This is a genomic window from Providencia sp. PROV061 (assembly GCF_011045655.1).
Taxonomy (GTDB): Bacteria; Pseudomonadota; Gammaproteobacteria; order Enterobacterales; family Enterobacteriaceae; genus Providencia; species Providencia hangzhouensis.
The window spans coordinates 4,325,361-4,383,031 of sequence record NZ_CP042861.1; the positions used below are offsets into that span (position 1 = coordinate 4,325,361).

Consider the following 57,671-nt stretch of genomic DNA (forward strand, 5'->3'; position numbering starts at 1 on the left):
GCAGGTCCCATCTAAATCCTATTTCATACAGAAATTAACAGTGCTAAATTAACAAAATCATTTTTGGTTACTAAGGCTGCTTAATGACTGTAAAACTCCCTAACATACGGAATATTCGTGAGAAACTGCTTTCAGATAATTGGTATATTTTAAAAAAATATACTTATGAGTTACAACGTCGAGATGGTAGTTGGCAACAACAAGAGCGCGAAGTCTATGATAGAGGCAATGGTGCCGTTATTTTGTTATATAACAAAATAAAAAATAGCATTATTTTAATTCGTCAATTTCGTCTGCCTGTTTATGTTAATGGCTATTCTGATTTTCTGATCGAAGCCGCCGCTGGTTTACTAGAAAACGCCTCACCAGAAGCTCGTATTATTGCTGAAGCAGAAGAAGAAACGGGTTTTAAAGTCGATAAAATTCAAAAAGTTTTTGAAGCCTTTATGAGCCCTGGTTCAGTCACCGAAAAACTCCACTTTTACATTGCTGAATATAGCGATAATAATCGTCGTAACGCAGGTGGTGGGCTTGAAGAAGAAGGGGAAGATATTGAAGTTTTAGAGTGGCCCTTCTCTAAAGCCGTTGATGCGATAAGAACGGGAGAAATAGTTGATGGTAAAACCATTATGCTAATCCAATATCTCGCCCTAAACTCTATTCTAAAAAGCTGATCCTATACTTATAGCTCATAATGATAAAATAAGTCATCGTGAGCTCTCCTATTTTTTATCAGTCATTAAACGAACGATAAAAATAAAACAAATCATAAAAAGACAATCAACTTTTATTATTTTGTTGTTTAATTAAAAAATAAAATCATAAAGCCAAGATAAAACATATTTAGCTTTGACCTACTCGCTAAAAAACTTTAAATTCAAATAATATTAATTTTATATATCATCATTTTAAGAGTCTTATTTTTGCATCCAATGAATATCAAATAATTGTTATACATTACAGTCGGTGATTAAGGAGCTAAATAAAATGATACGTTGCGTTCGTATGTGGACAGGAGAAGATGGAAATTCTCTATTTGAAGAGGGCACTCTTGAGCTCAATAATATAGCAGGAGGCGATAACCAAACCCCTACCATTGCAGTCAACGAGCTTACCTTTCGTGAAACAGTTTCTGGCGGCTCTTTTGATTGGCATCAAGACCCAGTTCCTCGCTATGTCATTACACTTTCAGGTACTTTAGAATTCGAAACCAAAGATGGTTCTAAATTTATCATCAACCCAGGTGATATTTTACTTGCGCAAGATAATACAGGAACAGGCCATAAATGGCGGCTTATTGGTGATGAACCTTGGCGTCGTGCTTATGTTGTCTATCAAGAAGGCACCGATCTTTGCTTCACTCCAACAAAAAAATAGGGGGCATCATGAGCAAACCCATTGCTGAGAATGTCGATATTGCTCTCATAGGTGCAGGGATCATGAGTGCAACGCTTGGTACATTTCTCAAAGAACTTGAACCTTCACTGACGATCGCCGTTTTTGAAAGGCTAAACGACTGTGCCCAAGAAAGTTCCCACCCGTGGAACAATGCGGGAACAGGGCATGCCGCTAACTGTGAGATGAACTATACACCACCAAATCCAGATGGTACGGTGGACATCAGTAAAGCCCTTGAAGTCAATACCGAATTCGATCTCTCTCGTCAGCTTTGGTCTTATCTGGTCACCAAAGGCAAAATTAAAGACCCACGTGACTTTATTCACCCATGCCCACACATGAGCTTTGTTTGGGGTGAAGACAATGTAAAATTCTTGAAACAACGCTACCAACAGATGTCTGCTAACCACTGTTACCACAACATGGAATACAGTGATGATCCAAAGCAGATCAACGAGTGGGCACCTCTGATCATGGAAGGTCGAGACCCTAAAGAAGCGATTGCGGTTACCCGTGTTAATACCGGTGCTGATGTCGATTACGGTGCGCTAACGCATTTATTAATCGCACAATTAAGTGAACAGTCCGGTTTTTCAATTCACTATAAACATGAAGTCATCGATGTTAAAAAAACCGCCGATGGCAGATGGAATATTGAAGTTAAAAACCTACTCACGCACGAGAAAACAATGACTTCCGCGAAGTTTGTGTTTGTTGGTGCAGGCGGTAGAGCAATCGAATTACTACAGAAATCAGGGATCCCTGAAGGAAAAGGGTATGGTGGATTCCCCGTCAGTGGTATCTGGCTGCGTTGTGATAACGAAGAAATTGCCTCTCGCCACCATGCAAAAGTCTATGGTAAAGCAGACAAAGGCTCACCACCAATGTCTGTTCCACACTTGGACACTCGCATTATTGGTGGTAAACGTTCTCTATTATTCGGGCCTTATGCCGGTTTTTCGAGTAAATTCCTTAAGCACGGCTCTTATTTAGACCTGTTTGAATCGGTTAAATTGAATAACATTGAACCAATGCTTGCGGTTGCGAAAGATAACTGGTCACTCGCAGAATACTTAGTGGGCCAAGTCCTGCAAACTTCTGCTCACCAATTTGCTATGCTGCAACAATTCTACCCAGAAGCACAGCATGAGGATTGGAAAGAGGTGGTTGCAGGGCAACGAGTACAAATTATTAAGCCTGACCATGATAAAAAAGGGGTTTTAGAGTTTGGTACAGAACTGATTACTAGTGCGGATAAATCATTTACTGTATTGATGGGAGCATCTCCGGGGGCCTCCACAGCGGCATTTATTGCGCTAAACGTATTAAAAACGTGTTTTGATGAGCAACTCAAAGCCGATGGATGGGAAACACGTTTAAAAGACATCATTCCAACCTATGGGATTGACTTAAAAACGGATGCAAAAGCCTGTTTAGATATTCGTACAGCCACTGCCAAAGTGCTGCAACTAGATGATTAGTTATTAATTAGGTTGGGAAATCACTTCCCAACCTTTATTGATGTTTAGAATAAAATCACCCGAAAACCTGGATTTAAGAAAGACTCTCGAGGTGTATAATCGAGCGTTTTTCCATGCCAATCAACGACTTTTGCCCCTGCACCAATGGCAACCGCATGTCCAGCTGCAGTGTCCCAAATATTTGTAGGCCCAAAACGTGGGTAAAGCTGTGCTTTTCCTTCCGCAACCAAACAAAATTTGAGTGAAGAACCAATTTCTACTGTCGTGTGTTCACCCATTTGTTTTAAATAATCCATTAATTCATTGTCTTGATGGGAACGGCTGATAACAATGACTGGTGGCTTGGCATCATTCACATGAATAAGTTGCTTATGGCCACCCTCCTCCTTCCATGCCTGATTACCTTCAGCGTAGTACAGCAGCCCTTTCGCTGGGGCATAAACTACCCCCATCGTTGGTACACCGTTCTCAATAAGGGCAATGTTAACCGTAAAATCCCCATTACGATTAATAAATTCTTTCGTTCCATCCAATGGGTCAATCAACCAATAGCGTTGCCAATTCTGCCTGACTGGCCATTCAGGAGGATCTTCTTCAGACAGTTGGGGGATATCAGGAGCAATACGAGCAAGGCCCGCGGTAATCACATTGTGGGCGGCAATATCAGCCTCTGTAACAGGCGAATTATCACTTTTGTGTTCAACCTGTAAAGGTTCTTGCGCATTATAAGTTTCCATAATCGCATAACCCGCTTCTTGAGCTAATTCGCAAATTTGCTGTAGCATATTATTCACCTCTCTGATGACCCTTTACTGCAAGAGTAGCAATTGTGTGAAATTAACGCCATAAAAAAAGCCCCAAAGTCCAAAGACAATGAAGCTTTTTAACTGTGAACTGAACTAACAGAAATTATAAAATTTCAAGTAATTCAACTTCAAATACTAATGTACTGAATGGCGGGATTGATGCACCTGCACCACGCTCACCGTAAGCTAATTGGTGGGGGATATATAATTCCCATTTAGAGCCGACTGGCATCAGGGTCAATGCTTCAATCCAACCTGGAATAACGCCGCTTACAGGAAACTCTGCTGGCTGCCCACGCTGTACTGAGCTATCAAACACAGAGCCATCAATTAAACGCCCTGTATAGTGAACACGTACGCGGTCTGAGCGAGATGGGATAGCACCATCACCTTGGTTAATCACTGAAAATTGTAAGCCAGACTCAGTCGTTGAAACACCATCACGTTTTTGGTTTTCATCTAGGAATTTTTGGCCTTCTTCCGCTAATGCTGCCTGGCGGGATACACGAACAGCGTCGGCACGCTCATGCACTTCACGCAATGCTTTGTGCAGAGTTTCAACAGGTACCGATGGCATATTGCCTTCTAAAGCGTCAACGAGGCCTGCTAGAATTGCATTTGGCACTAAACCTTCTAGCCCTGACTCTAATAATTGCTGCCCAACTTGTAAACCTATGCCATAACTCGCTTGAGCTTCTACCGAATCGAAATTTTGGTTTGCCATGAAAATACCCATATGATTTTGAGAAAATCCAAGAATAGCAGCCCCATCCTTATGGGTAAACCCAAACAATGAATCTAAAGAATAAAACTGATTGATTCCCGACAAATTTATTCAGTGTTCTCTGAAAAATTCAGCCCAACGCTAAAAAAGCCTAAAAAGGGTGCTAGTATGCGTATTAATACGGTCTAATTTACTCATTGCCTCATCAAGGAGGAGTGATGTTTAAACTTTCAAAATTTCATCGCTATGGTATTGCACTGCTCGCTTTAATTGTCGTGGTCGCTTTTTTTTGGCCTGCAAGCGAAAAATCCCCCAGCGATATTGTTCAAAACCAGCCTATCGTTATCCCACCACCTACTACCCCTGAGGTTGTGCCTGAACCGACTATTACACCGCCGATACCAGAGCCCGTGCCGGCACCTGAAGATAATTCACCTCTTTTACCTACTGAGCCCGAAATTATCCCAGAACCTATTGAGCCTGAACCTAATGAGCCTACGACGGTAACATCACCAGAAAAAACGCCTGAGCCCAAAACAACTCGCCCTTCTGCTAATGAATGGCAAAACTACCGAGTACAAAAAGGGAAGACGCTCGCACAACTCTTTCGTGATAATAACTTACAAGCCAATGATGCTTTTATTATGGCTCGCGTTGAAGGGGCTGAGAAACCACTGAGTAATTTACGCCAAGGGCAAAAAATTCGTCTGAAAGCAAATACAAAAGGTGAAGTTCAATTATTAGAAACTACTGGCTCTGATGGGAAAACTTATAGTTTCGCGCGGTTAAGTGACGGAAGCTATTACCGTACACCTTAGTTTAAACACCGACTTTAGGGTAGCATCCCGCTACCCTAATACTTAGTCTGAATTTGCACTATTTACCCCACCTTGGCTTAACAATATATAAATTTAGCGATATATAATAAATAGTCTCTCTCACTAACATGTTAAGCGATAAAAACTATCATGCTAAAGCGCAAATGGATTAACATATTTTTAGGTGTGGTTTTTTTATTACTTATCGTGATTGTTAGCTATATTTCATGGTTCAAGATCAATTCAAATGCGCTGTGGAACATCGTTAATACTCAATGTATTCCATTACTTCCAACAACGCTGCCCTGCTTGAAAGTAGAACAGGAAAAACACTATGTATTATTCAAAGATAAAAAAGGGCCTTTACACAACTTAATTATCCCGACTGAAAAGATCACGGGGATAGAATCTAGCCAATTATTGGAACAAAACTCACCCGACTATTTTGCTATCGCTTGGCAAGAAAGGGGCAGTTTGTCACAACAAACACCCCACCCAATTCCTGAACATTTATTGGCCATTGCGGTAAACTCCCAATATGGCCGCTCACAAGACCAACTCCATATTCATATTGCCTGCTTAAAACCTGAGATAAATGAAACGCTTAATCAACTTTCATCGACAATAACAACACATTGGGCTTCTTTATCTTCTGAACTAGCGGGTCATCATTACTTAGCCAAAAAATTTCCAGAAGGCTCACCCCATGTAGAAAATTCGTTTCATCAACTAAACGAATATGTCATCAAGCATCACGATAAAATGGGTAATTTTGGGCTAGCAATGGTACAGCTTAAAGATGGTTCTAAGGTATTACTTGCCAACCGATTGAATTTTTGGGATTTGAACTTAGGTTCTGCGGGTGAATTACTCGACTACCAATGCTTAGCTAATCAATAAATACAAAAATATTGTCTAGAAAATAAAAAACACCGGACTTAGCCGGTGTTTTTTATTCGCATCATGGATAACCCAGTGATGCATATCATCATTATTGATTACTCAGCAACGATGATAACGTTCAGCTCTGCGAAAACATCGCTGTGTAACTGGAAGTGAACTTCGTGGTCACCAGTAGTACGCAGAACGCCGTTTGGCAGGCGAACTTCGCTTTTCGCGATTTGAACGCCAGCCGCAGTAATTGCGTCAGCGATATCACGAGTACCGATTGAACCGAACAGTTTACCTTCGTCACCAGCTTTAGAAGCTAAAGTTACAGAACCCAGAGCAGTAACAGCTGCTGCACGAGCCTGTGCTGCTGCCAGAACGTCAGCTAATTTAGCTTCCAGTTCAGCGCGGCGAGCTTCGAAGAATTCGATGTTTTTCTTAGTCGCAGGAACAGCTTTGCCCTGTGGAACTAAGAAGTTACGAGCATAGCCCGATTTAACGTTAACCTGATCACCCAGGCTACCTAGGTTAGCTACTTTATCAAGCAGAATAACTTGCATTACCTTATCCTCTATTAGTCGTTAATGGACTGTACCAATTACTGATGACGATCAGTGTATGGTAACAGAGACAGGTAGCGAGCGCGCTTGATAGCACGAGCGAGCTGGCGTTGATATTTTGCACGAGTACCGGTGATACGGCTTGGTACAATTTTACCACTTTCAGTGATATAGTTTTTCAGCGTTGCGATATCTTTATAGTCGATCTCTTGAACGCCTTCCGCTGTGAAACGGCAGAACTTGCGACGACGGAAATAACGTGCCATATGGCTAGTCTCCAGAATCTATCAAATCAATCTGCTCGGCATGGAGGACAATCTTGCTAATTCCATTGCGCCCTTGATGGGTACTAATGAAACCGCTTACTGTAATCCAACTGCCGACCGTTATACTGTGAGTATGGGCTTGTAAGGTTTGTCCGCTGGCGATAATGGGCATTCTGCACCATGCTTGCCTTGACAGTCCTGCTTCCAGCTGCTGTGAACGATGTTCTAAAACAAACTGGCAGTGAGGAATGCCTGACGGACTCACTTTTCGAATCAATGCTTTACAGACTGTGCCTGTTAACACCAAACGATTAGTGGTCACCTGCGCAATTACTCTTCAGAATCCCCAGTTTCTTCTACTTCTTCATCCTGATATTCATCAGACATGTCACGGCCACGACGTTCGTCTTTAGCTTTGACCATTGGAGAAGCTTCTGTTACTGCGTGTTTTAAGCGCATAACCATGCTGCGGATAACGGCATCGTTGAAGCGGAAGTTAGTTTCCAGCTCATCAATCGCTTCCTGCGGCGCTTCTACGTTCAGAAGAACATAGTGTGCTTTGTGCAGTTTATTGATTGGGTAAGCCAGTTGACGGCGGCCCCAGTCTTCCAGACGGTGAATCTGACCTTGTGCGTTAGTGATAACAGCACTGTAACGCTCGATCATGCCCGGAACCTGTTCGCTTTGGTCAGGATGGACCATAAAAACGATTTCGTAATGACGCATTAGTAGTTGCTCCTTACGGATTATTAGCCTCCTGTCTGGGTTAACCGCGGCCCGCGGAGGCAAGGAACTTATTGAGTGCGGCTAAAAAATTGACGCGTAACTATACCCATCCCTGAGATAAAACTCAAGAGATGGATACCGTTTTACATTAAATATTATTTTTCTACAGAAACAGGTAAGCGCTGACGCACCGCTTCAAATAAACAAACCCCTGTCGCCACTGACACATTTAATGATGACACAGAGCCCGCCATTGGAATACTAATTAACTCATCACAGTGCTCACGAGTTAAACGGCGCATGCCTTCGCCTTCAGCTCCCATAACTAAGGCTATCGAGCCGGTTAATTTGCTTTGGTATAAATTATGGTCAGCTTCACCCGCCGTTCCCACAATCCATACATTGTATTCTTGTAGCAAACGCAATGTCCTTGCCAGATTCGTCACACGAATAAGTGGAACATTTTCTGCCGCGCCACAGGCCACTTTTTTCGCGGTTGCATTAAGCTGAGCAGATTTATCTTTAGGAACAATCACAGCATGAACGCCAGCGGCATCAGCGCTACGTAAACACGCGCCTAAGTTATGTGGGTCTGTTACGCCATCTAATACTAATAAAAATGGCGATGATGTGTTCTCCAATAAATCAGGCAGATCACCTTCTTGATACTGTTTACCCGGTAATACTTTCGCAATGATACCTTGGTGAACGGCGCCTTCGGTTTGGCTATCCATCCATTGACGGTTCGCCACTTGAACAACAACACCTAACGCTTCGATTTCATGCACCAGCGGCATTAATCGGCGGTCTTCACGACCTTTCAAAATATAGACTTCTTTAATGCGTTGCGGTGAACGCTCAAGTAAGGCTTTCACTGCGTGAATGCCATAAATCATTTCGCTCATAAATTTCTTATTTATATTAATAAATAGTAAAGTGGCGTGTTAGCGCCACTTTGGTTAATAACGATGGTTAATAACTACAGCAATACCATTATCCCTCTTGTTTTTGGGATTTTTTTGCAACGCGTTTAGCTTTTAATTTTGCTGTAATTTTTCTGGTTTTATCGGAAGGCTTTTTGCCTTTTCCTTTCCCTTTCGCCTCTGGCTTAGCCTCAGCTTTTTTTCCTTTTTTATCGGAACGACGAAATGCAGAATCAGGCTCGAAGTTTTTATCTTTACTCGCATCCGCTTTTCGACGAGCTGGGCGTGTAGCATTTTTAACTTCTTGCTTCATTTTGTCCCGCGCCGTTTTGCCCGGGTTTTTCGCTTTACGAGTGGTTGAAATTAATGCGAAATCGATGGTGCGTTCATCCATATGCACCGCTTCAACACGAATTTCCACTTCATCGCCAAGACGGTAAGTGGTACCTGATGATTCACCAATTAAACGCTGACCGACCGCATCATAACGATAGTAGTCATTATCCAACGTTGAAATATGCACTAAACCATCAATAAATAAATCATTAAGGCGAACAAAGAAGCCAAAACCGGTCACACTGGTAATTAAACCTGTAAAGGTTTGGCCTACTTGGTCCTGCATGAAATCACATTTCAGCCAGTCAGCCACATCACGTGTTGCTTCATCAGCACGGCGCTCAGTCATTGAGCAGTGCTCGCCAAGCTGTAACATGCTATCCATGTCTGAATGCCAGCCACCCGTTTCCGTCCAGCGTTTATCTGAATGACCATGTTCTTTAGCCAGCAGATATTTTATCCCGCGGTGTAACGTCAGATCTGGGTAACGACGAATTGGTGATGTAAAGTGAGCATACGATTTCAAACCTAGACCAAAGTGACCGCGATTTTCAGGATCATAAATCGCTTGTTTCATCGATCGTAAAATCATGGTTTGTAGTAATTCATGATCAGGGCGTTCAGCCACTTCATTCATTACCTGCGCATAATCTTTCGGCTCAGGCTTCATTCCGCCCGGCAAAGTCAACCCTAATTCACTAAAAACAGAGCGTAAATTCATCACGCTTTCTTCTTTAGGGCGGTCATGCACACGGTACAATGCAGGCTCTTCATTTTTCTCAACGAACCGAGCCGCCGCAATGTTAGCCAAAATCATGCACTCTTCAATCAATTTATGTGCATCATTGCGCTCTACTGGCTCAATACTTTCAATACGTCGCTCCGCATTAAAAATAAATTTCGCTTCTTCAGATTCAAAAGAAATCGCACCACGCTCAATACGTGCAGCATCAAGTGCTTTATATAATTGATGCAAATGCTCAATATGTGGCACTAGCGCTTTATAGTGCTCGCGCAGTTCTTCGTCTCCTTCCAAGATTTTCCATACTTTTGTATAAGTTAACCTTGCATGAGAACTCATAACCGCTTCATAGAACTTGTATGAAGAAAGCTTACCAGATGCCGACACCGTCATTTCACACACCATACACAGGCGGTCAACACCAGGGTTAAGTGAGCACAGACCGTTCGATAAGACTTCCGGTAGCATAGGAACGACTTGAGATGGGAAATATACCGAATTACCGCGGCTACGCGCTTCTGTATCCAGAGCCGTTTGTGGGCGGACATAATAGCTTACATCCGCAATCGCCACCCATAAGCGCCAGCCACCGCCTTTCTTCGGTGCACAGTACACTGCATCATCAAAGTCACGAGCATCTTCACCATCAATCGTGACTAACGGTAAGTCGCGTAAATCCACGCGCCCTTTTTTCGCAGACTCAGGGACATGTTCACTTAGGTCAGCGACTTGTTTTTCAACTTGTGGTGGCCATGAATGTGGGATTTCATGAGTACGTAAAGCGATTTCCACCGCCATACCTGTGCCCATTGTTTCGCCTAATACTTCAATGATATTCCCCACCGCTTGCGAGCGACGTTGTGGACGAGTGACTAATTCAACCACCACTACATTACCCATTCGAGCGCCAAGAACACGATCTTTCGGTATCAAAATATCAAAGCTTAAACGGCTATCATCCGGTACGACAAACCCCATACCCGATTCAATAAAATAGCGACCAACAATTTGGTTATTACGCGGCTCTAACACACGAACAACCCGAACTTCTGTACGCCCTTTACGATCTTGCCCATAAGGTTGCGCCAAAATAACGTCGCCATGCATGGCGCGTTTCATTTCATCTTGAGATAAATAGTAATCTTCTTTTTTACCATCAACACGTAGGAAGCCGTAACCATCACGGTGGCCAATGACTTTCCCTTTTAATAAGTCTAAACGCTCCGGTAATGCATAACACTGACGGCGAGTGAAGACCAGTTGACCATCACGTTCCATGGCTCTTAACCGACGACGTAATGCCTCTAATTCATCTTCTGTCGATAAATTCAATAATTGTGCGATTTCTTCGCGGTTAGCTGGTGCAGTACGCTTCGAGATAAGGTCAAGAATATATTCTCGACTTGGAATTGGGGACTCGTATTTTTCTGCTTCTCTTTCCTGAAAAGGATCTTGTGACATCGTTACCTCCGTTGTCATCAGAATTCATAACTACCGCAAATGCTAATCAAGCAGTAGTTGATAGAGCGGGCTGTTATCTTTCACCATGTCCGCCAGCGTGTATTGATCAAGTTCTTGTAAAAACTGCTGTATTGCTTGGTGTAGCACACCTTTTAAACGACACGCAGGTGTAATGTGGCAAAACTCGCCACTACAATTAACAAGAGTCAGGGGTTCTAATGCTCTAACAACGTCCCCTATACGAATTGATTCTGCTGGTTGTCCTAGTGTAATCCCGCCATTTTTGCCACGAGTGGCTTTAATATAACCTAAGTGACTGAGTTGATTAATAATTTTTACCATATGGTTACGAGATACACCGTAGACCTCGGTGACCTCAGTAATACTGGTCATTTTCCCTTCACCCAGAGAAGCCAGATAAATAAGAGCTCGTAACCCATAATCTGTAAAACTAGTCAGTTGCACAATCACCTCAAAATTTTAGCTATAACGCTGTTGGCCGCAAATCAGTGGCCTAAAAACATGTGACTTCTTTTAAAATTCACATTTACTATTTCTAACCCAACACATTCAGTTTTCTGAATAAAATATAGCATGCTAATAAATTATATGTTGCTAAATACAGTTTAACGTATAACACAGGTCAAATATGCATTTAATTGCACAGAATTTGCACACAAAAGTGACTTAATTCAATCATTATGGGGAATTTTGACTGTTTTATCAAAGAAGCGACATATTGGAAGGAGGTAAAGCAGTAAAAAAACTGCGCCCGTTTAAGGCGCAGTCAGTGTTATTACTCAACATCAAATGGATCACGCAGGATCATGGTCTCTGAACGATCTGGGCCCGTTGAAATAATATCAACTGGAATACCCGTTAGTTCTTCAACACGTTCGATGTAATTCAGAGCTGCTTGTGGCAGTAATTCTCTTTGTTTCACACCAAAAGTTGTTTCTTTCCAACCTGGCATTGATTCATAAACTGGCTCTAAACCATCCCACTCATCAGCAGCTAAAGGTGTTGTTTCTAACACTTTACCATCTGGACGACGGTAGCCTACACAAATTTTGACTTCTTCTAAACCGTCTAAAACATCCAGTTTAGTCATACAGAAGCCTGACAGTGAGTTGATTTGTACCGCACGATTAATCGCAACGATATCTAACCAACCAGTACGGCGTTTACGGCCTGTAGTTGCACCAAATTCTTGGCCTTTTTCACGCAGGAACTCACCCACTTCGTCAAACAGCTCAGTAGGGAATGGGCCCGCACCAACACGTGTTGAGTAAGCTTTGATAATACCTAATACGTAGTTTACATAGCGAGGACCTAAACCAGAACCCGTCGCCACACCGCCAGCAGTCGTATTTGAAGAAGTTACATAAGGATAAGTACCGTGGTCGATATCTAATAATGTCCCTTGTGCGCCTTCAAACATCACTAATTCATTCTTCTGATTTGCTTTATAGAGCAGATCAGAAACATCAATTACCATGCCAGTTAGGATATCAGCCACAGCCATAATATCATCTAACGTTTTTTGGTAATCTACAGCTGGTTCTTTATAGTAATGAACAAGTTGGAAGTTGTGGTATTCAACGATTTCTTTTAATTTTTCTGCAAACGTTGCTTTATCGAATAAATCACCAACGCGCAAACCACGACGTGCAACTTTATCTTCATAAGCAGGACCAATACCACGACCTGTTGTCCCAATCGCTTTGGAACCACGTGCTTTTTCACGCGCATTATCTAATGCGATATGATAAGGCAGGATCAGTGGGCATGCTTCAGAAAGACGTAAACGTTCCCGAACAGGAACACCGCGGTCTTCCAATTCTTTCATCTCTTTCATTAATGCGTCTGGCGCTAAAACAACACCATTAGCAATAATGCTGATGACATTTTCACGAAGAATACCGGATGGAATTAAGTGGAGAACGGTTTTTTCACCGTTTACAACAAGAGTATGGCCAGCATTATGGCCGCCCTGATAGCGAACTACATATTTAGCACGCTCTGTCAGCAAGTCAACGATCTTGCCCTTCCCTTCGTCACCCCATTGGGTGCCCAGTACGACAACGTTCTTACCCATTTTGAAATACACTCGGTTGCTTAAAAATGAATTCTACCATCAAAAATGAACTGTTCCAGTGATATTTTGGCAATACAAAAATTTTTTTCTGGAAAGCAAGTAAAATGGTATTTTTTATTTCTGCCGTAAACTCAAAATGAATGCCATCAGTTGAGCAGCTCAAATTTTCCCTGAAAAATCCTATACTTAAAACGACAGGCGAAAAAAAGCCCACCGAAGCGGGCTTTTCTTTAATAGATTAACAGTTATTTTGCTAGGTTGCACGCAACTTAGCTTGTTATTAATCTGTCGCGCGAAGCTTAGTTGGCGCCTTCATAAAGCGGAAGAAGTCAGTGTCTGGGCTTAATACCATCACGTCTTCACCACTCTTGAAGCTTTGCTCATAGGCACGCAAGCTACGAATAAACGCATAGAACTCGGGATCTTGGTTGAATGCATCAGCAAACAGTTTCGTTGCCATCGCATCACCCTCACCTCGGTAAGTTAGGGCGGTACGTTCTGCTTCAGCCAACGTTTCTGTTACTGTTTTATCTGCAACAGCGCGGATCTTAGTCGCTTCTTCTTGACCTTGTGAACGATGTTGACGTGCAACTGCTTCACGTTCTGCACGCATACGCGCATAGATAGCTTCAGAAACTTCGTTTGGCAGCTCAATACGTTTAATACGTACATCGACAACCTCGATACCTAACGCCGCCATACTGTTTGCATTCACAACCAGTGGCTTCAGGTTCGTTTCCTCTTCAACACGTTTTGCTGCATCCGCAATCGCTGCATCCGCTTCTTTTGTTGAGTCGTCAATTGCAGTACCTTTGTTCAAAGCATCACGCACATCAACAGTTAAACGACCACGTGAATCAGTGATAATGTCTTTAACGCTTAAACGACCAAACTCAGAACGTAAACGGTCACTAAATTTACGTTTTAACAGGGTTTCCGCTTGGAATGGATTACCACCGCCAGTCGCTACATAGTAACGACTGAAATCAGTCACGCGCCATTTCAGGTAGGAGTCCACCATTAAGTCTTTGTTTTCACTTGTCAGATAGCGGTCAGCTTGAATTTCAAGAGTCTGAATACGTGCATCCAACATTTTCACAGTTTCAATAAATGGAACTTTGAAATGCAGACCCGGCTCATAAATGATCGGTTTGTTTTCAGAGTCACGTAGAACTTTACCAAAACGCAATACGATACCGCGGTCAGTTTGAGGAACAATAAAGATAGATGCGTATGCAACTGCCAAGATGGCAATAACGATAACAATTAGCGATTTACGCATGATTATTGTCTCCCTACTCTAACAGCATCACCACGAACAGCGTTGTTTGGCTGTGCTGGTGTTGCAGCAGATGATGACGAACTATTGCTTGGCGTCGCCATTCTTGCTGACGGATTAGCTTTTGACGTTGAAGCCGCATCTGAATTTGTACCGCGCATGATTTGATCCAGCGGCAGCACTAACATGCTGTTGCTCTTATCATTCGCAATCACTTTACGTGTATTACTTAACACACGCTCCATTGTGTCGATATACAAACGCTCACGGGTGATTTCTGGCGCAGCACGATATTCAGGTAACATTTTCGCAAAACTTGCCACCTCACCCTCTGCTTTGAAGACCACACTCGCTTTATACGCTTCAGCTTCTTCAATTAGGCGTTGTGCGTTACCTTTTGCCAGTGGAAGAACTTCATTTCGATAAGCGTGCGCTTCACGGATGGTTTTTTGTTCTTCTTCCCTTGCTGAGATTACGTCATCAAATGCCGCTTTAACATCTTCAGGTGGACGCGCTGCTTGGAAGTTGACGTCAAGCAGTGTGATACCCATCTTGTATGGTGCAATTGTTGCTTCGAGCTCTTTTTGTGTAACATCACGGATAAAAGCACGATTCGTAGTCAGTACTTGCTCCATCGCAGACTGACCGATTACACCACGCACAGCACTATCTAGCGCCTGACGCAGACTATTGTCTGGGTTTGTGACACTAAATAAATATTGCGCAGGGTCGGTAACACGATATTGAACGTTCATTTCAACGCGGATCACGTTTTCATCTGACGTTAACATCATGCCATTTGTCGCTTGTTCACGTACGGTTTCTACGTTGACAGGAATGACCCTATCAATGAAGGTTGGTTTCCAGTTCAAACCAGGCCCAACAATACCACTATATTCACCAAAACGTAATACTACGCCACGGTCACTTTCTTTGATGGTGTAGAAGCCTGAACCTGCCCATACAACAACGATAGCAGCAAGAGCTAACATACCTAAACGGCCACTGATTTGTGATGGTTGTTTATTATCACCATCACCACCGCCGCCTTTATTTCCACCAAGCTTGCTGCCTAGTTTACGAAAGAGATCGTCGAGATCATAAGCCCCACGTTTTCGACCACCTTTGTTCCCGCCAGAGTTGCCGCCTTTATTGCCGCTTCCCCACGGATCGCGGTCTTGTCCGTCATTACCGGGCTGATTCCACGCCATGTTTTAGCTCCATTCTTTATGATTGATTTTCAGGGCTAAGAGCGATAGGGCTCTTAATATCAATTCCATTGCCTAACTATATTATTAACGGCCAAATTATTAACGGCCAAAGCATTATTAATAACCAAAGCGATTAAATAACATAGTCAGGTAATTGCTGCTCTTGTTTGCACAGACGCCGCCAATCCACCATTGGCATACGCACCTCAAGGCCAATTGAGCCGTCTTCTTCCTGCCATTCACGTTCGATTGACTGAAGTTGATAGAAACGGCTACGTAAACGGCCTTCATTCGGTGGTAAACGCAATTCAACATGTGCGATTTCACCTGAAAGACGTTCCGTCAATGCCTGTAGCAACAATGGGATACCATCACCCGTTTGCGCTGAAACCCAGACACGAACCGGCTTGTTATCCTCATCTCTGTCAATACGCGGGACAAAATCCTCCAGCATATCAACTTTGTTCATCACTAAAAGTGTTGGTATTTCATCCGCTTCGATTTCTTCTAACACACTTTCAACTGCATGAATATTTTCATCCAAGCGATTGTCAGCTGCATCGATAACGTGCAGCAATAACGTTGCTTCACGTGTTTCTTGCAGGGTTGCTTTAAAAGCTGCAACCAAATCATGGGGTAAATGGCGGATAAAACCCACAGTATCTGCAAGAACGACAACACCAACATCTTCTACATCAATACGACGAAGTGTTGGGTCAAGTGTTGCAAATAACTGGTCAGCAGCATAAACATCAGCGGCCGTCATGCGGTTAAACAAGCTAGACTTACCAGCATTGGTATAACCGACAAGCGAAATAGTCGGGATATCTGCCTTACTTCTCGCTTGACGCCCTTGTTCACGCTGTTTTTCCACCCGACTAAGACGAGATAAGATTTGTTTAATTTTATCTCTTAATAGCCGGCGGTCAGTTTCAAGTTGAGTTTCACCGGGGCCTCGTAAACCAATCCCGCCTTTTTGTCGCTCTAAGTGCGTCCATCCCCTCACTAAGCGAGTCGATAAATGCCTTAATTGAGCCAATTCAACTTGAAGCTTACCTTCGTGTGTACGTGCGCGTTGAGCAAAAATATCTAAAATTACCCCTGTACGGTCAACCACCTTACATTGGCAAATCCTTTCGAGATTACGTTCTTGAGCAGGGCTTAGAGTATGATTAAACAACACCACATCTGCACCACTTTCCTCAACAGCTTGGGCAATTTCTTCTGCTTTACCTTCCCCAACAAAAAACTTTGGATGAGGAGCTTTACGACTGCCCGTGACTATTTGTACTGGTTTTACCCCAGCAGATGTCACAAGTGACTCAAATTCTGCCAGATTATCAACGTCTTTCTCTTGAGAAAAAAAGACATGGACTAATACAGCTAGTTCACCGCCTTCATACCTATCAAACAAGGTGTAACCTCTTAGGCTAAACAATAATTGCAAAGGAAAAACACAGGTACAGTCTCCCTACCCATGCTTTCCTTGTCTTTTAGCGTACAAACTTACTCAGTTACTTCGCCATCTTGCGCTGCAGGGTTACCTGAATGGTAATTACCATTACCAGTGCTACCCGCAGTACCGCTATGATGAGAAACAGGGCGAGCAGGGACAACAGTCGAGATAGCGTGTTTATAAACCATCTGGCTAACTGTGTTTTTTAATAAAATGACAAATTGGTCAAAAGACTCAATTTGCCCCTGCAATTTGATGCCATTAACGAGATAAATAGAGACCGGAACCCTTTCACGACGTAATGCGTTCAGGAACGGATCTTGCAAAGATTGCCCCTTAGCCATTCTATGTTTTCCTTATTTTGTTGTTTTTAAAAGAGAATCTTTTAGATTCCAAAAAGTAACTACTCAAAAATTGCGCTTAACGTTCTAATTGTACACAAACATCAGTCCTATGCACGCATAACCTGCATAACGGTGCTAAGCGCTTGCTGAGGTTGTTCACTATCTAGCCAATGAACATTCTCCCAGCTTCTTAACCAGGTAATTTGACGTTTTGCCAATTGGCGAGTTGCACAAATCCCCCGATAAATCATTTCATCATGGCCAATTTCACCATCTAAATATGACCACATTTGCCGATACCCCACACAACGAATTGAAGGGAGGTCAACATGTAAATCATTTCGTTGATGTAACTTGCGAACTTCTTCTTCAAAACCCGCATCTATCATCAGATGAAAACGTTGTTCTATGCGCTCATGTAAAATTTTACGATCTTGTGGCGCAATAGCAAACTGAAACACATTATAAGGCAATTCTTCCCCTGCTGTTTGTATCATTTCAGTCAAAGTTTGTCCCGAAATGAGATATACCTCTAAAGCACGGGATAATCTTTGTGGGTCGTTAGGGTGAATCCTTGCCGCGGCAACTGGGTCAACCTCAGTAAGACGACGGTGAATTTCCCCCCACCCTTGTTCTTTCGCAATGTGTTCAATTTCAGTACGAACTGCTTGGTCAGCTGAAGGAAGAGGTGAAAGCCCTTCTAATAAGGCTTTAAAATACAACATTGTGCCGCCAACTAATAATGGAATTTTACCTTGTGAGGTAATTTCAGCCATGGCATTTAATGCGTCACGGCGAAAATCGGCAGCACTGTATGGTAGAGACGGATCGAGGATATCAATCAGACGATGGGGAGCTTGGCTGAGTTCTTCTGTTGTTGGTTTTGCTGTGCCAATATCCATCCCTCGGTAAATTAATGCCGAATCGACACTAATAATTTCCACAGGCAAATGCTTGCGAAGTTCTATCGCCAAAGCGGTTTTACCTGAGGCCGTTGGACCCATTAGGAATATTGCGTCAGGTTTTTTCTGAGTTGCTAAATCACTCATTTGTTAGTGTAGCTACCACGGATTGTAAATTAATTAATTGTAATAATGTTGGTGGAGGGTTTTTCACCCACTGCGGACATACCCGCTCAACATCAGCCAGCAACTGAACAGCCTGTGCTAAACTCCAACTTTCTTCTGTTTTAACCTGTGAAACTGCTTTAGCGAGCCATTGTGCTATCTCTTCGTCAGTGACACTTTCTTTTCTCGATAAAAAATCGAGTAGCTCAGAAAAAAGCTGTGATAAATTTTGTGTTCTTAATGGTAACGATACCGTATGAATTGTTACTTTTCCATGTAATATCGTGGCTTCGATACCAAATATTGTCAATTGTTCCTTGTACCGCTGTAAAACCTCTATTTCATCATTTTTAAGTGACAATTTTAGAGGTATTAACAATGGTTGGGGCTTTAAGGCTCCACCACTCGGTGACAATTGTGACAACTTCAATAAATAATTAGCTTCCGTTAAGGATAACAGGATTAGCCCCAACGAAGACTCAATTAATGCAAAGTTTTTTGCGTAAATTGTCAATACTTTGCCAAAAAGGTAGTTATCCGCATTTTTTGCTACAGGTTGTGAGGATATTTGCGGTGAACTGATTGGGTTACGTTCAGGAAAAAGCGGCTTTTTATCTTCAGGAGCAACCGGAATGGACATTAAGCTCTGATACAGTTCGCCTGCTTTTTTGTCATAAGTTGAGCCAAACGTTTTTGCTGGTACATTTTCTGAAAAACCTGACGTTGATTTCGGCGAAGAAAAAGCGTGATTTTTAGCATTATCCTTTAAGTGGCTAGCCTGCTTATAAGGTGTTTTAGGCTCTAGAAGGGTATTCTCGACTATCGTCTTGTTTTCTGCCTTATGTTGCTTAGGAGCCACACTAGGAGAAGAAAAATAATTTTCCCCCGCAGAAGGCCGATTTTCCAGTTCTGTATTTACAGGTTCGATACCCGGAAGCTCATCAATAGATGCGGCTTCTAATAATACTGTTCGTACCGCTTGATAAATAAAATCATGTACCAGACGAGCTTGGTGAAAACGAACCTCATGTTTTGCTGGGTGTACGTTAACATCAACTTGTTTTGGGTCAATGGTCAAATACAGGACATAAGCTGGCTGCTGGTTTTCGTCTAAATGCCCTTCATAAGCTTGACGAATAGCATGATTAATCAGGCGATCACGCATCATACGGCCATTGACATAGCAATATTGTGTTTCACTACCCGACGTCATTGATGGAGAAACGACCCACCCTTTGATAGCAAGATCGCTATGTTCCCAAGACAACGCCAAAGCGCCTTGCATAAAGCCCGTTCCACAAATCGTCCCAAGACGCCTCTCTTGCTGTGCCTCATCATGAGCCGCTCGGTATTGCTTTACTAATTTCCCATTGTGAGTCAGGTTGATAGCCACATCAGGGCGAGAAAGCGCAATTCGGCGAACAATTTCATCGATATGACCGAATTCAGTTTTTTCTGTGCGCATAAATTTACGACGAGCTGGCGTATTATAGAATAAATCTAATACTTCAACCGTTGTGCCATTGGGATGCGCTGCGGGTTTAACTATTACCTCCATATCCCGACCTTCTGCATAGGATTGCCATGCTTCTGTCTGGTCTGCAGGCTTTGATGTCAACGTTAAACGTGAAACAGAACTGATACTCGCTAGTGCCTCACCGCGAAACCCCATACTCATAATGGCTTCAAGATCATCTAATGTGGCAATTTTACTGGTCGCATGGCGAGCTAAAGCCAAAATCAGTTCATCTTTACTGATACCACAACCATTATCACGTATACGGATCAGTTTTTCTCCACCGCGCTCAATGTCGATATCAATACGCGTTGCCCCTGCATCAAGACTATTCTCAACGAGCTCTTTAACCACTGACGCAGGCCTTTCAACCACCTCACCTGCTGCGATTTGGTTGGCAAGTTGTGGGGATAGAATATGTATAGCCATGCCTCCCCCTTATTGTGGCGCTGCTTGTATTGGATTCGCCAAGAAATATTGACGTAACCCTAAATGGATAGCTTCTGCGACTTTGTCTTGGAATTCATTCGATTTTAGCAACTGCTCTTCCGCTGCATTACTAATAAACCCAGTTTCGACTAAAATCGATGGGATATCAGGAGAACGCAATACACCTAAGCTTGCATGTTCAGGGGTTCTTTTGTGAATATTACCTACTTTTCGCAGCTGTTCGATCACTTTAACCGCAACATCGTACCCCACACGCTGAGAATGACCGAATTGTAAATCTAAAACGGCTTGGCTTAAGTAAGGGTCCGCGCCACTCAGTGCATCACCCGCCCCACCTAATAATTCCGATTGTTTTTCACGTTGTTCCAGCCAACTACCCAGTTCACTGTTTGCACGCCGATTAGACAATACCCATACTGATGCGCCCCGTGCACTGCTATTCGGAGCCGAGTCCGCGTGAATTGACACCAACATATTAGCCCCTTTCTTACGTGCCACATCAGAACGACCACTAACAGAAATAAAATAGTCACCGTCACGTGTCATCGCGGGCTTAAACATTGGGTCGGCTTCAAGGCGTTGGTATAATTTACGAGCGACGCTGAGAGTCACATCTTTTTCTTTATAACCATTCTTGCCTATCGCACCAGGGTCTTTTCCACCGTGCCCTGCATCAATAGCAATGACGACCTGCTTGCTACCCTTTGGCATATTTTTATATTTGGTTGGTGTTGGTGTAGCCACAGGTGCAGGGTTACTCATCTTCAATGGTTTATCTTGAGTATTATTTGCCGCTGCTTTAACCGTATTATTGGTTTGATTAAAAGAGGTAGAACCGGATGCATTTCCAGTCGATATCGTTAATACCAACTGATATTCACCTGAAACCTGTTTAAGTGCCGCTTTTGTTTTCGCTGCGCGAGATAGCTCTAAAACTAAGCGTTTGTGTTGGTTATCAGAAGGTTGGCTCGCCCGTACCAGTTTTACAAGGTCTCCTGCGGGAACTTTAAGTGGTAAACCAATAATCTCACCTCGTTGTTTGATATCAACAACAAGGCGCTCAGGTGAATGCAATGGGAAATAGGAGTAGTCGGGCTTACCATCAATAAAACTTAGCACCACTTCTGCTTGTGATGGGCTGTTATTAACTTGAATATTTGATAATGTTGCCGCTTGTGCTTTTGCTTCAAACAGCCACATAGCTAATGCCATAAACAAGATGAAAACAGTAAAAAAACCCTTTTTTGTTATTCTGTGGATTGATGCATTCAACATGAGCAATAGCTTCCTTAGAGTAGGGGTAATGCTTCTAACAACGACTCCCCATTGGCAGAAAAAGCAACAAAGTGAGCCTGACGCCCTTCGCCTTGATAGGTCAGATGGAGCTCAAGATCCGCTTCAGGTAAAAAACCTTTACCTTGTTGCGGCCATTCGACCAAACAGATCGAATTTCCAGAAAAATAGTCACGAATCCCCATAAATTCAAGTTCTTCAGGGTCTGCTAACCGATAGAGATCAAAGTGAAAAACTTGACGATCTGCTAATTCATAAGGTTCAACCAAAGTGTAGGTTGGGCTTTTTACGTGACCTTGATGGCCCAGCGCTTGTAAGAAACCTCGGCTAAAGGTGGTTTTCCCTGCTCCGAGATCACCATATAAGTGAATAATTGTGCCTTGATGGCAAGCCTTAGCGATAGCATTACCTAAAGCGACAGTTTGCGCTTCATTGGCAAGTTGTATTGTACGTTCTTTCATATTGTTCTTTTATTATGTCATTAATAGGCGGTGTCGCCTGTTTATCCTTTAAATGCATAGTTTATCTTGCTGATCAAAATGCATAAAGAGATATCAACAAACATCAATATTACTGCTTATCTTAACCTAAGATGGGGCTTTTTTCTTAATTAACATTGCTTGAATGATGAGTTCAGAAATATCCTATAATTGTTCTCAATATTGAAGGCATTTTTTCATGCGTTTTGATGAATAACGCAGGTCATGTTAGAGTGCCAGCCGTTTTAATCTTTCTCAATATAGGATCTGATGCCAAGATACCTCGATCTCGATCTTCTCGCTCAGAATATTAAACAATGGGGTGTTGAAGCAGGTTTCCAACAAGTCGGGATCTGCGATACTGACCTTTCAGCGGAAGAGCCCAAATTACAAGCATGGCTAGATAAACAATTTCATGGCGAAATGGAATGGATGAGTCGCCATGGGATGATGCGAGCCAGACCACACGAACTGCACCCTGGCACGTTACGTGTCATTAGCGTGCGTATGAATTACTTGCCTGCCAAAGCTGCATTTGCTAGCACATTAAATAACCCTGAATTAGGTTATATCAGCCGTTATGCCCTAGGACGAGACTACCACAAACTATTAAAAAAACGTCTAAAACAACTTTCAGATCGTATTTTAGACTATTGTCGTGAATTTAATGGAGTGATACTGGCCGATGGCACCACCATCGACGATCTTAATTTTCGGCCTTTTGTCGACTCTGCGCCAATCTTAGAGCGCCCTCTCGCCGTCAAAGCGGGTTTAGGATGGACGGGAAAACATTCATTAGTCTTAAATCGTGAAGCAGGATCTTGGTTTTTTCTCGGTGAATTATTGATTAACTTACCCGTTCCTGTTGATAAACCCGCAGAAGAAGATTGTGGCCGCTGTGTTGCTTGTATGACAACTTGCCCAACAGGTGCAATTGTCGAACCTTACACTGTAGATGCTAGGCGCTGTATTTCTTATCTTACCATTGAGCTAGATAGTGCTATCCCTGAAGAATTTCGCCCTCTAATGGGAAATCGGGTCTACGGTTGTGATGACTGCCAGCTTATTTGCCCATGGAACCGTTTTTCCCAACTTACTGATGAAGATGATTTCAGTCCAAGAAAGGACTTACATACACCAGAGTTGCTCGACTTGTTCTCATGGGATGAAAAAACCTTTTTAAAGGTGACCGAAGGCTCTGCAATCCGCCGCATTGGTTATATTAAGTGGTTGCGAAATATCAGTGTGGCGTTAGGTAACGCACCTTATCAAGACAGTATTGTACTGGCTTTACAAAATAGGTTGGGAATTAACGAAATGCTAGATGAGCACTTCCAATGGTCTATACAACAACAGCTTAATCGACGTAATGCAAACCAAGTCACAATTCAAACTTCACAGCAAAAACGCCTTGTACGTGCGATTAACAAAGGTTTACCGAGAGATGCATAGAAAAAAGTCAGCTATATATCTGAAATGAAGAATTGTCAAATTGATGTGAATAAAGTAAAAAATGCTTACCTGACAATAGGTAAAGAATTTGCAAGATGTGCTAGCCGCATTTTGACAAAATAAATCACTTAACAAATAAATCAATAAGTTACAACAATGCTATTTAAATACTAGAATTAAATAGCACAACAGAAATTTGTTAATTAGCCTGTGGATAACTCTGTGTAATAAGTTATTTCAAATCGCGATAAAAACCCAGATTGATTGAGCGGGCTGTGGATAACTTTCTAATGGCACATTGAAAAGAAAAATACTGATTTTACGTTTACTAGCAATACAAAAGTTACCAAAAAACAAGACTAAAATGAAAAGTGACTCGAAGTAAATAAAAAAGCATATTTTTGTTTATTATTTAAACTTCTAATCATCATCTTAGAGATGGAAGCAAAACACCCTATTGCTAAGGGGTGGCTATTCTATGGCGACCTGAAAACGAATGCAAGAGGAAATCTGGATCTGATCCAAAAAAGATCGCAAAACCCATGTAGATCCTAGTGTTCAAGGTATAAAAGGATAAAAACAGTGAACAAGCGCAATTCATATGCACACTAGGTGATTCTACTTAAGTTAAATAGGTATTGTGTAAGAATTAATTAAGAAGAAAAGTTAAGAGACTAAGAAAATATTGGAGCGGGAAACGAGACTCGAACTCGCGACCCCGACCTTGGCAAGGTCGTGCTCTACCAACTGAGCTATTCCCGCATTTGGTGGGTACTACTTTGACTAAAACACTAAGAAAGTTTGGAGCGGGAAACGAGACTCGAACTCGCGACCCCGACCTTGGCAAGGTCGTGCTCTACCAACTGAGCTATTCCCGCATCACGAAAATAGTGCTTTAGCTAAAACATCAAAAAATTTGGAGCGGGAAACGAGACTCGAACTCGCGACCCCGACCTTGGCAAGGTCGTGCTCTACCAACTGAGCTATTCCCGCATCACATTTTTGGATGTTTCACGTGCCGACTTAATAACAAAAACTTCATCGGTACGGGGAGCGCATTATACGAAAAATTCAGATACTAGCAAGCCCTTACACTCAAAATTTTTATTTTTTTATTCGTTTGCTGACAATTCAATCACAATGGTGATTTTATCAACACCCGTTGTAATAAATTGATTTCAATACGTTAACATTGTTAACTTATTGGGAGAGAACAGCTTATGAAAGCCGCTCAAGATTGCGGCTTATTCGTTAATTTAACATTTATTCTTTAATAAATGTCTCTCGGTAATAAGCTAATTCAGCCACAGATTCACGAATATCATCAAGAGCTTGGTGAGTATTTTTCTTCGAAAAACCCGCTAGAATTTCAGGTTTCCATCGGCGAGCAAGCTCTTTTAATGTACTGACATCAAGATAGCGATAATGAAAATAGCTTTCTAATTCAGGCATGTAGTTGAACAGAAAACGTCTATCTTGCCCAACACTATTACCACAGATTGGGGATGCCCCTTGAGGAACCCATTTTTCTAAAAACGCAATTGTGGCTAACTCAGCTTCACGCTCACTCACGGTACTTTTACGTACACGTTCAACTAAGCCGCTATTAGTGTGGGTATTTACATTCCACTCATCCATCAAAGCGAGTTGTTCATCCGTTTGATGTACTGCAATTACAGGGCCTTCTGCTAAAATATTAAGATGACTATCTGTTACAATGGTCGCTATTTCAATAATACGATCACGAACAGGATCGAGCCCCGTCATTTCTAAATCGATCCAAATTAAATTATTCTCATTCTTTTGCATGATATACCCTAACTGCATTCTATGAAGTTAAGGTATGATAGCACTCTTCATGCCATCAGTGACAGGCGTGAGTAACCCCCTAAAATACAGCCCATAGTAAAGAGAGGACAGGTGGCTAAACAGAAACTTTCGAAAGGCCAACAGCGCCGAGTTCAAGAAAATCATCAAAAAAGACTTAAAAAGCAAAAAACAGTTGAAATTGATGATAGCCAATTAGGTGAAGCGCAAGAAGGCTTAGTCATTAGCCGTTTTGGGCAGCATGCTGATATTCAAGCAAGTGACGGGACTATCCAACGCTGTAACTTGCGCAGAACGATTTCGTCCCTCGTTACAGGGGATAATGTGGTGTGGCGACCAGCCTTGAACACACAAAGTGATATCAAAGTAAATGGCATCGTCGAAGCGGTTCACGAGCGCCGTTCTGTTCTAACTCGTCCCGATTATTATGATGGCTTAAAACCGATTGCCGCTAACATTGACCAAATTGTTGTGGTTTCAGCTATTTTACCTGAGCTTTCGCTGAATATTATTGACCGCTATTTAGTTGCCTGCGAAACCACCGGGATTAAGCCTGTTATCGTTCTCAATAAAGTCGACCTACTCGACGACGAAAACCGTGAGTGGGTAAGCGATTTAATGACAATTTATCGTGATATTGGCTATCAAGTTCTCGAAGTTTCAAGCCATACCAATGAAGGCATGGAAGCGCTTACTAACGCGCTAGCAGGTAAAGTATCTGTATTTGTTGGTCAGTCTGGTGTGGGCAAATCAAGTTTATTAAATGCATTACTCCCACATAACGAAGAAGCGATTTTAGTTAATGAGGTTTCAGACAACTCAGGGCTAGGACAACATACAACAACAACAGCTCGTTTATATCACTTCCCATTGGGCGGTGATGTGATTGACTCCCCTGGTGTCCGTGAGTTTGGTTTATGGCATCTAACAACGGAACAAGTGACCAAAGGATTTGTCGAATTTAAAGATTACCTTGGCGGCTGTAAATTCCGTGACTGTAAACATTTAGATGACCCTGGTTGCCTGTTACGTGAAGCCGTAGAAGCAAATAAAATTGCTGAATCACGCTTTGAAAACTACCATCGCATTTTAGAAAGCATGGAACAAATCAAACCTCGTGGTAATTTTACGGCGAAAGATAAATAATGTTAGTGAGTGCTTACAAATAACTCACTGACGCTAAACCCGCTCTAAATAATTTAATGATGGTTAGCCAATGATGCGGCCGTTTGAAATATGACGAGTAAACTGTGTACAATAGCCGCCCTTTTGCTAACATACCTTTAAAAATCAGAGGTTAACGTGCTAGATAAAATTAAAATTCGCTTGCAATATATGCTTCCAAAACAATGTCTTACTGAATTTGCAGGCTGGTTCGCAAGTCGCAATGCGGGTTTCATGACGCAATGGGCAATTAAACTGTTCGCAAAAGTCTATAAAGTGAACATGAATGAAGCGCAAAAAAGTGAGCTTACTGCTTATGCCACTTTTAATGATTTCTTTATCCGTCTGCTAAAAGAAGGCGCTCGCCCAATTGTGGAGAAAGAACACCAACTTGCTCAACCTGCTGACGGTGCAGTTAGTCAATTAGGCCCAATAAATGATGACCTTATCTTCCAAGCTAAAGGCCATAATTACACAGTTGAAGCGTTACTTGCTGGCCAATACCAATTAGCAGAGCATTTTCGTGGTGGTGACTTTATTACCACTTACCTCTCCCCAAGTGACTATCACCGTGTACACATGCCATGTGATGGTTTACTCAAAGAGATGATTTATGTGCCAGGCGATTTATTCTCTGTAAATCCATTAACGGCACAAAATGTTCCCAACCTGTTTGCACGGAATGAACGCTTGATTTGTGTTTTTGACACCCCTGTTGGCTTAATGGTACAAATCCTTGTAGGTGCAACCATCGTTGGTAGTATTGAGACGGTTTGGAGCGGTTGCGTCAATTCCAGTCGTGAAGGCGTCATTAAGCGCTGGGTTTACCCTGAGTTGGACTCTGAAGGTGCCGTTTTCTTGAAGAAAGGTGAGGAAATGGGGCTGTTTAAACTGGGCTCAACGGTGATTAATTTATTTGAACCTAACAAAGTGATATTTAATTCATCACTGATCCCCGGTTATGCAACTCGTATGGGCGAATTACTCGCTGAAACTGTTGCAAATACAGTAACAGAAGAACCTGCTGACGCTTAATTAAATTATTATCCCTTGAAGGAGCTCCTCACTGTGCGTGTGATTATCAGTTTTTTTCTTAGCCTGTTAATCGTTTTTTCTTCCGTTGCAGCACCGACTGCAGCGCAGGATGAAGCACAGATTAAGCAGGAGCTCAAACAACTTGAGTCAAGTACCAACCCCAAAGATGCAGAGATAGCACAAGCATTACAGGGTGCTTTGAATTGGATGAGTGAAACACGTGATTCCGATGCAAAGGCCAAGTCTTATCAAGAAGCCATTGATAACTTCCCTAGAATTATCAAAGAAATAAGACAAAAAATCCTCAATGAAAGTGATGAACCAGCACCTATACCTGTGGGTATCAGCTTAGGTGAACTTGAACAACGTATTATTCAGCTTAGCAGCCAATTACTCGATCAAAGCCGCTTAACTCAGCAAGAGCAAGATAAAGGCCGCGAAATCAGTGAATCACTAAGTATTCTGCCACAACAACTTTCTGAAGCTAGACGCTTACTCACTGAAGCCTCTTCGCGCTTTCAGTCTCTGAGTACCCCCTCAACGCCATTAGCCGATGCCCAGTACACATTAGCTCAAGCCGAAGTAAGTGCTCGCAAATCAACAGTTAATGAACTGGAAATGGCGCAGCTTTCTGCCAATAACCGCCAAGAAATCTCACGCCTTACGTTGGAGTTATACAAAAAACGCTATCAACGTATGGAACTTGAGTTACAAAACCTGCGTGATTTCCAAAATACCCAACGCCAACAAAAAGCAATTTTAGCGTTAGAACATACCGAGATGTTGGCTGCGCAAGGTGAACTGACCCCATTTTTAACTGAGCAGCTTGATATTAACCGTAAAATGTCTCAGGAATTAACCGCTCAGGCACAGCGCATGAGCGCAATCACCAATAGCCAAGCTGAAATTTCAACGAGTATCCGCGATGCTCGACAAGCGCTCACAACTATTCGCGAGCAAGCTCAGTGGATCAGCAGCTCAAGTACATTAGGGGAAGCGCTCAGAACACAACTCTCCCGTTTGCCTGATATTCCAAAGAGCCAGCAGCTTGATCGGGAAATGGCAGATTTACGCGTTCAACGCTTAAATTATGAAGATAGCCTCGATAGGCTAAGTAAAATAGATACAACCGAGCAAGAAAGCGAGCATGAGCTCAATACAGCTCAAGTACAAGTTTATCAGTCATTGATTAAAACCCGCCGTGAGCTACTAACCTCTTTAATTTCAGGTCTAGATGCTGAAATGTTAGAGCTAACAAAGCTCAATGTCGCCACTGGGCAATTGACCGATGCATTAAAAGAAGTCAAAGATGCTTCAAACCGTTATCTTTTCTGGGTCGCAGATGTTCCGCCAATAAGCATCAGCTATCCTGTCATGTTAGTAACGGATATTACTCAATTACTTTCTCTGGATACCTTGTCCCAACTGGCCGGTGCTCTACGTGTTATGCTGACAACACAAGATACATTTTTGTATCTTTTAGGTTCGATAGCATTAGTCATTTTCAGTATTAGCACTCGCAAGCACTACCAAGCATTTCTTGACCGCTCCAGTTTACGGATTGGTAAGGTGACACAAGACCGGTTTTACTTAACCATTCGAACTATTTTTTGGTCAATAATTGTTGCTCTTCCTCTCCCTATGATGTGGTCAGCCATCGGTTATGGCTTACAAAGTGCATGGCAATATCCCATGGCCGCGGCGATAGGTTATGGTGTCAGTGCGACGACACCTTTACTATGGCTGTTTATGATCAGCGAAACCTTTTCTCGCCCTACTGGGTTATTTATTTCTCACTTCGGTTGGGACAAAGATTCTGTTAAACGTGCGATGCGTTATTACCGAATGGCGATTTTTGTCATCGTTCCACTCGTGATGGCAATTATTACCTTTGAACATTATAGCGATAGGGAATTTGCAGCTAGTATTGGCCGCTTATGCTTTATCTTTTTATGTGTCGCACTTAGCTTAATTACCAACAACTTACGCCGCTCACAAATCCCTCTCTACTTAGATAGACATGGCTCCGGTGAGAATATTGTTAATAAAGCATTATGGTGGATGATATTACTCGCACCTATCGTTGCTGGGTTCTTCTCCATTTTAGGTTATTTTTCAACTTCACAGGCCTTGCTTGCTCGTTTAGAAACCTCTGTCGCCATTTGGTTTGTTATCCTTATCGTTTATCATACGATCCGCCGTTGGATGTCAATGCAGCGCCGTAAATTAGCCTTCGAGCGTGCGAAACAACGCCGTGCTGAGATATTAGCTCAACGTGCTAAAGGTGAGGACGATAACCAGCAAGCAAACGCCAGTAGTGAAGGAAATATTGATATCGAAGAACAGGTTATCGACTTAGATACCATCAGTACCCAATCCGTTGGGTTAGTTCGTTCGATTTTAACCATGATTGCCTTGGTCTCATTGATTTGGCTGTGGTCCGAGCTACATACCGCATTCTCTTTTCTTGAAAATATTCGCTTATGGGATGTGACATCAACGGTTAATGGCGTTGATACCGTACAACCTATCACCATGGGGTCTATTTTCATTGCCATTTTGACTATTATCGTTACCGCACAATTGGTTCGTAACTTACCGGCTTTGCTTGAGCTGGCCGTACTCCAACATTTGGATTTAACACCAGGTACTGGTTACGCCATTAGCACATTAACAAAGTATACGATAACTATTATAGGGACCATTGTTGGCTTCTCTATGTTAGGAATTGAGTGGTCAAAACTGCAATGGCTTGTTGCGGCAATGGGGGTCGGGCTTGGTTTTGGTTTACAAGAAATTTTCGCCAATATTATCTCAGGGTTAATGATCTTATTTGAGAAACCGATCCGGATTGGGGACACAGTAACTATCCGTAACTTGACGGGGAGTATTACCAAGATCAACACCCGTGCCACTACGCTGACAGACTGGGATAGAAAAGAAATTATTGTGCCAAATAAGGCATTTATTACTGAACAATTTATTAACTGGTCACTGTCTGACACGATCACACGTATTGTCATGACTATTCCTGCACCTTCTGATGCCAATAGTGAATTAGTGACAGATACCATTTTACGTGCAGCCAAACGCTCTACGATGATTTTAGATAACCCAGCACCTGAAGTATATCTTGTTGATTTACAACAAGGTATTCAGATTTTTGAATTACGTGTCTATGCCGCTGAAATGGGCCACCGGTTACCTGCGCGCCATGAAATTCACCAAAACATCTTAGTTTCCTTTGCTGAACAAGGAATTACCTTGCCATTCCCACCATTCCAAGCAAGGGTGGATGTCCGTGATAATTCTCTGCAAAGTGCGACAAACAATCTTTCAGGGCGTAATCCTAGTCGTAAGTCAGGGGAATTGTAAGCCGTATTATGCCATTACAATTAAATGAAAAAGACGAATTAGTGATGTTGAGGATCGCCCAACTTGAACGTGTTGGGTCGATTTTATTCTTTTTAATTCCATTAATTATCTTATTAATTGTTGGGAAAGCTTTTGCATTTAATACACTGTACCTTTGGCAAGTGTATTGTGCGGTTTATATCGTTGGGTTTCGTGTACTTTGTAGCAAGCTATCATCACAACAGCAACAGCTAGCTATTCGTCGAGGCTGGGGAAACAATCGTTTTTATCGGCTTTCTTGGTGCTATCTTGTATTATCTGTTGTCATACTGGTGGGATACAAAATCGTATCCCACACATCTGCTTAATCATTAGCTGGCTTTAAAACCATACGATTTAATATAACCTTCCGCTAATTTTTGTGCTTGCTGTAATTCTTCAGGGCTTAACTGAGCCGCAATCTTATTTTGTAGACGATGACTTTCTGCGTTGCCGCTATACACCGCAGTTGCAAGCCATGCGTAGGCTTGCTGCAAGTTTTTCTTCACACCACGTCCTTCAGAATACATGACACCTAAGCGGTCTTGAGACTTGGCATCCTTTTGTTTCGCGGCTTTTCTAAACCAAAACACTGCTTTCTCGTCATCTAAATCAACGCCACTCCCAATCGAGTACATTTGGCCTATTTGGAATTGAGCAAGTATATTTCCGCCTTGCGCTGCTTTTCTAAACCAAAATGCCGCTTTTTCTAGGTTTTGACTGACACCTAAGCCTTGTGCGTACATCATAGCCATGTTGGTTTCAGCTCGGGTATCACCTTGAGCCGCTGCTTGTTCATACCATAGCATCGCTTTGTCATAATCACGACGCACACCAAAACCATTTACAAACATCGTACCTAAGCGAAACTGTGCATCTGAATTCCCTTGGTTCCCCGCCTTAATAAACCACTCAGCCGCTGCTTTAGAATCTTGAGAAACACCTAAACCTTTAAAATAACGCTCTCCTAGCTGAAATTGAGCTTTAGGATCACCTTTTTGTGCTAACTGCGTAATTTGTTCAATCGAGGGTTCTTGTGCTGCTGTCGCCGGTGCTGGCGCAGTGGTAGGTTTAGCGGTTAAAACAGAACTATAACAAATCGAGCCTAACAACAGTGCTAACGCAATTTTTTTCATCCTAAGGAACCCTCAACAGTGCAATATGCAACCTGTGAAAACAGTGCTATCCATTAATATCGACCGAAACACTCATCCCCCTAGTTTAAATTTACTTTTTGTCAGAAAAAATAGGAAAAGTGGCCTAAATTTCACAAAAAGCACGTTTCGCTGTATTTTCGCTATGGGAACTTACGTTTTTCATCTAATTGAGATAATAAAAAACCAGATAAACATATTGCCTATCTGGTTCCTCTATTTCAAATAACAAAATACATTATGCGTTATTAAGGTATTTATTTCTCAGATAACGAGCAACAGCATCATCACTATTCGAACCAATGACTTCCATGTGTGGTAACGCATCTTTTAGCAATTGATGAGCATTTTGCATGATGCAGCCTTTTCCAGCCATAGTCAGCATTTCTTTGTCATTCATGCCATCGCCAAAAGCAATACTATCACTCGGTGTATAGCCATGTAGTGCCGCAACTTGCTTCAGAGCCTCACCTTTAGAAACATCACCAGCCATAACTTCTAAACAGCTACGCAATGAAAACGTTACATTCACTTTATCTTGCCAGCGTGCTTGAATGCGCTGCTGTAAATCCACCAGCAGGTCATGATCTTCACTGGTGTAGTAAACTTTACAGACTTCAGAAGTGACAAAATTATGGCGGTCAAACAGCTGGTAGTTAAATACCGATTCTTTAAAAAATTCTTTTTGTTCAGGGCTTTCCCTGTTGATAAACCAATCATCACCATGGTAGTAATTAGTGATAAGTTCAGGGTTATCAAATTCCATCAAACACAGTTCATGAGCTATTTGAGGGTCAACATTGTGCTCAAAAATTAAGTCACCGCGGGTATTATGGATCCGTGCACCGTTAGATGTGATCATATACGCGTCGATGCCTAAACCATCACGGATTTGAGCAACATCCACATGGTGACGGCCTGTTGCAAACACAAAATGCACATCTTGGGAAGTCACTAGCTGTTTCAAGGTGTCTTTTGTATAAGACGTTAAATCATGATTGGGAGATAACAGTGTCCCATCCAAATCGGAAGCAACTACAGGATATTTCATATTCAAACCCTAACTAATACTGCTCAAAAAAATCACAGATAGCATTAAGCGCCATCGCTCTTAATGCATCCACTTCAAATAGGATTTCATGGTGTGCCCCTTCAATGATGAGAGGTAATTTTTCTTCTCGTCCTATTTGCGCTTTTTGTCGGCTTTGACAAAAAGCTTGTAGCTCTTTATTGCTGACCACTTTTTCTTCGCTGGCTTCCAACACCATCAGTGGTACATCAATTTCTCCCGCTTTCGCAATTAGCTCATCGCCAATCACAAAACTTTCACGTAACCAATGGTAAGTCGGCCCACCTAAGCGCAATTCAGGATAATCGGCATAATAACGTAAGTAGCGCCGATAACGCTCTGGGCTGTGTGTTAATACATTGATTAAATAAGGTAATGGCTGCCATTTCCCAGTAGAAGCCGCATAATCATTACGGACACTTTCGCGAGATTCGGCTCTATCAACAATAAAGCTCGCCATCCAACGAGGCATTGGTAAATTAATACCAATCATCGGCGCACATAAGGTTGCAGCATCAAAAGTGACGTTATCTCGCAACAAATACCCGGCTAAGATAGCACTCCCCATTGAGTGAGCTAATGCATAACATTTTGGATAATGCCGATATTTAACCTCAAGCTCAATGAACTTTTCAAAATCGTCAATGTAATCAGTGAATTTTTCAACATGGCCTTTTTGAGGATCCGCTAACATGCGCCCTGATCGCCCTTGCCCACGGTGATCAATAATAAACACATCATAGCCTAAATGATAAAAATCATAAGCCACTTCAGGGTACTTCACATAACTTTCACTGCGCCCCGGTGAAATGACAATCGCTTTATGATGCTTTGGATGAATAAAACGGACATAGTGAATGGGGATATCATCAACCCCCACGAATTGAGATTCTTCACGGTGTTGCCAGAAATCTAAAAGCGGGCCATTTGTAAAAGCAGAAAATTGAGTTTCTCGATTCAGCCAACTCTCTTTTAGGTTTTCAGGCGTCATCCTGCAGTTTCCTTATCTATTCATTCATAACCTTCAAGATGGTCTTGGATAAGCGCCATAAATGCTACTCCAAAACGTTCGAGCTTGCGTTCGCCAACACCATTGATTAACAGTAATTCGGCAGGTGAAGTCGGGGTGTGCTCAGCCATTTCTATTAATGTTGCATCATTAAACACCACAAATGGCGGAATATTTTCTTCATCTGCAATGGATTTACGCAATTTACGCAGTTTAGCAAAGAGCTTTTTATCATAATTGCCATGATAAATTTTGTTTTGTTGATTACGGCTTTTTACCACTAAAACACGAGGAACTGCGAGTTTTAGTACAGCTTCACCACGTAATACTGGCCGTGCTGCCTCCGTTAATTGAAGCGCTGAAAAATGCGTAATATTCTGTGTGATCATACCTAAATGGATCAGTTGGCGAATCACACTGACCCAATGTTCATTACTTTGTTCTTTACCAATGCCATAGACGGGCAGTTTATCATGGCCTAAGTCACGAATACGCTGATTATTAGCGCCACGCAGAACCTCAACAATATAGCCGATACCAAAGCGCTGACCAACACGATAAATACAGGACAGCGCTTTTTGCGCATCCACTAACCCATCGTACTGTTTTGGTGGGTCTAAGCAAATATCACAATTGCCACAAGGCTGCTGGCGATTTTCACCAAAATAATTGAGTAGCACCAAACGGCGGCAAGTTTGTGCTTCAGCAAAAGCCGCGATGGCATTCAGCTTATGCCGTTCTATATCTTGCTGCATACCCGCAGGCTTTTCTTCAAGACAACGACGTAACCATGCCATATCTGCAGGGTCATAAAATAAAATGGCTTCGGCTTCAACACCGTCACGACCTGCCCGCCCTGTTTCTTGATAATACGCTTCGATATTACGCGGAATATCAAAATGAGCGACAAACCGAACGTTTGATTTGTTAATTCCCATCCCAAAAGCCACTGTCGCCACGACAACTTGTAGGTTATCTTTTAGAAATGCATCTTGTACCCACTCCCGTTGGGCAGCGTCTAACCCTGCATGGTATGCCGCAACACTTAAGCCTCGCTTTTGCAAGCGCTCTGTCGTTTCTTCAACCTTACTGCGACTATTACAATAAACAATACCCGCTTTTCCTTTTTGCCCTTTAATAAAAAACCAAAGTTGATCTAAAGGCTTATATTTTTCGACTAAGGTATAACGAATATTTGGCCTATCAAAGCTACTCACATGGACTAATGGCTCATGTAGCTCTAATAAGCGAATAATGTCTGCACGTGTGGTTTCATCCGCAGTTGCGGTTAACGCCATCACGGGTACATTAGGTAATGATTGCCGTAATTGGCCTAGTGCGCGGTATTCAGGGCGAAAATCATGTCCCCATTGGGAAATACAGTGGGCTTCATCCACTGCTAGCAAGGTGATGTTCCATCCTGCTAATTGGCTTAAGAAATAATCAGTTAACAACCGTTCAGGAGCAACATACAGTAATTTTATTTCCCCCTGACTGCACTGCTCCATGATTTGACGTTGTTCTTGTGACGTTTGCGATGAATTTAAACACGCAGCATTAACCCCATGTAACCTTAATTGGTCAACTTGGTCTTTCATTAATGATATTAATGGTGAAACGACCAGTGTGACACCTTCTTTAACTAAAGCAGGAACTTGGTAGCAAAGGGATTTTCCCCCCCCTGTTGGCATTAACACTAAGCAATCACGGTTATCCAAAATAGCCCCAATGACGGCATCTTGCCCAGGGCGAAATGACTGATAGCCGAATGTACTATTGAGCACATGTTCAGCCAATGAAAGTTGGTTAATGACGCAAGCAGTGGACACAAACTTCCTCAATCGATAAAACAAGCCGCTGCCCAATTGAGCAGCGAAGTTGTTGATTCATGACTTGGTATTCAACTCAGAACAAAATAGAGAGCTGAGTTTTTCTTCCATTACAGCATATCGTTTAGCATAACACCGATACCAAAACGTGTTTGGCGATAATTGTAGTCTATCATCGACTCACCATATCCGCTAAACAACTGGGTATAAAAACGCACATGTTTACTAATTGGATAGCTCCACCCCAATTCTGCACCACCATACCCTGTATTCCAGTTATAGCGCCCAGTCGTAGTAAACACGCTGTCTCCCAACGCATACCCTACTTTTAAGCGATAGTAACCCATATATTTGGTAATATCAGAATTATCATCACGCCCTTCACTTTCATGAATGCGGTACCAAGGTTTGAGATCAACTTGCCAGTTACCATTTTGCGCCATTGCCCTTGCATATACTCGGTTCCAGCTGCGAGAAGTAGGCTCTGAACGACCATTTGACTCGTGGTTAAAACCTGTTTCAATCTCACGCAACGTCCAACCCGCAAATTGGTAGTCGGTTAACCAGCCAACAAACACTTGAGGCTCATAGTTAGTTTCTCTAAATGGTGAAGATTCTTTTTTATTACTTAGCTGCCACCAAGAACGCTGAGTATAAGAAACAGCTAAAATTGAGTCATCACCCGCAATACCCGCCCATAATGGAAACGCTAAACTTAATTGAAATTTAACTTCGTCCTTTAACGCATCATCACCCCAATTGTAGCTAGAAATGGCTTCTTTATTCATCGAGGATGTATAGGTATAAAGGATATAATTCGATTCATATGGATACAGCACAAATGGGTTATCATGGTGTTGCAGTAATCCTGAAATGATGCTTCCACGTATTGGCAAGGTATTTTTGACATCTTCTTCAGGCTGAACACCTGTATTTTCAGTCGCAAACAATGAAGCAGACCAAAAGCAGAGCACTGCACTTAACAAAATCGGTAAAGCGCGCATTAGTCATTCCTATTTTCAACATCGTCCAAAAAAAGTTTGTCCTATTTTACACACAAAACTGAATAACTGTTGAAAGATTATTCATTCGTTTGTTAGAGACATAATTTACACATAATGTTAACTTATTATTCACATATTTTTAAAGGATGAAAACGATGAATGACCGTACTTATACTTTAGAAGAAGCCAGTGACTTAATGAGCCATGCATTTATTTATAAAATGCCATTTAACCAGCTACTTGGTATTAAATTAATGAGTTTAAATGATGATTTTGTTCAGCTTACTGTTGAAAATCGTCAACAATTAATTGGTAATTTTACTCAGAACATTTTACATGGCGGTGTGATCGCTTCGGTTTTAGATGTTGCAGGGGGGATGGTATGCATCAATCGTATTTTGCAGCGTATTAATCCATTAACCCACACCGAGATTGTCGATAAAATGTCCCGAATGGGGACAATCGACTTACGAGTTGATTATTTACGCCCCGGTCGAGGGCAAATTTTTACTGCTAGTGCTAGCTTATTAAGAGACGGTAATAAAATAGCCGTTACCCGCTGCGAGTTTCATAATGAAAACAACCAGCATATTGCAACAGCAACGGCAACTTATCTGGTTGGATAGAAATAAAATATAAATAATTAGTCACCTACTAAACTAATAACTTGTAAAAAAACCTGAGCAATGTCACATTAGTGGTATCAAAAATCGAGCCGCTTAAATCGGCTCGGTCTCTCTGTATAAGTATCTTTTTAGTCTTTAATTCAATTTCAGAGCCAACAATGAGCCAGCAAAATACTACCAAAGGCGTGTTATGTGCCTTAGGCGCCTATTTTATTTGGGGTGTCGCACCTATTTATTTTAAAAGCATCCAAGAAGTGCCCGCAGAAGAAATCCTGACTCATCGTATTATTTGGTCATTTTTCTTTATGATTTTATTATTAACAGTTTCACGGCATTGGAGTTATGTTCGCCAAGTACTAAAGCAACCAAAGAAAATATTAGTTCTTGGTGTAACGGCAACGACAATTGCTTGTAACTGGTTAATTTATATTTGGGCAGTTAATAATGGTTATATGCTACAAGCTAGCTTAGGTTACTTTATTAACCCACTAGTTAACGTACTGTTTGGAATGCTATTCTTACAAGAACGTTTTCGCCGCATGCAGTGGATTGCTGTTGGTCTTGCACTAACAGGTGTATTGATCCAGCTTTGGCAATTTGGCTCAGTGCCTGTGATTGGGCTAAGTTTAGCTGTTACATTTGCCACCTATGGATTATTACGTAAAAAATTAGGGGTCGACGCACAAACAGGAATGACATTCGAAACACTTTGGCTGCTTCCTGTCGGGATTATCTTCTTATTATTTTTTGCAGATAGTCCAACGAGTGATATGGCAATGAATGATTGGCATTTGAATGCACTTCTGATTGCTGCCGGGGTAATTACTACAGTGCCACTGTTACTATTTACAGAAGCAGCTAACCATTTAAGGCTTTCAACGCTAGGCTTTTTCCAATATATGGGGCCAAGTATTATGTTCTTACTCGCCGTCTTTGTGTACGGTGAAGTTATGACACCTGAATTGTTAGTCACTTTTGGGTTTATCTGGGTTGCATTAATTTTATTTACATTAGATGCATTATATACCCAGCAGAAACTGAGAAAAAAATAATGGCTAACTGTTTACAGAAACTCAGATAGCCGGTAAATAGCGTTAATATTAAATACCGACTCTCGTTTTATATTCTAAACGAAGTCGGTGTTTCATTATATGGAACTCAAATAGTTAATTTAATTAATGCAAATAGGCTATTTAATTAAGTAGTAAATTCTTTATCTACCACATGATAAATTAAAATTAATTTAAATCTTTTTGTTCTTATCTATATATACGCAATTGTAACAAAATAAATTTAATCACATAAAATCAATAAGTTAAACAGAAAAATTCATCTTGATTTTCTATACATAATAGCTATCATTTAACTTATCTTAAATCCACTTCAATTAATAAACACATCCATCAAACAACTCTTTGAAATAAAAGTAGTTGTTTATTTTTTTCAATTAATGATTGCTTAATAGGAACTTGGTAATTATATTGTACGCCGCTTGTATTCACCCCAGCGGATGGTGATGGTCCGATTCATCACTGACGTTTCATTAAAGTGCGCACGATGACATTTCATTTTAAAAATGTCCTGGTGCGAGGTTTTCTGAAATTGAATGCAGACGGTTCTAAGATTTAATTTAATACAACCATGTAGCGTTAAGACTCTAAATAATTCGAAAACATAACTAGGCGACGAGCGAAGCCAACAACGTTGTGATTCGAAGTATGACGAGTACGGCTGCATTTTAGGTTCACTCGGCCTGTGCATTCAGACAGAGTTAACGTTGTTAAGGGCTTTTGGGAAGGGCTTAAAAATGCAACAGAATACCGTTCAAATGAAACGCGTACTGACCACTCCTGCGTTAGTTTTTTTCGGGCTGGCTTATATGGTGCCACTCGGAATTTTCACCACCTATGGACAAGTTACTGTATTGAGTGAGGGCCATCTGCCTATCGCTTATTTAATTACATTAGCTGCCGTCTTTTTTACCGCCATGAGCTATTGCCGCATGACAAGCGCACTTCCTCTTTCAGGATCTGCTTATTCATACGTGCAAAAAACCTTTGGCGGCACACTCGGGTTTTTAGTGGGTTGGGCACAATTGCTCGACTATCTCTTTCTGCCAATTATTAACTACATTGCAATTGGGATCTTTGTTCATGAAGCGTTCCCCGATATCCCAATGTATGTGATTATTTGCAGTACCATCACAATTGTTAGCATTATGAATATTTTGGGAATTAAATTAGTTTCCTCAATGAATATGCTAATCATTTTAATGCAATTTGTATTTATCGCAGTGTTCCTATACTTAAGTTTTAAAACTTCGTTTGTATTGGATACTGATGCTTTATTGGCACCTATTACGGTAATGTCAGAACAAGTATCAGGGTTATTTGCCGGTGCAGCGGTGCTATGCCTAGCCTTCCTTGGCTTTGATGCGATCTCCACCATGGCAGAAGAAACCAAAGATGCACGTAGTGCGTTACCAAAAGCGATTCTATACACCGTGTTTATCGCAGGTACGCTATTTGTCATCATTTCCTATGGTGCGCACTTGGTTTACCCGATGTGGCAAGATTTCATTCCTAATACCGATATTGCTAGCCTTGCGGTAATGAAACAAGTTGGTGGTGCGATGATGGCTTCTAGCTTTATCACCGCTTATGTTATCGGTGTATTTGCCTCGGCAATGACCTCACAAGCCAGTATTGTGCGTATTTTCTATGCGATGGGCCGTGAAGGTGTGTTACCACGTTCGCTGTTTGCTTATCTGCATCCAAGACTCAATACACCGGTTTACTCAATTATCTTTGTTGCGTTAGCATCACTGCTTTCATTAGTGCTTTCACTCAGCATGGTCGCCTCAATGATTAGTTTTGGTGCCTTAATTGCATTCACTTTTGTGAATTTATCGGTCATTAAACATTTTTACATTGACCGTAAAGCACCGCTGGATAATACAAAAATTATCACTTGCCTGATTATGCCTTCTATTGGTGTTATCCTAACATTATGGTTATGGACAAGCCTTGATAGCGAAGCCTTTAAAGTGGGTTTATGGTGGCTAGCCGCAGGGGCAATTTACTTAGCACTGCTGACCCATGGTTTTACTCGTCGTCCACCTGCAATCTCTGACGATGAAACTGAAATGATTATTAACTAAGCATTTCAAGTCTTATAAATGATTACGGGGGAGCACTTGCCTTCCCCGTTGTTTTTTTAGCTCTGGTGCCACCAAAGCACCACTGATACAGACGGTTTACAATGAATAATCAATTAGCTGACGTTATTTATTTTAACGGTTATATATATACTGCGAATGATAAAAATCGCGTTGTCGATGCAGTTGCTGTTCGTGATGGTTACATTCTTGCCACAGGCACTTCTGATGAACTTCATCAGTATGTTGGCCCTGAAACAGAGAGTATCGATCTCGAAGGCAAAATGATGATGCCTGGTATCATTGATGGTCATATGCACCCTTTTTGGGGCGGTATTCAACTCTTCGGTTGTCATTTAAATTATGAATCGTTAACTATCGAGCAAATTTTAGAGCGTGTACAAGATCACCTCGATAAAGACCCTCGTACCGGGGAAAATGATTGGCTCAAAGTCACTGCATGGCTACGTCAAGGAATGATCCCGGCGGGTGTTGATATGTATCGTGAAGATATGGACAAGCTCAATACAAAACGCCCTGTCGTATTATTTTCAAATGACTGCCATACATTGCTAGCCAATAGCCGTGCTCTCGAACTATTTGGTATCACTAAAGACACGCCTGAGCCACCTGATGGTAAAATTGGCAAATACGAGAACGGTGAGTTGAATGGCATCCTTGAAGATGCACCCGCTATGCGTGCTGCCGATAGCATTCCTTCAATTCGTGACGACCAAGCAATTGAAGTTGCTGAATTAGTACAGAAAGTACTTAACCAGCAAGGTGTGACTATGGTGATGGACGCCCGCGTTTCAGAACAACAGCTTGAAGCCTTTTCTCAATTACAGCAACGTGGTGACCTTACGATCCGTTTCCAAGCTGCTCGTGAAATCACCCCCGATGAAACACCAGATGTTGCTTCAGTAGCGGCAGCCGTGGATAAAGCCGTTGCATTTGCCAAAAAATGGCACCAAGCTGATTGGACACCAACCCCAGGTATTGGCTTGAATAATATTAAAATGTTTGTTGATGGTGTCATGCAATTTCCAACAATGACAGCGTCGTTATTGCAGCCATACCGCATTAATCAAGGCACAGATGACACGCCTAATTGGGTAGAAACGGATAACTATGGTGATCTGTATTTCACAGCTGAAATTCTTGATGAATTAATGGAAAAAATTGCCGCAGCAGGCTATGACCCTCACTTGCATACTGTTGGTGAAGGTGCCGTTTCCATCGTATTAGATGCGATTGAAAAAATGCGAGCAGCGCACCCAGAAAAAGATATTCGCCCAGGACTCGCTCACAATGAACTAGTCCATGCGGATGATTACGCCCGTTTTGCGCGCTTAAAAACCATCGCTTGTTTATCTTTCCAGTGGGCAGCCCCAACTCCAGAGCTAGCGGCTTTTGAGAAAAAAATGCTCGGTGATGAACGTTTTGAGCAACTTGAACCCATCGCTAAATTTGTCGATGCTGGCGCGGTTGTTGCATTTGGTAGTGACTGGCCAATCGATGATTTCGATGAGTGGTATGATTTAAAAGTCGCAGCGACACGCCGTGGCCGCGATATTAATGGCCAAAAAGCACCGAGACTCGATAATGACCGAGATTTGACGGTAATTGAAGTTTTGCGCTCTGCAACCATTGACTCTGCTTATGCACAGCACCGTGAAGATGTACTCGGCTCATTAGAGGCTGGAAAATTTGCTGATATGATCGTGCTAGATCGCAATGTATTTGAGATCCCTGCTGATGATATTGAAAATGTAAAAGTATTACGTACAATTATTGGTGGAAAAACTGTACATATTGCTTAATTATTTATTTAGATAACTAATTAAATAAACACCCCAAAGATTCAATAATATCTTGGGGTGTTTTTAATTGGGCACTTAATTCCAAACCTGAATACTCACAATTAAATCGGGAAATTACGAGGGAATAAACTCCCTCGTAAAGCAACATTATTCTTCGTAAGAAAACGTTGTTTGAACAACTGTATTTCCATGACTAATGACAATTAGGCAAAGCCTATCCCGCATTAATAGTGAAATACCGAACACGGTAATACACGCCGAAACAAACGCAATCACTGCGAACTTGCTCATTTCCCTTGACCTCTTAATAGTTAAGAGGCACAATCCTAATTGTTCGGTTAGGTTTGGGCCTCGTTGGTTAATAATAACTAACGGGGCTTTTCCATTTCTAACCCAAACATTTTATCCAATATAATAAGCTTGAACCAGAAAGGCTCAAGCACCCGCCCAAATGATAGCAAACTTTTATATTTCACTCACGCTCAATTCCATTGGAATAAATAAAAATATAAATTTAATTATCTAATTATTAGTTCGTATAATATTAATTAATTTACATATTGATTTTATATATTGGTTTAAGAAAAAGGCTAAAAATCGGCTATCTTTAAAATAGCCCTTGCAAAAGAAAAAAGTTACCGTTAGTATCCGCAGCGTTTTATATTCATCTACTAACTGCAAGGAGGTTTACCATGACAACAATTAATCAAACTCTTTGCGGGCACACTCAGAAATAGCCACTCTCGTTAGTTAATCTATTTTCTTAATTTTGCCTGCTAATTCACCTTATTTTTCAATTAAAAATGAGTTAATAGCTTATGGGCAATACCTTACATACTGTGGATCAGCAAGTCAGCTATATCGCCACAGAATCAACATGGATTGAAAGTAAAGCAATCCAACAGTTACAAACAACCGCAAACTTACCTAATATGGTCTCTGTTGTTGGCATGCCTGACCTACATCCAGGCCGTGGATACCCAATTGGTGCGGCATTTTTCTCAACCAAGCGCTTTTATCCTGCGCTAGTTGGTAATGACATCGGTTGTGGAATGGCGCTGTTCCAAACTGATATTAAAAAATCGAAAGTTAACCTCGATAAACTCGAAAAACAACTTTCTGAAATGTCAGATCATGCGCCTTTGTCATGGCTTGAAGAGCATGTTCCAAATAACATGCAATCACATGACTTTATGTCATCATTAAGTTCTATTGGTGGCGGAAATCATTTTGCTGAATTTCAGGGCGTTGATGAAATATTAAATCCAGAATTGTTCAGCATATGTGGATTAAATAAACAACAATTACTGTTATTAGTGCATAGTGGCTCTCGTGGCTTAGGCCAATCAATCCTTCGCCAACATGTAGAAAAATATAGCCATGATGGACTTATAGACAATACTCAAGATGCAAAAGATTATCTGGAAGCTCATCAGAATGCATTAGATTTTGCCCAACTAAATCGGCAAATGATCGGTTTACGTATGCTGCAACAAGTAAAATCAAAGGGAAAACTCGTACTCGACCTTAATCATAACCTAGTTGAATACTGTAAAATCAATGGTATTGAAGGGTGGATACATCGAAAAGGAGCGACACCATCAGATCGCGGGCTAGTCGTTATCCCTGGTTCTCGAGGTGATTACAGTTATCTCGTTTCTCCACAACCAAGTCAAGTTTGTCTGAATTCTCTTGCTCATGGAGCTGGACGGAAGTGGATGCGGGCTGAGTGTAAAGGGCGTTTATCACATAAATATACACCGACTCAATTATCAAGGACGGTATTAGGTAGCCGTGTTATCTGCGCAAACAAACAATTGATTTACGAAGAAGCCCCTCAATCTTATAAATCTATTGATACTGTAATTGAAAGCATGGTGAATATTGGCATCATCCAAGTTGTTGCACGCCTTAAACCTGTTATAACCTATAAAACCAGTGGAGATTGCTAATGATATTATTACAGTTTTCCTCTGCGCAGGGGCCTGAAGAATGTTGCATAGCGGTGGAAAAAGCACTTGCTTGTTTTTTCCAAGAGGCTAAAAAGCTTTCAGTCATTGCCGATGCACTTGAGTTTTTTCCATCACGCTACGGACTGAAATCTGCCTTAATTTCATTGGAAGGTGAGAATGCAGAAATACTATCCCAAAAATGGACTGGCACTATTCAATGGCAGTGCCAAAGCCAAATTAGGCCACGACATAAACGTAAAAATTGGTTTTTGAGTGTCACCCGTTTCTCTCCCATTAAACCAATTGAAGAGAGTGAAATTGAGTTTGAATTTACTAAAGCACAGGGGGCTGGAGGGCAGCACGTTAATAAAACCTCGTCTGCGGTTAGAGCAAAACATGTCGCTACGGGTATCACTGTCAAAGTGCAATCTGAACGCAGCCAGCACGCTAACAAAAAGCTTGCGAAACAGTTAATTCAATGGAAATTGAATGAACATCAATCGCAGCAACTTAATGAACTGGATAAACAACGTCATCATTCCCATTATCAAATTGAAAGAGGAAACGCTGTAATGACTTTTTCAGGAAATGAATTTAAACGTTTAAAATAAAACAATACCACCTCAGATAAGAGGTGGTATATAATTTAAGATATCTACCTTACTGTTTTGTGCTTTACTACCCAGACAATGCTTAATTCACTAAATAACACATTGAATTATTAAATTGACATTCAGCAATATAATAATTTGGCTCAATGATAAAACTATATTCTTTTTGTGAAAAAAAACAATTTGTTGTCTGTATTAGTGACGAATGATCAATATCATAATTAATAGGTACAATATCGCCTTTATTTTTATTCATTAAGCTATTAAATGCTGTTTCTAATTGTTTTTCATATTCCATGATACTCATTCCTTGTTGAATCTGCTTGTCACCATAACCAAATTTATCAACGCTGTTCATCTATAAACTCCTTTTATGTGTACATTGAAAAATAAAAAATTAAAATGACTGATATAACCAATTAAAACAAGATAAATTGAATAAAGTTAATCTTAAATTTTAAAGAAAATAATATAGTACTAATTAGATATTATAAATATGGAAGAATATCTATCAGCCACCTCAATAAGAGGTGGTAATAGCCTGAACGGATTAAAGTATTTTTTCTGTTAAAAACCAGCCAGCAATACTTTCTCTTTTTTGTTGAGTAGGTAACACTTCATGTGGAAATTCTTCAGACATAAAAAAAATCATTCGACCTGCAAGCGGTTCTAATTCAAACAATTGATTGATTTCTTTATCATAGACAACAAGTTCACCTCCATCTCCAGCTTGCCATGCTTCATTCATATATAAAACAGTGGTTACCTTGCGACGCCCTTGTCCTCTTGGGTTATCAAGATGCTTTTTATAAAACCCACCATTAGGATAACGGCAGAAATGCGTTTCAAAATCACGCAGACCAAGATAAAGCTGGCAGTTAAGCTCTTGCCTAACCTGCTCCATTTTATCGAGATAATTAACGATAGGCTCCCCCATTTCAGGTTCTAGCCAAATAGTTTGATCAGCACGAATACTTTTATTTCCTTGTAAGGTATCGCCGCGCCCAATACGTGCATCCTGTAGGGTATCTGGGATACTATTTTTGATGGTTTGTATATGTTGCAGGCTCATGAAATCGTCCCACACATACCAACCTTGTGAGGAAAGTGAATCAATAAGTTTATCCATTGACATGATGAGTCTTAGAAAAGTTAATTAGGTAATATTTTATACTTCATTGAGATATAGTTTTAAAATTAAAAACTTAAATCCTGATGATTGATACGGCATATCAAAGTCAATCACTAAAAAGATAGTGATAGTTATCATAGAGTAAACTAGAAAAGAGATTCAAAATTACATAAATAACATACTCATTCCATAGTAAAAAAGCACTCCATCCATATTGAGTGCTTACTATAAAATCAAATTAAACGATTGATTGACTTAGCAGAATGCAGTTCTTCCAATACCACCACAAGAACAACGTGCCACTGGGTTAAGAAGACTTACCTGCCCTAGGTTTTTATTTACTTCACTATTCCCCTCTTCCGCCGATTGGAAAGCCGTAATTCGTTCTGAAATTAATTCGCTTTGAATTACGGGTTGAACTAATGTATTACCATCTTGATTTTCAATCATTTTTTGAGAACGAATTGACCAGTGAAGTTCAACATCTTTGATAGTTTCTTTAATGCTATGCATTTCTTCATTATATCTTTTAATATTTAAAGATAGATGATTTTTAAAAGGCCCTGAATTCACTTCTAATTCGCCTTGTTTTTCCATTTCAATATTTAGCTTATCAATATATTGATTTAATTCGTCTAATACTTTTAGTAAATTTGATTCCTGTAGTTCACTTATCCTACTTAACTCATTTAATACATGCTTATCTTTTGCTATGCTAGGGCTTTCTACTCTATACAATGAAATATTTCTACGTAATGACCTTATTTCTTCTATTTCTGAATTAGTTTTATGTTCGTTCAACTCACTTAGGCCTTTAAACACATTTAATTGTTCATCAAATACTTTTACATTTTTATGAACTTTTTCCTCTAACATTCTCATCGAATCATCTATCTGTTTTTGGCTATATTTATCAGTAACAACCGAACTGGAGCCCCAAGCTCTTCCTTTATTTAATAGCTGTACTGAACGAGATTTCAAATCATTTATAGACGAAACAAATTTTTCAATTTCATCATCTATCTCTTTTTTATTTTTTATTGTCTCAATTTCTATGTTATCTAACTGTAAATCAATTTTTCGTTCATCTTCTAATAACTTAGATGCTCTATTTTTCAATGATTTTAGCTTAGCGTTATGATAATTTATTGAGATAGATACAATACCTGTTTTAACTTTATTAAACGAAGTATTTAGATGGGTTATTTCATTATTTATCTTTACTAAAGTAGATTTTTCATGATTTAACATACCCTCTTTTGTCTCATGAGGGATTTTTTTGATTACAAAAATACTTTCTAGTAGTTTATGGTCACCACCAATATTTTTATTTTGCTTATTTATTTCCAACTCTATTTTATACTTAGAAAACTTACTAGCCTCAAAATATAAAATCTCATTACCGATATTTTCCTTGTTATATTTGCTAGCAAGATTTTTCATTGCTAGTAAATTACCTTCAAAAAATTTAATAGCTTTATTTACCTCATCTATTTTAGCGGTCACTTCACTATTTATATTTGTTTTTTCAGATAAATATTCATAGCCATATTCATCTTGAATTTTCATTACTAATGAAGACTTCAGTTTCTTAATTTTATTTAAACGATTTTCAGCAGAAAAAATTAACGAGTCTATTTTTTTAAAATCATAACTATTTAAATTAAAATCAATTTTCATATTAATTCCTTTGATTTTCATATAATTAAAAACATAATTTGATATCTATATTGCGTTTTTATCTTATATTAAAGACAAAGGAGTGACTAATTTATTATTTGTATAATAAAAACAAATTATAATTATTTTAAACCTATATTTCATTTAAATAAATAAAGTAGAAATATTATTCAGATTTCTACTTTATTTATACTTGTCTATTACAGTTTCTCAAGCTTCGCATATGAAGCCACCAGCCACTTAATTCCTTGGCCTTGGAAAGCGATTTGTAAACGACAGTGTTCACCACTACCTTCAAGGTTAATAATCGTGCCTTCTCCAAATTTAGGATGAACTACACGCTGCCCTAATGCATAACCCGAATCATTTTGGCTAATCGGGGTACCAAGGCGTTGATGGCTAACTGGTCTTGAAACCTGCGCTCGCAAACGAACTTCTTCAACACACTCGGTTGGTAGCTCACCGATAAAACGAGAAGGCCTGTGATAAACTTCTTTGCCATATAAACGACGACTTTCAGCGTAGGTGATAGTCAGTTTTTCCATTGCTCGGGTAATACCGACATAAGCAAGGCGACGTTCTTCTTCAAGACGACCACTTTCATCCATCGACATTTGGCTTGGGAACATACCTTCTTCCATTCCCACAATGAATACAACTGGAAACTCCAGGCCTTTAGCCGAATGCAAAGTCATCAATTGAACGGCATCTTGACTAACATCCGCTTGTCCATCTCCTGCTTCCAATGCTGCATGAGAAAGAAAAGCCTGCAATGGCATTAAGTCTTGGTCTTCGTCTTGATAGCTGAAATCACGGGTTGCATTGACTAACTCTTCCAAGTTTTCAATTCGAGCCTGTGCTTTTTCGCCTTTTTCTTGCTCATACATCGCTCGTAGGCCTGAGTCGTTAATCACTCTATCAACTTGAACGTGTAATGGCATGTCTTGGGTTTCTTTAGCTAATGCATCGACTAATTCTAAGAAACGCTCGATTGCAGCGGCTGCCCGACCTCCCAACACCTGCTCGCGAAGTAAGTACTCACAACTTTCCCATAATGTTAGTTGTTGATCCCGTGCAGTTTGGCGAACAGTATCTAATGTTCTATCTCCGATGCCACGTGTTGGTGTATTGACCACCCGCTCGAAGGAAGCATCATCATTACGATTTGCTATTAATCTTAAATAAGAAAGTGCATCTTTAATCTCTTGGCGTTCAAAGAAACGTTGCCCACCATAAATACGATATGGCATAGCACCTTGGATGAGCGCCTCTTCTAATACACGAGACTGTGCATTACTCCGGTACAGCATGGCACAATCTTGTAGGGCTCCACCATTTTCATGCCATTGTTTAATGCGCCCAACCACATAACGTGCTTCATCTAACTCATTAAAAGCGCAGTAGAGGGAAATGGGTTCACCATCTCCGCCTTCTGTCCATAAATTTTTCCCTAAGCGGTCACTGTTATTCGCGATCAATGCGTTCGCCGCTTTTAATATATTATTCGTTGAACGGTAGTTTTGCTCAAGGCGGATAGTTTCTGCACCAGGAAAATCATTGAGAAAGCGCTGGATATTTTCTACTTGAGCCCCACGCCAGCCATAGATTGATTGGTCATCATCACCAACAATCATGACTTTGCCAGTTTCCCCAGCGAGTACACGGATCCATGCATATTGGATATTATTGGTATCTTGGAATTCATCGACGAGAATATTCGTAAAGCGCTCACGATAATGCTGTAGTACATGGGGCTTGTTTAACCACAGTTCATGGGCACGTAATAATAGCTCAGCAAAATCCACCAGTCCGGCTCTATCACAGGCTTCTTGGTAAGCTTGGTATACTTTTAGCCATGTGGCTTCGACTGGGTTTCCGTAAGCTTCAATGTGCTGAGGACGCAAACCCTCATCTTTTTTACCGTTTATGTACCACATACCCTGACGTGGTGGCCATTGTTTTTCATCTAAATTCATCGCCTTAAGTAAGCGACGAATTAAACGGTATTGGTCATCACTATCGAGAATTTGAAAATCCTGCGGTAAATTGGCATCCATATAATGTTGGCGTAATAAACGATGCGCTAAGCCATGGAATGTTCCTATCCACATACCGCCTTCACTAGTACCAATCAATTGATTGATTCTATGGCGCATTTCTGCTGCCGCTTTGTTCGTGAACGTCACTGCCATAATTGAAAATGGGGAAGCATTTTCCACAGACATCAGCCATGCAATTCGATGCACTAGCACCCGAGTTTTACCACTACCGGCCCCCGCAAGGACAAGTAAATTGGTACGCGGGGCGGCAACCGCTTCGCGCTGTTTGTCATTAAGGCCTTCAAGCAGATAAGAGACGTCCATAGTTACCATCAAAGCAAAACAGTGGTTAATACCACTGTGAGGTTATTAACAATGGCTATTGCCACTGTATTTTTATACAGGAAATAATTATACCAATGATAAGAGAGAATCCAACCGCGAAATTTCTACATGCGGTAATAAACGACCCTCTTTCTCTTCCATCAGTGTTTTTTGTTCTGTGTTTATCCAGCAAGCTTGCATACCGCTGTTAATTGCACCTTCAACATCCGTTAACAGGTTGTCCCCGACATGAAGAATAAATTGTGGCTCAATTTCAAGTCGCTTTGCTGCTAAACGATACATATCACAAAATGGCTTTGAGCGCCCATCAGGCCCCGCTTTCAATACAAATTGAAAATATTGGCCTAACCCACATGCTTCCGGCTCTGCGTTACCATTAGTAATCGCCACCAACGGAACTTTTTCTGCAAGTTGGCACAATGTTTCATGGGTGGATTTCGGGACATCAATTCTATTTCGCCAATATGTGAAATGCGCCATGATGTCATCCGCCCCTTTTTGTGCCGCTTCTTTCGAGTAACCATAATGGCAAAGCATCATTTTGGAAGAGAGCCAACGCCAACGTGATATATCATGATAAATATCAGGCTCTTGTTCTTCAACAAGACGGCGAAAAGCATAAAGATCTTCATTACTAAAATGATTAAAGCGCGGATCATATTCACGAACAAAACGTAAAACTTCTTCTTCCGTTTTATCAATAACTGGGTGGTTATCGTAAAGCGTGTCATCCAAATCAAACGTGATCGCCAGAATGGGTGATAACGGACGGTAAAAATGCATTAAGGTTTCTCCCTCTTTGCTCTCGGATGAGCCACATCATAAACGTTTGCTAAGTGCTGAAAATCAAGGTGCGTATAGATTTGTGTTGTCGATAAATTTGCATGCCCAAGAAGTTCTTGCACTCCACGTAAATTCCCACTTGATTCAAGGATATGTGTCGCAAAAGAGTGGCGTAATTTATGGGGATTAATGTGGCTATTAACCCCTTGTTTTATTCCCCATTGCTCAAAACGTTTCTGTACGTTCCGATTCGAAATACGTTTACCGCTTTGGGTTGAAATAAAAACGGCGTCATCTTCAGGGTCATAGAGCTCTCGCATCTCAAGCCAACGTTGTAGCCAACTCACCGCAGTTTTACCCATTGGCACTCTGCGCTCTTTACTCCCTTTCCCCATTACCCACACTTCGCCCGTATTTAAATCAAGATGGCGAACATCTAGCCCGACTAGTTCAGATAAGCGTAACCCCGCGCCATACATCACTTCAAGCATCGTTCGGTCACGCACAACAAGAGGGTCGCCGCTATCCATATTCAAAAGTTGGGAGACTTCATCCACATCCATATTCTTAGGAAGTCGCTTTTTGGATTTAGGGGCATGGATTGCTTTTGCGGGGTTTGCGGGTAATTCCCCCTGGTGTACCATCCAATCAAAAAAACTACGCAGCGATGATAACCGCAACGCCATACTTGCTGCTTGTAAACCCGATTTACGACTTTTAGCCGCAATATTGCGCACAATCGTCGCATCCACTTTTTGCCATTCGTGGATATTTAATGAGACTAACATTTCCACAATAACGCTCAGTTGGCGACGATAGTTAGTAATAGTAACCGGACTTAGCCGGCGTTCAACACGCAGATAATACAGAAAGGCCTCAATTTGGCTCATCAGCCCTTCCGGCTGGTTTTTTACAGGCGTTCTATCCATTGGCATAATAACCTCGGTAGAATTTGAGCGACTTTCTCCAACATGACCGTTCCCATACCATGTTGATAATGTTCACGATCACGGCTAGTAAAGATGACCATACCTGATTCACCATGATGACCAAACAATGAAATGGCGACTGAGCCGACATTTAACGCATCAGGTAAAAGTAGTTGGATTTCAGGGCCATTTAACCGGCCGAGGTAGTTACGCTTATCACCAAAGCGTTGAATCCTCACGGGTTCAAAAACACGACGCGAGATAACTAATTGATGTGCATCCAAAGGTGCAGACAAATGCCAACTGTCACTAAACAAGCGTACCTGAGCACCGGATAAACCCAGTTTTTTTGCCCAACGGTTTAGCGCTAACAGCATTTGCTGTAAACTTTCTGCTGATGACATTTCAATCACCAACACTAACAACTCATCAAAAAGCTCTACATTTTCATGAGCTTGCTCAACCATAAACCGAATATCTTGTTCGAGCTCTTTGATTTTCAACCGTTGACGGCTCATGACTAACTCAGGCAATGAAATCGCTTCCCGCACAACATGTGGGACTTTTAGTTGCTCCAACAGCTGTGCATTACGAAGAAAAAAATAAGGGTTTTCCGTTAAATAGCGCACGACATCAAGCTCATCAATTTGATGAACCATTTCCTGTGCTTTTTTGGTTTTATCCATTTTTTCCTCTTCGGCTATTCAAAATTAGAGTTGAATGACCCCATCATAAACATGCGTTGCAGGACCTGTCATATAAAGAGGTGACCCAGGACCTTCCCAAGAAATATCTAATGAGCCCCCCGGCAAATCGACTTTAACCCGCTTCGCTAGTAGCCCTTGAGTAATCCCAACCGCGACAGCTGCGCATGCTCCGCTACCACAAGCTTGAGTTTCCCCTGCTCCACGTTCATAAACGCGCAAGCGAATATGGTCAGCACTGATAATTTCCATAAAGCCAATATTGGCACGTTCTGGAAAACGCTCATGATTTTCTAAAGCGGGGCCTAAAACTTCGACTTCTGCCGTATGAATACTTTCAACTTGAATGACACAATGCGGGTTACCCATTGAGACAACCCCACACAGCACTGTACGTTCTTGTGCTCGAATAATATAGGTCTTTTCTTCTTTAACTGCGCGAAATGGCACTCTCTGTGGTTCAAAATCAGGTTCGCCCATATTAACGCAGACATCATCATTCTCATTTATGGTTAATGTCATACGACCCGACTGAGTGCTGACTTTTATTTTTTGCTTATTCGTTAAGCCTTTGAGCCTAACAAAACGAGCAAAACAGCGGGCTCCATTACCACATTGAGCGACTTCACTGCCATCCGCATTAAAAATACGATAATGAAAATCAAGGTCAGGGTCATAAGGGGCTTCAACTAATAATAATTGGTCGAACCCAACGCCTGTATGCCTATCTGCTAACCGACAAATCAATTCAGGCGAAAAATACACATTTTGTGTAACGCCATCAACAACCATGAAGTCATTGCCTAAGCCATGCATTTTAGAAAATTGCATTTCACGCTCCATAGAGGCGACTTACTGATTATTCGTGGTTTGAGCATGCTCTTTGGCAGTACTGTCTTGTGCGGTAGATTGCACATCAGATGCCTTAGCCGGAGCTGCAGTTTCTTCCGGCGGAAAATACAACGGGCCTTTTAAGCCACAGCCAGAAAGGGTAAATAAAACAACTAGTGCACTAAGCCCAATTAAACTTTTTTTCATTCTTTTTCGCCCGTAATACTCACTTTTGACATCTGATATTTTACACAATAACAGGAGTGGCCTCGCAAATCACGCCTGTTTATCCAGCATGTTAATATTATATACTTTAGGCTAAATTTAGTCTGAAATTTTTAGCGGGTATGCTGAGATTGACCCCAATGCAGGTTCCCTCCTATAATTTCAATTAACAATAATAATTTCCATTAAACCATTGTGAGCAAACAGGAAATTAATCGTGAATGACAGCGAATTTCATCAGCTAGCAGAAACGCTACTGAGCACCATCGAGGAGCATTTAGATAATTATGAGGGTGATGCCGATATTGATTGTGAAATCAATGGTGGTGTGATGACTCTTAGCTTTGAAGATGGCAGTAAAATTATTATTAACAAACAAGAGGCATTCCACCAAATATGGTTAGCAACTAAACAGGGTGGGTACCATTATGATTATAAACAAGGTAATTGGGTTTGTGACCGTTCAGGGCATGAATTCAAAACTAAACTAGCCGAGGCAATTGCTTTTCAAAGCCAAGAGCCCTTTTCGTTCTAAGCTTTACGAATTTATACGGTGGGCAGCGCAAAACTGCCTACCATCAATAATAATGTGCTTGTGGGTGCTGTGGTTGGCTAGATTGCCTTTCATACCCAACGTCATCATCTTCTGCCGTAAATGGCCATGTCGCACCAGAAAATGCAACAACTTGGTTTTTACCATCTTGATTAATGATTTGGTAAAACTGCGGTAAATTGAAATTGATAAAGTTTGCACCATAGGTAAACCGGTCGTGGGAAGAAGAATAGAATTTACTCACGTCACGGACGAGGTCTTCTTTTGACCCTTCACAGTGGGAATAAATTTCAACCCGATTTGCTTCATCTAAAACGTAAATATTAAAACCGGTGTTATCTGCGGTATTTTCAAAGAAAAACTGTACAATCCCTTCACTTGCATAACCATCGACAACAGCAGGCAAATGGTTATCACCCTTCGCCTGAAGTTTAACTGGCCAGCCATGTAGTTTGTTATGGGAGATAGCCCCATAGAACTCAACGGCATTTTCAAGTTTTTGCACAGATACATTTAGGCGCTCAAAGAATAAACCCCACGTCTGCCCGGCAATACGTAATGCTTTAAAACGCCCAGGGTCATTTCGGTTGCTTGATAAACGCAGTTCTACACACTCCGATACCAGCTGTTGTACACGGGTACGAATCAGCCCGCGTAAGTGCTCACTATAACAAAACACTTCAACTGCTTCAGGAGGTGATGCATCTTGATGCATTTTCCCTAAAATGGTCTTAAGTGCTTCTAACATGCATTGTTCTCCGCTGAAATGTAACGTTCTTACCTCATTCCACGAATTACGATACAACAAATCAATACTACCAATCAGACACCGTTGTGATTCTCCAAAACTGAAAATATCCAGTTTTCTAAAATCAACATGGACGACTTGCTCAGAATATACCTGTGTTGGGTCTTTTTCTAAGTTAACAATGATTGCAAGATGGCGGATTTCACAAGGGCTATAAAGCGCTTTTGGCGTTGGAGCGGGTAACCTGATAGGGAAATGGCTTGATACATCATGCATCAACTCAAGCAGCTTTCGTTCATCACACTGAGACTTCCCGTTATGCATATAAACCTGAGTATTCTCAGTCAACAGGCCGTTAAAATATGCCCATGCCACTAATTTATTTAAATAGCGATTATATTCAAGAGGTTGATGACCAATAATGGCCTCAATATTTGGCGCTTGGTTATACAAATACCAACCACTACGGTTAGCTCTCCCCTCAGGTACATAAATAAAGGTGAGATGCGCTTCGCTCAAATCAGGTGAAATTTGTGGATTAACTAATGTCACCTTACCAGGGAGCGCCTCGAAAGCCGCATATAATTTACGGGTTAGTACCCCAATATCTTGTGGGCTTGCACTAACACTTAAATTATTTCTACGCGCAAAGCGAATGAGATTACGATAACTTTGCATCATCGTATCAAGTAACTCGTTGTGTGCCTCACGGACACGCTCAATTTTCCATTGATTACGTGTGTCGAGAATAGACAAACGTTCTGCTCCCCACCCCCATGATTCAACCAATTGAGACAACACATCACGGCGCCAGCCTGAGCATGTGTTATCCTCTTTTTCAGATAGTTTTTCACATACTTTTAGGTAGAAACAACGGCGGATAAGGTCAAGACGAGTTAGATCATTAATTTCAGTCAGGTAACGTGTCACACGCTCTAACATCAAACAGTATGAGTCCAAGCCATAACACACAATTTCGCCTGCATGTAAATGACGCTTAAACTCCATCGCTAATAACTTACCGTTAGGGTAATCCCATGAATAGGATTCCAGTAAAATACTCTTCAATACGGCTTTATAGGGGGAATCAACACTTTTGTATAGCTGCCATAGACTTGCACCGAAGTATTCCGCCGCAGAAAGCTCACTTAAACCACCTAAATCAAGCCATTCATTCGGTGTTAGCACGCCTTGTGCATATAGCCCCATAACATATTCATCGTAATGCTGCTCTTCTTCAACTGGCACCATAGTCCACAGCAAACGTTTACCCGCCATACGTACAGCTGTTCGATAAAATTCATCTAACAATAAGATATGTTGCGTTGAACCACAGTTTTCCCCACCAATATGCCCACTAGCATGATGGCGAAAACGATTTTCATCGATTAAAAAAACAGTGACATCAATCCCCAAAGACGCAGCCCACTGCTCAATTAAGGTACACTTCTTTTGCAAAAAACGTTTTTCTTCGTGGTCCAACCAAGAAGGATGGCAAACCCAAACGTCAATATCTGAACACTGACTTTGCCCAACAGATGAAGTGCTTCCCATCGAATAAATACCCGTAATAGGTAATTCGCCATTCGCTTCAGTTTCAATCGTGGGTAAAAAACGTTCGAAAGGTGCCAACCATTTTTTTTGCTCTGTATCAGGAGAGAAAAAACAGACACCATGGGGGACATTACCTTCAATAAAACCAGGTATCATTGGATGATGATAATGAAACAAGACAGGCAGCAAGCTATAAACCTTCGAGAAGGTTTCACTCATAGAAGCTGTTGCACGTTCTAACCGTAATTGGTTTATCGCATCCAGTCTTTGTTTTAAGGTTTCAATATAGAGATACAAAGGTTACGCCTGATTGAATGAAAGTAATACAAACCTGAGAATTTCCCAGCACCCAACAGATAGAGATAGATTTAAAATAATTTTCAAATGGATTGTCGGAAACGTGATCAATTTAACACCTTGCATCAAAAGGGTAAAGTAGATCACATAATTTTATACGCTTATTTTTGATACAAAATGCTTTTCAACATATTGTATAAAAAGGCTTTTTATTTTTTAATCTATAAAATATCCCTTGTTTTTCAATGGAATAATTTCTTTTTACCCAATTGTTTAGTAAAACAGCAAAATCAAACGATATTAAGTACAATACGCACAGTGTCTGCGCTTACTCGCTTCAACACGAATTAATACAAACCGCAGAGTGTTTCACACGAAAGATAGCACGATAAGCTAAAGAAATTGCTTAATAGCTATTCTAGGT

52 protein-coding genes and 3 tRNA genes are annotated in these 57,671 nt (G+C 41.2%); 17 read left to right on the top strand and 38 right to left on the bottom strand.

Features of this window, described 5'->3' with window-relative positions; all coding sequences use genetic code 11:
• Window positions 1–83 precede the first annotated feature (83 nt).
• From nudK to mqo, 3 genes are all read left to right on the top strand, one after another.
• The gene (gene nudK, locus FVA72_RS19990) at window positions 84–674 is read left to right on the top strand and encodes a GDP-mannose pyrophosphatase NudK (protein ID WP_110591049.1); all 591 of its coding nucleotides are present in this window, start codon (window positions 84–86) and stop codon (window positions 672–674) included.
• Between the two features lie 313 nt (window positions 675–987).
• Entirely contained in the window at window positions 988–1,377 is a 390-nt protein-coding gene (locus tag FVA72_RS19995; protein WP_036958789.1) for a cupin domain-containing protein, read from the top strand.
• A gap of 8 nt (window positions 1,378–1,385) precedes the next feature.
• Entirely contained in the window at window positions 1,386–2,879 is a 1,494-nt protein-coding gene (gene mqo / locus FVA72_RS20000; protein WP_110591048.1) for a malate dehydrogenase (quinone), read from the top strand.
• A 44-nt stretch (window positions 2,880–2,923) separates the two neighbouring features.
• Here mqo and cysQ read toward each other — a convergent pair whose 3' ends face one another.
• Both cysQ and FVA72_RS20010 read right to left on the bottom strand, forming a co-directional pair.
• Window positions 2,924–3,664: a 3'(2'),5'-bisphosphate nucleotidase CysQ gene (cysQ, locus tag FVA72_RS20005; protein WP_004905978.1), complete on the bottom strand. Its 741-nt coding sequence runs from the start codon at window positions 3,662–3,664 to the stop codon at window positions 2,924–2,926.
• Between the two features lie 124 nt (window positions 3,665–3,788).
• A complete protein-coding gene (locus FVA72_RS20010; protein ID WP_004907421.1) occupies window positions 3,789–4,409 on the bottom strand; it encodes a peptidylprolyl isomerase in 621 nt (206 codons plus the stop codon).
• Window positions 4,410–4,627: 218 nt separating this feature from the next.
• On the opposite strand from FVA72_RS20010, the gene FVA72_RS20015 reads away from it, so the two are divergent.
• Window positions 4,628–5,227: a LysM-like peptidoglycan-binding domain-containing protein gene (locus FVA72_RS20015; RefSeq protein WP_110591047.1), complete on the top strand. Its 600-nt coding sequence runs from the start codon at window positions 4,628–4,630 to the stop codon at window positions 5,225–5,227.
• Between the two features lie 150 nt (window positions 5,228–5,377).
• Entirely contained in the window at window positions 5,378–6,127 is a 750-nt protein-coding gene (locus tag FVA72_RS20020) for a CDP-diacylglycerol diphosphatase (protein ID WP_110591046.1), read from the top strand.
• Between the two features lie 98 nt (window positions 6,128–6,225).
• On the opposite strand, the gene rplI is transcribed toward FVA72_RS20020, so the two are convergent.
• The 16 genes from rplI to tsaE form a co-directional block, all read right to left on the bottom strand.
• The gene (gene rplI / locus FVA72_RS20025; RefSeq protein ID WP_004905983.1) at window positions 6,226–6,675 is read right to left on the bottom strand and encodes a 50S ribosomal protein L9; all 450 of its coding nucleotides are present in this window, start codon (window positions 6,673–6,675) and stop codon (window positions 6,226–6,228) included.
• 38 nt (window positions 6,676–6,713) lie between these two features.
• Window positions 6,714–6,941 carry a 30S ribosomal protein S18 gene (rpsR, locus tag FVA72_RS20030; RefSeq protein WP_000135199.1) on the bottom strand — a complete coding sequence of 76 codons (228 nt, stop codon included), beginning with the start codon at window positions 6,939–6,941 and terminating at the stop codon, window positions 6,714–6,716.
• Window positions 6,942–6,945: 4 nt separating this feature from the next.
• Complete coding sequence (priB, locus tag FVA72_RS20035; RefSeq protein ID WP_036958791.1) at window positions 6,946–7,263, bottom strand: primosomal replication protein N; 318 nt, start codon at window positions 7,261–7,263, stop codon at window positions 6,946–6,948.
• 8 nt (window positions 7,264–7,271) lie between these two features.
• On the bottom strand, window positions 7,272–7,667 hold the full coding sequence (gene rpsF / locus FVA72_RS20040; protein ID WP_004905988.1) for a 30S ribosomal protein S6: 396 nt from the start codon (window positions 7,665–7,667) through the stop codon (window positions 7,272–7,274).
• A gap of 155 nt (window positions 7,668–7,822) precedes the next feature.
• Window positions 7,823–8,572 (bottom strand): 23S rRNA (guanosine(2251)-2'-O)-methyltransferase RlmB, encoded by a 750-nt coding sequence (gene rlmB / locus FVA72_RS20045; RefSeq protein ID WP_004905989.1) that lies wholly within the window; start codon window positions 8,570–8,572, stop codon window positions 7,823–7,825.
• An 88-nt stretch (window positions 8,573–8,660) separates the two neighbouring features.
• Window positions 8,661–11,129, bottom strand: a complete 2,469-nt coding sequence (gene rnr, locus FVA72_RS20050) for a ribonuclease R (protein ID WP_036958793.1) — start codon at window positions 11,127–11,129, stop codon at window positions 8,661–8,663.
• Window positions 11,130–11,171: 42 nt separating this feature from the next.
• The gene (gene nsrR / locus FVA72_RS20055) at window positions 11,172–11,594 is read right to left on the bottom strand and encodes a nitric oxide-sensing transcriptional repressor NsrR (RefSeq protein WP_004907407.1); all 423 of its coding nucleotides are present in this window, start codon (window positions 11,592–11,594) and stop codon (window positions 11,172–11,174) included.
• Between the two features lie 331 nt (window positions 11,595–11,925).
• Complete coding sequence (locus FVA72_RS20060; protein WP_004905994.1) at window positions 11,926–13,227, bottom strand: adenylosuccinate synthase; 1,302 nt, start codon at window positions 13,225–13,227, stop codon at window positions 11,926–11,928.
• Window positions 13,228–13,507: 280 nt separating this feature from the next.
• Window positions 13,508–14,509, bottom strand: a complete 1,002-nt coding sequence (hflC, locus tag FVA72_RS20065; RefSeq protein WP_004905999.1) for a protease modulator HflC — start codon at window positions 14,507–14,509, stop codon at window positions 13,508–13,510.
• Between the two features lie 2 nt (window positions 14,510–14,511).
• A complete protein-coding gene (gene hflK, locus FVA72_RS20070; RefSeq protein WP_094961668.1) occupies window positions 14,512–15,717 on the bottom strand; it encodes an FtsH protease activity modulator HflK in 1,206 nt (401 codons plus the stop codon).
• 133 nt (window positions 15,718–15,850) lie between these two features.
• Entirely contained in the window at window positions 15,851–17,131 is a 1,281-nt protein-coding gene (gene hflX / locus FVA72_RS20075) for a ribosome rescue GTPase HflX (RefSeq protein WP_004906004.1), read from the bottom strand.
• Between the two features lie 92 nt (window positions 17,132–17,223).
• On the bottom strand, window positions 17,224–17,517 hold the full coding sequence (gene hfq / locus FVA72_RS20080) for an RNA chaperone Hfq (protein WP_004906005.1): 294 nt from the start codon (window positions 17,515–17,517) through the stop codon (window positions 17,224–17,226).
• A 107-nt stretch (window positions 17,518–17,624) separates the two neighbouring features.
• Window positions 17,625–18,566, bottom strand: a complete 942-nt coding sequence (gene miaA / locus FVA72_RS20085; RefSeq protein ID WP_004906008.1) for a tRNA (adenosine(37)-N6)-dimethylallyltransferase MiaA — start codon at window positions 18,564–18,566, stop codon at window positions 17,625–17,627.
• A complete protein-coding gene (gene mutL, locus FVA72_RS20090) occupies window positions 18,559–20,529 on the bottom strand; it encodes a DNA mismatch repair endonuclease MutL (RefSeq protein WP_110591045.1) in 1,971 nt (656 codons plus the stop codon). The genes miaA and mutL overlap by 8 nt, the downstream gene beginning before the upstream one ends.
• Before the next feature lie 9 nt (window positions 20,530–20,538).
• The gene (amiB, locus tag FVA72_RS20095) at window positions 20,539–21,825 is read right to left on the bottom strand and encodes an N-acetylmuramoyl-L-alanine amidase AmiB (protein WP_110591044.1); all 1,287 of its coding nucleotides are present in this window, start codon (window positions 21,823–21,825) and stop codon (window positions 20,539–20,541) included.
• 14 nt (window positions 21,826–21,839) lie between these two features.
• On the bottom strand, window positions 21,840–22,304 hold the full coding sequence (gene tsaE / locus FVA72_RS20100; protein WP_004906013.1) for a tRNA (adenosine(37)-N6)-threonylcarbamoyltransferase complex ATPase subunit type 1 TsaE: 465 nt from the start codon (window positions 22,302–22,304) through the stop codon (window positions 21,840–21,842).
• A gap of 288 nt (window positions 22,305–22,592) precedes the next feature.
• Between tsaE and queG the strand changes: the two genes are divergently transcribed.
• On the top strand, window positions 22,593–23,774 hold the full coding sequence (gene queG / locus FVA72_RS20105; protein WP_110591043.1) for a tRNA epoxyqueuosine(34) reductase QueG: 1,182 nt from the start codon (window positions 22,593–22,595) through the stop codon (window positions 23,772–23,774).
• Between the two features lie 686 nt (window positions 23,775–24,460).
• On the opposite strand, the gene FVA72_RS20110 is transcribed toward queG, so the two are convergent.
• The 4 genes from FVA72_RS20110 to orn form a co-directional block, all read right to left on the bottom strand.
• Window positions 24,461–24,536 (bottom strand) — tRNA-Gly (locus FVA72_RS20110).
• A gap of 40 nt (window positions 24,537–24,576) precedes the next feature.
• Window positions 24,577–24,652: transfer RNA gene (locus FVA72_RS20115), tRNA-Gly, on the bottom strand.
• A 39-nt stretch (window positions 24,653–24,691) separates the two neighbouring features.
• Window positions 24,692–24,767, bottom strand: a tRNA-Gly gene (locus FVA72_RS20120).
• A gap of 270 nt (window positions 24,768–25,037) precedes the next feature.
• On the bottom strand, window positions 25,038–25,583 hold the full coding sequence (gene orn, locus FVA72_RS20125) for an oligoribonuclease (protein WP_096864350.1): 546 nt from the start codon (window positions 25,581–25,583) through the stop codon (window positions 25,038–25,040).
• A gap of 111 nt (window positions 25,584–25,694) precedes the next feature.
• On the opposite strand from orn, the gene rsgA reads away from it, so the two are divergent.
• From rsgA to FVA72_RS20145, 4 genes are all read left to right on the top strand, one after another.
• Window positions 25,695–26,747: a small ribosomal subunit biogenesis GTPase RsgA gene (gene rsgA / locus FVA72_RS20130; protein ID WP_004906021.1), complete on the top strand. Its 1,053-nt coding sequence runs from the start codon at window positions 25,695–25,697 to the stop codon at window positions 26,745–26,747.
• 156 nt (window positions 26,748–26,903) lie between these two features.
• A complete protein-coding gene (gene asd, locus FVA72_RS20135; RefSeq protein WP_094962479.1) occupies window positions 26,904–27,800 on the top strand; it encodes an archaetidylserine decarboxylase in 897 nt (298 codons plus the stop codon).
• 33 nt (window positions 27,801–27,833) lie between these two features.
• On the top strand, window positions 27,834–31,175 hold the full coding sequence (gene mscM, locus FVA72_RS20140; RefSeq protein WP_004906027.1) for a miniconductance mechanosensitive channel MscM: 3,342 nt from the start codon (window positions 27,834–27,836) through the stop codon (window positions 31,173–31,175).
• 8 nt (window positions 31,176–31,183) lie between these two features.
• Window positions 31,184–31,522, top strand: a complete 339-nt coding sequence (locus FVA72_RS20145; protein WP_094962477.1) for a hypothetical protein — start codon at window positions 31,184–31,186, stop codon at window positions 31,520–31,522.
• Window positions 31,523–31,525: 3 nt separating this feature from the next.
• Here FVA72_RS20145 and FVA72_RS20150 read toward each other — a convergent pair whose 3' ends face one another.
• From FVA72_RS20150 to pldA, 5 genes are all read right to left on the bottom strand, one after another.
• Window positions 31,526–32,329 carry a tetratricopeptide repeat protein gene (locus tag FVA72_RS20150; RefSeq protein ID WP_004906030.1) on the bottom strand — a complete coding sequence of 268 codons (804 nt, stop codon included), beginning with the start codon at window positions 32,327–32,329 and terminating at the stop codon, window positions 31,526–31,528.
• 256 nt (window positions 32,330–32,585) lie between these two features.
• Complete coding sequence (gene yigL, locus FVA72_RS20155; RefSeq protein WP_094962476.1) at window positions 32,586–33,398, bottom strand: sugar/pyridoxal phosphate phosphatase YigL; 813 nt, start codon at window positions 33,396–33,398, stop codon at window positions 32,586–32,588.
• 13 nt (window positions 33,399–33,411) lie between these two features.
• Entirely contained in the window at window positions 33,412–34,407 is a 996-nt protein-coding gene (pldB, locus tag FVA72_RS20160; RefSeq protein ID WP_004906034.1) for a lysophospholipase L2, read from the bottom strand.
• Window positions 34,408–34,427: 20 nt separating this feature from the next.
• Window positions 34,428–36,254 carry an ATP-dependent DNA helicase RecQ gene (gene recQ / locus FVA72_RS20165; RefSeq protein ID WP_110591042.1) on the bottom strand — a complete coding sequence of 609 codons (1,827 nt, stop codon included), beginning with the start codon at window positions 36,252–36,254 and terminating at the stop codon, window positions 34,428–34,430.
• 110 nt (window positions 36,255–36,364) lie between these two features.
• A complete protein-coding gene (gene pldA / locus FVA72_RS20170) occupies window positions 36,365–37,258 on the bottom strand; it encodes a phospholipase A (protein WP_004906038.1) in 894 nt (297 codons plus the stop codon).
• 155 nt (window positions 37,259–37,413) lie between these two features.
• Here pldA and FVA72_RS20175 point away from each other — a divergent pair, with 155 nt between their 5' ends.
• The 4 genes from FVA72_RS20175 (at window position 37,414) to FVA72_RS20190 (ending at window position 42,864) form a co-directional block, all read left to right on the top strand.
• On the top strand, window positions 37,414–37,884 hold the full coding sequence (locus FVA72_RS20175) for a thioesterase family protein (RefSeq protein ID WP_110591041.1): 471 nt from the start codon (window positions 37,414–37,416) through the stop codon (window positions 37,882–37,884).
• Between the two features lie 158 nt (window positions 37,885–38,042).
• Complete coding sequence (rarD, locus tag FVA72_RS20180; RefSeq protein ID WP_004906041.1) at window positions 38,043–38,936, top strand: EamA family transporter RarD; 894 nt, start codon at window positions 38,043–38,045, stop codon at window positions 38,934–38,936.
• A gap of 755 nt (window positions 38,937–39,691) precedes the next feature.
• Window positions 39,692–41,044: an APC family permease gene (locus FVA72_RS20185; protein ID WP_096864356.1), complete on the top strand. Its 1,353-nt coding sequence runs from the start codon at window positions 39,692–39,694 to the stop codon at window positions 41,042–41,044.
• Window positions 41,045–41,145: 101 nt separating this feature from the next.
• Complete coding sequence (locus FVA72_RS20190) at window positions 41,146–42,864, top strand: amidohydrolase (RefSeq protein ID WP_110591040.1); 1,719 nt, start codon at window positions 41,146–41,148, stop codon at window positions 42,862–42,864.
• 147 nt (window positions 42,865–43,011) lie between these two features.
• Here the strand turns inward: FVA72_RS20190 and FVA72_RS20195 are convergent, their stop codons facing one another.
• Window positions 43,012–43,155, bottom strand: a complete 144-nt coding sequence (locus tag FVA72_RS20195) for a Hok/Gef family protein (protein ID WP_110591039.1) — start codon at window positions 43,153–43,155, stop codon at window positions 43,012–43,014.
• 527 nt (window positions 43,156–43,682) lie between these two features.
• Between FVA72_RS20195 and FVA72_RS20200 the strand changes: the two genes are divergently transcribed.
• Together FVA72_RS20200 and prfH are read left to right on the top strand one after the other, a co-directional pair.
• Complete coding sequence (locus tag FVA72_RS20200) at window positions 43,683–44,816, top strand: RNA ligase RtcB family protein (protein WP_094962469.1); 1,134 nt, start codon at window positions 43,683–43,685, stop codon at window positions 44,814–44,816.
• Window positions 44,816–45,427 carry a peptide chain release factor H gene (prfH, locus tag FVA72_RS20205; protein ID WP_110591038.1) on the top strand — a complete coding sequence of 204 codons (612 nt, stop codon included), beginning with the start codon at window positions 44,816–44,818 and terminating at the stop codon, window positions 45,425–45,427. Before FVA72_RS20200 ends, prfH begins: the two co-directional genes overlap by 1 nt.
• An 82-nt stretch (window positions 45,428–45,509) precedes the next feature.
• Here the strand turns inward: prfH and FVA72_RS20210 are convergent, their stop codons facing one another.
• From FVA72_RS20210 to lptM, 9 genes are all read right to left on the bottom strand, one after another.
• Window positions 45,510–45,785, bottom strand: coding sequence for a hypothetical protein (locus tag FVA72_RS20210; protein ID WP_110591037.1), 276 nt, complete (start codon window positions 45,783–45,785; stop codon window positions 45,510–45,512).
• Window positions 45,786–45,977: 192 nt separating this feature from the next.
• Window positions 45,978–46,562 (bottom strand): 2OG-Fe(II) oxygenase, encoded by a 585-nt coding sequence (locus FVA72_RS20215; RefSeq protein ID WP_110591036.1) that lies wholly within the window; start codon window positions 46,560–46,562, stop codon window positions 45,978–45,980.
• A 252-nt stretch (window positions 46,563–46,814) separates the two neighbouring features.
• Window positions 46,815–48,239, bottom strand: coding sequence for a hypothetical protein (locus FVA72_RS20220; protein ID WP_110591035.1), 1,425 nt, complete (start codon window positions 48,237–48,239; stop codon window positions 46,815–46,817).
• A 200-nt stretch (window positions 48,240–48,439) separates the two neighbouring features.
• Window positions 48,440–50,602: a DNA helicase II gene (uvrD, locus tag FVA72_RS20225; RefSeq protein WP_110591034.1), complete on the bottom strand. Its 2,163-nt coding sequence runs from the start codon at window positions 50,600–50,602 to the stop codon at window positions 48,440–48,442.
• An 87-nt stretch (window positions 50,603–50,689) separates the two neighbouring features.
• The gene (gene yigB, locus FVA72_RS20230) at window positions 50,690–51,406 is read right to left on the bottom strand and encodes a 5-amino-6-(5-phospho-D-ribitylamino)uracil phosphatase YigB (protein ID WP_004906059.1); all 717 of its coding nucleotides are present in this window, start codon (window positions 51,404–51,406) and stop codon (window positions 50,690–50,692) included.
• Window positions 51,406–52,335, bottom strand: coding sequence for a tyrosine recombinase XerC (gene xerC / locus FVA72_RS20235; RefSeq protein ID WP_094962481.1), 930 nt, complete (start codon window positions 52,333–52,335; stop codon window positions 51,406–51,408). The genes yigB and xerC overlap by 1 nt, the downstream gene beginning before the upstream one ends.
• Window positions 52,317–53,021: a DUF484 family protein gene (locus tag FVA72_RS20240; protein ID WP_004906061.1), complete on the bottom strand. Its 705-nt coding sequence runs from the start codon at window positions 53,019–53,021 to the stop codon at window positions 52,317–52,319. Before FVA72_RS20240 ends, xerC begins: the two co-directional genes overlap by 19 nt.
• Window positions 53,022–53,045: 24 nt before the next feature.
• Entirely contained in the window at window positions 53,046–53,870 is an 825-nt protein-coding gene (gene dapF / locus FVA72_RS20245; protein WP_094962463.1) for a diaminopimelate epimerase, read from the bottom strand.
• Window positions 53,871–53,891: 21 nt separating this feature from the next.
• Complete coding sequence (lptM, locus tag FVA72_RS20250) at window positions 53,892–54,077, bottom strand: LPS translocon maturation chaperone LptM (RefSeq protein ID WP_110591033.1); 186 nt, start codon at window positions 54,075–54,077, stop codon at window positions 53,892–53,894.
• Window positions 54,078–54,312: 235 nt separating this feature from the next.
• On the opposite strand from lptM, the gene cyaY reads away from it, so the two are divergent.
• Window positions 54,313–54,630 carry an iron donor protein CyaY gene (cyaY, locus tag FVA72_RS20255; protein ID WP_004906066.1) on the top strand — a complete coding sequence of 106 codons (318 nt, stop codon included), beginning with the start codon at window positions 54,313–54,315 and terminating at the stop codon, window positions 54,628–54,630.
• A 43-nt stretch (window positions 54,631–54,673) separates the two neighbouring features.
• Here cyaY and FVA72_RS20260 read toward each other — a convergent pair whose 3' ends face one another.
• Window positions 54,674–57,247, bottom strand: a complete 2,574-nt coding sequence (locus FVA72_RS20260) for a class I adenylate cyclase (protein ID WP_094962461.1) — start codon at window positions 57,245–57,247, stop codon at window positions 54,674–54,676.
• Between the last annotated feature and the right edge of the window lie 424 nt (window positions 57,248–57,671).

Excerpts from the sequence above, each read along its gene's own strand:
- queG (WP_110591043.1), top strand. The coding sequence starts at position 22,593 with ATGCCAAGATACCTCGATCTCGATCTTCTCGCTCAGAATATTAAACAA.
- nudK (WP_110591049.1), top strand. The coding sequence starts at position 84 with ATGACTGTAAAACTCCCTAACATACGGAATATTCGTGAGAAACTGCTT.
- FVA72_RS20190 (WP_110591040.1), top strand. The coding sequence starts at position 41,146 with ATGAATAATCAATTAGCTGACGTTATTTATTTTAACGGTTATATATAT.
- FVA72_RS20145 (WP_094962477.1), top strand. The coding sequence starts at position 31,184 with ATGCCATTACAATTAAATGAAAAAGACGAATTAGTGATGTTGAGGATC.
- yigB (WP_004906059.1), bottom strand. The coding sequence starts at position 51,406 with ATGCATTTTTACCGTCCGTTATCACCCATTCTGGCGATCACGTTTGAT.
- FVA72_RS20195 (WP_110591039.1), bottom strand. The coding sequence starts at position 43,155 with ATGAGCAAGTTCGCAGTGATTGCGTTTGTTTCGGCGTGTATTACCGTG.
- yigL (WP_094962476.1), bottom strand. The coding sequence starts at position 33,398 with ATGAAATATCCTGTAGTTGCTTCCGATTTGGATGGGACACTGTTATCT.
- FVA72_RS20150 (WP_004906030.1), bottom strand. The coding sequence starts at position 32,329 with ATGAAAAAAATTGCGTTAGCACTGTTGTTAGGCTCGATTTGTTATAGT.
- dapF (WP_094962463.1), bottom strand. The coding sequence starts at position 53,870 with ATGCAATTTTCTAAAATGCATGGCTTAGGCAATGACTTCATGGTTGTT.
- pldB (WP_004906034.1), bottom strand. The coding sequence starts at position 34,407 with ATGACGCCTGAAAACCTAAAAGAGAGTTGGCTGAATCGAGAAACTCAA.
- FVA72_RS20220 (WP_110591035.1), bottom strand. The coding sequence starts at position 48,239 with ATGAAAATTGATTTTAATTTAAATAGTTATGATTTTAAAAAAATAGAC.
- rlmB (WP_004905989.1), bottom strand. The coding sequence starts at position 8,572 with ATGAGCGAAATGATTTATGGCATTCACGCAGTGAAAGCCTTACTTGAG.
- FVA72_RS20060 (WP_004905994.1), bottom strand. The coding sequence starts at position 13,227 with ATGGGTAAGAACGTTGTCGTACTGGGCACCCAATGGGGTGACGAAGGG.
- FVA72_RS20215 (WP_110591036.1), bottom strand. The coding sequence starts at position 46,562 with ATGTCAATGGATAAACTTATTGATTCACTTTCCTCACAAGGTTGGTAT.
- FVA72_RS20020 (WP_110591046.1), top strand. The coding sequence starts at position 5,378 with ATGCTAAAGCGCAAATGGATTAACATATTTTTAGGTGTGGTTTTTTTA.
- rpsF (WP_004905988.1), bottom strand. The coding sequence starts at position 7,667 with ATGCGTCATTACGAAATCGTTTTTATGGTCCATCCTGACCAAAGCGAA.
- hflK (WP_094961668.1), bottom strand. The coding sequence starts at position 15,717 with ATGGCGTGGAATCAGCCCGGTAATGACGGACAAGACCGCGATCCGTGG.
- tsaE (WP_004906013.1), bottom strand. The coding sequence starts at position 22,304 with ATGAAAGAACGTACAATACAACTTGCCAATGAAGCGCAAACTGTCGCT.
- FVA72_RS20200 (WP_094962469.1), top strand. The coding sequence starts at position 43,683 with ATGGGCAATACCTTACATACTGTGGATCAGCAAGTCAGCTATATCGCC.
- rnr (WP_036958793.1), bottom strand. The coding sequence starts at position 11,129 with ATGTCACAAGATCCTTTTCAGGAAAGAGAAGCAGAAAAATACGAGTCC.
- FVA72_RS20185 (WP_096864356.1), top strand. The coding sequence starts at position 39,692 with ATGCAACAGAATACCGTTCAAATGAAACGCGTACTGACCACTCCTGCG.
- FVA72_RS19995 (WP_036958789.1), top strand. The coding sequence starts at position 988 with ATGATACGTTGCGTTCGTATGTGGACAGGAGAAGATGGAAATTCTCTA.
- FVA72_RS20240 (WP_004906061.1), bottom strand. The coding sequence starts at position 53,021 with ATGGATAAAACCAAAAAAGCACAGGAAATGGTTCATCAAATTGATGAG.
- hfq (WP_004906005.1), bottom strand. The coding sequence starts at position 17,517 with ATGGCTAAGGGGCAATCTTTGCAAGATCCGTTCCTGAACGCATTACGT.
- rpsR (WP_000135199.1), bottom strand. The coding sequence starts at position 6,941 with ATGGCACGTTATTTCCGTCGTCGCAAGTTCTGCCGTTTCACAGCGGAA.
- xerC (WP_094962481.1), bottom strand. The coding sequence starts at position 52,335 with ATGGATAGAACGCCTGTAAAAAACCAGCCGGAAGGGCTGATGAGCCAA.
- miaA (WP_004906008.1), bottom strand. The coding sequence starts at position 18,566 with ATGAGTGATTTAGCAACTCAGAAAAAACCTGACGCAATATTCCTAATG.
- FVA72_RS20210 (WP_110591037.1), bottom strand. The coding sequence starts at position 45,785 with ATGAACAGCGTTGATAAATTTGGTTATGGTGACAAGCAGATTCAACAA.
- FVA72_RS20175 (WP_110591041.1), top strand. The coding sequence starts at position 37,414 with ATGAATGACCGTACTTATACTTTAGAAGAAGCCAGTGACTTAATGAGC.
- lptM (WP_110591033.1), bottom strand. The coding sequence starts at position 54,077 with ATGAAAAAAAGTTTAATTGGGCTTAGTGCACTAGTTGTTTTATTTACC.
- mutL (WP_110591045.1), bottom strand. The coding sequence starts at position 20,529 with ATGGCTATACATATTCTATCCCCACAACTTGCCAACCAAATCGCAGCA.
- mqo (WP_110591048.1), top strand. The coding sequence starts at position 1,386 with ATGAGCAAACCCATTGCTGAGAATGTCGATATTGCTCTCATAGGTGCA.
- cysQ (WP_004905978.1), bottom strand. The coding sequence starts at position 3,664 with ATGCTACAGCAAATTTGCGAATTAGCTCAAGAAGCGGGTTATGCGATT.
- FVA72_RS20010 (WP_004907421.1), bottom strand. The coding sequence starts at position 4,409 with ATGGCAAACCAAAATTTCGATTCGGTAGAAGCTCAAGCGAGTTATGGC.
- FVA72_RS20015 (WP_110591047.1), top strand. The coding sequence starts at position 4,628 with ATGTTTAAACTTTCAAAATTTCATCGCTATGGTATTGCACTGCTCGCT.
- rarD (WP_004906041.1), top strand. The coding sequence starts at position 38,043 with ATGAGCCAGCAAAATACTACCAAAGGCGTGTTATGTGCCTTAGGCGCC.
- prfH (WP_110591038.1), top strand. The coding sequence starts at position 44,816 with ATGATATTATTACAGTTTTCCTCTGCGCAGGGGCCTGAAGAATGTTGC.
- rplI (WP_004905983.1), bottom strand. The coding sequence starts at position 6,675 with ATGCAAGTTATTCTGCTTGATAAAGTAGCTAACCTAGGTAGCCTGGGT.
- pldA (WP_004906038.1), bottom strand. The coding sequence starts at position 37,258 with ATGCGCGCTTTACCGATTTTGTTAAGTGCAGTGCTCTGCTTTTGGTCT.
- hflC (WP_004905999.1), bottom strand. The coding sequence starts at position 14,509 with ATGCGTAAATCGCTAATTGTTATCGTTATTGCCATCTTGGCAGTTGCA.
- amiB (WP_110591044.1), bottom strand. The coding sequence starts at position 21,825 with ATGTTGAATGCATCAATCCACAGAATAACAAAAAAGGGTTTTTTTACT.
- orn (WP_096864350.1), bottom strand. The coding sequence starts at position 25,583 with ATGCAAAAGAATGAGAATAATTTAATTTGGATCGATTTAGAAATGACG.
- uvrD (WP_110591034.1), bottom strand. The coding sequence starts at position 50,602 with ATGGACGTCTCTTATCTGCTTGAAGGCCTTAATGACAAACAGCGCGAA.